This window comes from Streptomyces sp. BK239 (assembly GCF_004217285.1).
In the GTDB taxonomy this organism is placed as follows: Bacteria; Actinomycetota; Actinomycetes; order Streptomycetales; family Streptomycetaceae; genus Streptomyces.
Genome location: NZ_SHKS01000010.1, coordinates 169,751 through 216,270, shown reverse-complemented (window position 1 = coordinate 216,270; position 46,520 = coordinate 169,751). Strand labels below are relative to the sequence as shown.

General features: G+C 73.2%; 44 protein-coding genes (1 of these 44 cut by a window edge). 9 read left to right on the top strand and 35 right to left on the bottom strand.

Going from position 1 to position 46,520, the window contains the following annotated elements:
• Positions 1–91: 91 nt before the first annotated feature.
• The 8 genes from EV567_RS26205 to infC all read right to left on the bottom strand — a co-directional run bounded on the left by EV567_RS26205 (position 92) and on the right by infC (position 9,243).
• The gene (locus tag EV567_RS26205; protein WP_130444301.1) at positions 92–1,432 is read right to left on the bottom strand and encodes a transcriptional regulator; all 1,341 of its coding nucleotides are present in this window, start codon (positions 1,430–1,432) and stop codon (positions 92–94) included.
• Positions 1,433–1,823: 391 nt separating this feature from the next.
• Positions 1,824–4,334, bottom strand: coding sequence for a phenylalanine--tRNA ligase subunit beta (pheT, locus tag EV567_RS26200; protein WP_130444299.1), 2,511 nt, complete (start codon positions 4,332–4,334; stop codon positions 1,824–1,826).
• On the bottom strand, positions 4,334–5,455 hold the full coding sequence (gene pheS, locus EV567_RS26195; protein WP_130444297.1) for a phenylalanine--tRNA ligase subunit alpha: 1,122 nt from the start codon (positions 5,453–5,455) through the stop codon (positions 4,334–4,336). The genes pheT and pheS overlap by 1 nt, the downstream gene beginning before the upstream one ends.
• A gap of 128 nt (positions 5,456–5,583) precedes the next feature.
• The gene (locus EV567_RS26190) at positions 5,584–6,717 is read right to left on the bottom strand and encodes an ATP-binding protein (RefSeq protein ID WP_130444295.1); all 1,134 of its coding nucleotides are present in this window, start codon (positions 6,715–6,717) and stop codon (positions 5,584–5,586) included.
• A 53-nt stretch (positions 6,718–6,770) separates the two neighbouring features.
• Positions 6,771–7,637, bottom strand: a complete 867-nt coding sequence (locus EV567_RS26185; RefSeq protein WP_130444293.1) for an RNA methyltransferase — start codon at positions 7,635–7,637, stop codon at positions 6,771–6,773.
• A 140-nt stretch (positions 7,638–7,777) separates the two neighbouring features.
• Positions 7,778–8,161, bottom strand: a complete 384-nt coding sequence (gene rplT / locus EV567_RS26180) for a 50S ribosomal protein L20 (RefSeq protein ID WP_004002577.1) — start codon at positions 8,159–8,161, stop codon at positions 7,778–7,780.
• Positions 8,162–8,265: 104 nt separating this feature from the next.
• Positions 8,266–8,460 (bottom strand): 50S ribosomal protein L35, encoded by a 195-nt coding sequence (rpmI, locus tag EV567_RS26175; RefSeq protein ID WP_004933563.1) that lies wholly within the window; start codon positions 8,458–8,460, stop codon positions 8,266–8,268.
• 111 nt (positions 8,461–8,571) lie between these two features.
• On the bottom strand, positions 8,572–9,243 hold the full coding sequence (gene infC / locus EV567_RS26170; RefSeq protein ID WP_242621011.1) for a translation initiation factor IF-3: 672 nt from the start codon (positions 9,241–9,243) through the stop codon (positions 8,572–8,574).
• Between the two features lie 420 nt (positions 9,244–9,663).
• Between infC and EV567_RS26160 the strand changes: the two genes are divergently transcribed.
• Positions 9,664–10,044, top strand: coding sequence for a DUF1844 domain-containing protein (locus EV567_RS26160; protein WP_130444291.1), 381 nt, complete (start codon positions 9,664–9,666; stop codon positions 10,042–10,044).
• A gap of 18 nt (positions 10,045–10,062) precedes the next feature.
• Here EV567_RS26160 and EV567_RS26155 read toward each other — a convergent pair whose 3' ends face one another.
• The 4 genes from EV567_RS26155 to EV567_RS26140 all read right to left on the bottom strand — a co-directional run bounded on the left by EV567_RS26155 (position 10,063) and on the right by EV567_RS26140 (position 14,726).
• Complete coding sequence (locus EV567_RS26155; RefSeq protein ID WP_130444289.1) at positions 10,063–10,794, bottom strand: SseB family protein; 732 nt, start codon at positions 10,792–10,794, stop codon at positions 10,063–10,065.
• Positions 10,795–10,931: 137 nt separating this feature from the next.
• Positions 10,932–12,152, bottom strand: coding sequence for a type VII secretion-associated serine protease mycosin (gene mycP / locus EV567_RS26150; RefSeq protein WP_130444287.1), 1,221 nt, complete (start codon positions 12,150–12,152; stop codon positions 10,932–10,934).
• Positions 12,149–14,122: a hypothetical protein gene (locus EV567_RS28350; RefSeq protein ID WP_278044786.1), complete on the bottom strand. Its 1,974-nt coding sequence runs from the start codon at positions 14,120–14,122 to the stop codon at positions 12,149–12,151. The genes mycP and EV567_RS28350 overlap by 4 nt, the downstream gene beginning before the upstream one ends.
• A 373-nt stretch (positions 14,123–14,495) precedes the next feature.
• Complete coding sequence (locus EV567_RS26140; RefSeq protein WP_130444285.1) at positions 14,496–14,726, bottom strand: hypothetical protein; 231 nt, start codon at positions 14,724–14,726, stop codon at positions 14,496–14,498.
• A 395-nt stretch (positions 14,727–15,121) separates the two neighbouring features.
• Here EV567_RS26140 and EV567_RS26135 point away from each other — a divergent pair, with 395 nt between their 5' ends.
• On the top strand, positions 15,122–16,324 hold the full coding sequence (locus tag EV567_RS26135; protein WP_130444283.1) for an amino acid deaminase/aldolase: 1,203 nt from the start codon (positions 15,122–15,124) through the stop codon (positions 16,322–16,324).
• A 7-nt stretch (positions 16,325–16,331) separates the two neighbouring features.
• On the opposite strand, the gene EV567_RS26130 is transcribed toward EV567_RS26135, so the two are convergent.
• From EV567_RS26130 to EV567_RS26120, 3 genes are read right to left on the bottom strand one after another with little or no spacing between them, the layout of a single operon-like run.
• The gene (locus EV567_RS26130; protein WP_130444281.1) at positions 16,332–17,123 is read right to left on the bottom strand and encodes a 3-oxoacyl-ACP reductase; all 792 of its coding nucleotides are present in this window, start codon (positions 17,121–17,123) and stop codon (positions 16,332–16,334) included.
• Positions 17,120–18,499, bottom strand: coding sequence for an aldehyde dehydrogenase (locus EV567_RS26125; protein WP_165430491.1), 1,380 nt, complete (start codon positions 18,497–18,499; stop codon positions 17,120–17,122). The genes EV567_RS26130 and EV567_RS26125 overlap by 4 nt, the downstream gene beginning before the upstream one ends.
• An 11-nt stretch (positions 18,500–18,510) precedes the next feature.
• A complete protein-coding gene (locus EV567_RS26120) occupies positions 18,511–19,869 on the bottom strand; it encodes a glutamine synthetase family protein (protein WP_130444279.1) in 1,359 nt (452 codons plus the stop codon).
• Positions 19,870–19,988: 119 nt separating this feature from the next.
• Here EV567_RS26120 and EV567_RS26115 point away from each other — a divergent pair, with 119 nt between their 5' ends.
• The 3 genes from EV567_RS26115 (at position 19,989) to EV567_RS26105 (ending at position 23,099) form a co-directional block, all read left to right on the top strand.
• A complete protein-coding gene (locus EV567_RS26115; protein WP_130444277.1) occupies positions 19,989–20,723 on the top strand; it encodes a FadR/GntR family transcriptional regulator in 735 nt (244 codons plus the stop codon).
• Positions 20,724–20,940: 217 nt separating this feature from the next.
• Entirely contained in the window at positions 20,941–22,386 is a 1,446-nt protein-coding gene (gene eat, locus EV567_RS26110; protein WP_130444275.1) for an ethanolamine permease, read from the top strand.
• 17 nt (positions 22,387–22,403) lie between these two features.
• On the top strand, positions 22,404–23,099 hold the full coding sequence (locus EV567_RS26105; protein ID WP_130444273.1) for a gamma-glutamyl-gamma-aminobutyrate hydrolase family protein: 696 nt from the start codon (positions 22,404–22,406) through the stop codon (positions 23,097–23,099).
• A 10-nt stretch (positions 23,100–23,109) separates the two neighbouring features.
• Here EV567_RS26105 and EV567_RS26100 read toward each other — a convergent pair whose 3' ends face one another.
• On the bottom strand, positions 23,110–24,066 hold the full coding sequence (locus EV567_RS26100) for a LysR substrate-binding domain-containing protein (protein ID WP_130444271.1): 957 nt from the start codon (positions 24,064–24,066) through the stop codon (positions 23,110–23,112).
• 70 nt (positions 24,067–24,136) lie between these two features.
• Here EV567_RS26100 and EV567_RS26095 point away from each other — a divergent pair, with 70 nt between their 5' ends.
• Positions 24,137–25,261, top strand: coding sequence for a TDT family transporter (locus EV567_RS26095; RefSeq protein ID WP_130444329.1), 1,125 nt, complete (start codon positions 24,137–24,139; stop codon positions 25,259–25,261).
• Here EV567_RS26095 and EV567_RS26090 read toward each other — a convergent pair.
• The 4 genes from EV567_RS26090 to EV567_RS26075 form a co-directional block, all read right to left on the bottom strand.
• Entirely contained in the window at positions 25,173–25,892 is a 720-nt protein-coding gene (locus EV567_RS26090) for a helical backbone metal receptor (RefSeq protein WP_130444269.1), read from the bottom strand. The two genes, EV567_RS26095 and EV567_RS26090, sit on opposite strands and share 89 nt — an antisense overlap.
• Positions 25,892–26,458: a helix-turn-helix domain-containing protein gene (locus EV567_RS26085; protein ID WP_130444267.1), complete on the bottom strand. Its 567-nt coding sequence runs from the start codon at positions 26,456–26,458 to the stop codon at positions 25,892–25,894. Before EV567_RS26085 ends, EV567_RS26090 begins: the two co-directional genes overlap by 1 nt.
• A gap of 466 nt (positions 26,459–26,924) precedes the next feature.
• Complete coding sequence (locus tag EV567_RS26080) at positions 26,925–28,736, bottom strand: ABC transporter permease/substrate binding protein (protein ID WP_130444265.1); 1,812 nt, start codon at positions 28,734–28,736, stop codon at positions 26,925–26,927.
• Positions 28,729–29,811, bottom strand: a complete 1,083-nt coding sequence (locus EV567_RS26075; protein ID WP_130444263.1) for a glycine betaine/L-proline ABC transporter ATP-binding protein — start codon at positions 29,809–29,811, stop codon at positions 28,729–28,731. Before EV567_RS26075 ends, EV567_RS26080 begins: the two co-directional genes overlap by 8 nt.
• 377 nt (positions 29,812–30,188) lie before the next feature.
• Here EV567_RS26075 and EV567_RS26070 point away from each other — a divergent pair, with 377 nt between their 5' ends.
• On the top strand, positions 30,189–31,094 hold the full coding sequence (locus EV567_RS26070; protein ID WP_130444327.1) for a 5'-3' exonuclease: 906 nt from the start codon (positions 30,189–30,191) through the stop codon (positions 31,092–31,094).
• A gap of 64 nt (positions 31,095–31,158) precedes the next feature.
• Positions 31,159–32,004 (top strand): siderophore-interacting protein, encoded by an 846-nt coding sequence (locus tag EV567_RS26065; protein ID WP_130444261.1) that lies wholly within the window; start codon positions 31,159–31,161, stop codon positions 32,002–32,004.
• 9 nt (positions 32,005–32,013) lie between these two features.
• Here EV567_RS26065 and EV567_RS26060 read toward each other — a convergent pair whose 3' ends face one another.
• Entirely contained in the window at positions 32,014–32,595 is a 582-nt protein-coding gene (locus EV567_RS26060) for a GNAT family N-acetyltransferase (protein ID WP_165430490.1), read from the bottom strand.
• Between the two features lie 87 nt (positions 32,596–32,682).
• Here EV567_RS26060 and EV567_RS26055 point away from each other — a divergent pair, with 87 nt between their 5' ends.
• A complete protein-coding gene (locus EV567_RS26055; protein ID WP_130444257.1) occupies positions 32,683–33,654 on the top strand; it encodes an RluA family pseudouridine synthase in 972 nt (323 codons plus the stop codon).
• On the opposite strand, the gene EV567_RS26050 is transcribed toward EV567_RS26055, so the two are convergent.
• From EV567_RS26050 to EV567_RS25985, 14 genes are all read right to left on the bottom strand, one after another.
• Entirely contained in the window at positions 33,648–35,207 is a 1,560-nt protein-coding gene (locus EV567_RS26050; protein ID WP_407071623.1) for a cytochrome P450, read from the bottom strand. The two genes, EV567_RS26055 and EV567_RS26050, sit on opposite strands and share 7 nt — an antisense overlap.
• Before the next feature lie 78 nt (positions 35,208–35,285).
• A complete protein-coding gene (locus EV567_RS26045; protein WP_130444255.1) occupies positions 35,286–35,906 on the bottom strand; it encodes an ATP/GTP-binding protein in 621 nt (206 codons plus the stop codon).
• Complete coding sequence (locus tag EV567_RS26040; protein ID WP_130444253.1) at positions 35,887–36,300, bottom strand: DUF742 domain-containing protein; 414 nt, start codon at positions 36,298–36,300, stop codon at positions 35,887–35,889. The genes EV567_RS26045 and EV567_RS26040 overlap by 20 nt, the downstream gene beginning before the upstream one ends.
• Positions 36,297–36,704, bottom strand: a complete 408-nt coding sequence (locus EV567_RS26035) for a roadblock/LC7 domain-containing protein (protein ID WP_130444251.1) — start codon at positions 36,702–36,704, stop codon at positions 36,297–36,299. Before EV567_RS26035 ends, EV567_RS26040 begins: the two co-directional genes overlap by 4 nt.
• Complete coding sequence (locus EV567_RS26030) at positions 36,701–38,344, bottom strand: ATP-binding protein (RefSeq protein WP_130444249.1); 1,644 nt, start codon at positions 38,342–38,344, stop codon at positions 36,701–36,703. The genes EV567_RS26035 and EV567_RS26030 overlap by 4 nt, the downstream gene beginning before the upstream one ends.
• Positions 38,345–38,714: 370 nt before the next feature.
• Entirely contained in the window at positions 38,715–41,567 is a 2,853-nt protein-coding gene (locus EV567_RS26025; protein ID WP_130444247.1) for an RNA helicase, read from the bottom strand.
• Positions 41,568–41,683: 116 nt separating this feature from the next.
• Positions 41,684–42,628 (bottom strand): twin-arginine translocase subunit TatC, encoded by a 945-nt coding sequence (gene tatC / locus EV567_RS26020; protein WP_130444245.1) that lies wholly within the window; start codon positions 42,626–42,628, stop codon positions 41,684–41,686.
• Positions 42,629–42,675: 47 nt separating this feature from the next.
• Complete coding sequence (gene tatA, locus EV567_RS26015) at positions 42,676–42,960, bottom strand: Sec-independent protein translocase subunit TatA (protein WP_130444243.1); 285 nt, start codon at positions 42,958–42,960, stop codon at positions 42,676–42,678.
• Between the two features lie 261 nt (positions 42,961–43,221).
• Positions 43,222–43,416 (bottom strand): hypothetical protein, encoded by a 195-nt coding sequence (locus tag EV567_RS26010; RefSeq protein WP_130444241.1) that lies wholly within the window; start codon positions 43,414–43,416, stop codon positions 43,222–43,224.
• Between the two features lie 20 nt (positions 43,417–43,436).
• Entirely contained in the window at positions 43,437–43,718 is a 282-nt protein-coding gene (locus EV567_RS26005) for a hypothetical protein (protein WP_130444239.1), read from the bottom strand.
• Positions 43,711–44,949 (bottom strand): YafY family protein, encoded by a 1,239-nt coding sequence (locus EV567_RS26000; protein ID WP_242621004.1) that lies wholly within the window; start codon positions 44,947–44,949, stop codon positions 43,711–43,713. The genes EV567_RS26005 and EV567_RS26000 overlap by 8 nt, the downstream gene beginning before the upstream one ends.
• 19 nt (positions 44,950–44,968) lie before the next feature.
• Positions 44,969–45,922: a YafY family protein gene (locus EV567_RS25995; protein ID WP_130444237.1), complete on the bottom strand. Its 954-nt coding sequence runs from the start codon at positions 45,920–45,922 to the stop codon at positions 44,969–44,971.
• 153 nt (positions 45,923–46,075) lie between these two features.
• Positions 46,076–46,447 (bottom strand): FKBP-type peptidyl-prolyl cis-trans isomerase, encoded by a 372-nt coding sequence (locus EV567_RS25990; protein ID WP_015661657.1) that lies wholly within the window; start codon positions 46,445–46,447, stop codon positions 46,076–46,078.
• Positions 46,448–46,506: 59 nt separating this feature from the next.
• Positions 46,507–46,520 carry the end of an FKBP-type peptidyl-prolyl cis-trans isomerase gene (locus tag EV567_RS25985; RefSeq protein ID WP_130444235.1) on the bottom strand. The gene runs 994 nt beyond the window's last position, so only the last 14 of its 1,008 coding nucleotides appear in the window; its start codon lies beyond the right edge, outside the window; it ends in the stop codon at positions 46,507–46,509.

The following is a 46,520-nucleotide window of genomic DNA, read 5'->3' as shown; positions in this document are numbered from 1 at the left end:
GGAGCGAGTAACTCCCACTCCCCATCGGTGAGTTCATGGCGACGTATCACCCCACCATGATCCACCACCCGGCGATCTTTGAAGACGGACCCTAGAGGGGTACGCGCAGTGCCCCGTCGATGAGTTCGGCCGCCTCGGACGTGCCCGCGCAGCCGCTGCGCACCAGGTGTTCGCGCACCGCCCGGAGTCTGTCGCGCAGACGCTGGGACTCCATCCCCCGCGCCTGCTCCGCCATCTCCACCGCGACGGCCACCGCCTTGTCGGCGTTGCCCTGGCGCAGTTCGATCGTGCTGAGCATGGCCAGCCGGTGCACCCGGCCCCGGTCGTGGGCGGGACTGCCGACGGCAGCCGTGGCGTGCTCCGCTGCCGCCGTGAGATCGCCCAGGCTCAACAGGGCTTCCGCCACCTGTACGTTGACCAGACCCGGCTGGACGTAGCCGGTCTCGTCGGGTTCCCGGCCCCGCATGATCCGGTCGGCTGCCGTCTCGGCGCTGCGGATGCACGACAGGGCGCTGGTGCCGTCGCCGAGGTGCGCGTACGCCTTCGCCTGCATCGCGTACAGGTCGGAGGCGAGGGCCGGGGTGATGTGCTTGCCCGCGGTGCGCAGCGCCGCCTCCGCGAAGGCGACGGCCTGCCGGTGCTCCCGCATGAACAGCGACTGGTTCACCAGCAGCGCGATCACATAGGCGCCCAGTCCCCGGTCGCCGCTGGCCTTGGCCAGCCGCAGCGCCTGGTGGAAGTAGCGCTGCGCGAGACCGTGCGCGTCCGAGTCGTACGCGCAGATGCCGGCGATCGCCACCAACCCGCCGGTCGCGCGGTGCAGTTGACGCCCCGTCGCGTCGGTGTAGCCGCCGCGCAGCAGCGGGGCCGCCTCCGCGTTGAGGAAGCCGACGATCCGGCTGCGCGTCGCCACGCCGCCCGTCTTCCGGTACATCTGCTCGTAGTGGGCGCGGGCCGCGCGCAGCGTCTCTATGTCGGCGGACGTCACCCGGTGCCGGCCGCCGCGCGAGACGTCGACGTCCTCGGGCGGGTTCTCCCACTCCCACACCGGCATCACGGCCGGCGTGCCGGTGACGGCGGGGGCGCCCAGGATGTGCGGGCGCTGCTGTTCGTCGGAGCGCCACAGCGCGGTGGCCCGCTCGACGAACCCCGACAGCGACGCGCCGTGCGGGGTGGAGGGCTCTCCCGGGACGCCGAGGCCGATGTCGTCGAGGGTGACGGGGCGCCGCAGCCGGCCGGCGAGCACCTCGCAGATCAGGTCGGGCACCTGCCCGCGCGGACGCTGCCCTTTCAGCCACCTCGCGACGGCCGTGTGCTCGTAACGCAGCGCGAGCCCCCGAGCCCGCCCGGCCTGGTTGACGTGGGCGGCGAGACCCGCGTGGGAGATCCCCGCCTCGTCCAGGATCGCGTCGAGCAGTGTGTTGGGCTGCATGGGTGCCCCCCGGTGGCTCAATGCCGCCAGGGTAGTGGGTCCCGCTTCACACGGGGTGTGAACCGAGTGCGCGCACCCGAGCGGTGTGCACGCTGTCGCTCAGCGTGCACAGCCGGTTGACTGAAATGCCTCGCAAGAGGTTCGCCGGGCCGTCGGCTCCCCCTCGAAAGCGACGGCCCGGCGGTTCGCTCCGCGGGTTCGGCCGGGGGCGCCGATTCGGTACCGGGTGCGTTGTCCAGCGCGGGTCGTTGAGGGCTGGTCGCGCCCACGTGGCGGAGCCGCATATGTCACAGCCCCGCGCCCCTTGAGGCATGGGGCTGCGCCTTATGCCTCTCAGGGGCGCGGGGAACTGCGCGACCGGCCACGACCCAGCGGCAGCCGGCGACGAACGTCAGCCCCGCAGAACCGCCCCCGTCCGCTCGCCCGCCAGGGCGACCGCAGCGTCGCGGGCGGCCGACGCCTCGTCGACCGTCAACGTCCGGTCCCCCGCGCGGAAGCGCAACGCGTAGGCCAGCGACTTGCGCCCCTCGCCCAGCTGCTCCGCGTTCTCGTACACGTCGAACAGGCGGATGTTCTCCAGCAGTTCGCCCGCGCCCTCACGCAGCGCGGCCTCGACGTCGGCGTGCGGGACGAACCTGTCGACGACGAGGGCGACGTCCTGCGTGGCGACGGGGAACGAGGAGATGCTCGGCGCCTGGGGCGTGTCGTCGCCGACCCGCTCCAGTACGTCGAGGTCCAGCTCCATGGCGGACGTGCGGGCGGGCAGGCCCAGGGCCTTCAGCACCCGCGGGTGCAGTTCGCCCGCGTGTCCGACGACCCGCTCGTCACCGTCGACGACGACGGCGAGCTCGGCGCACCGGCCCGGGTGCCACGGCCCGTACTGGCCGCTGCGCACGATCAGTTCGGCGCCGGCCTCACGGGCGACGGTCCGGGCCGCCTCGACGGCGTCGGCCCAGTCGGCCGGGCGGCCCTTGCCCCACCAGCCGGCCTGCTCGCGGGCGCCCGCGAGGACGACGGCGACATGGCGCGGCTGCTCGGGCAGCGCGGCGTCGAGCGCGGCGATCTCCGCCTCGGTGGGCCGCCGGTCGGCCGGCAGACGGACGGCGGCCGGCCGCTCCTCGCGGGGGTGGAAGACGAGCCCGGTCTCGAACAGCGCGAGGTCGTGGCTGCCCCGGCCGTCGTTGCGGCGCAGCGCGGCCAGCAGGCCGGGCAGCAGCGTCGTGCGGAGCGCGGGCTCCTCGTCGTTGAGCGGGTTGACCAGCTTGACGACACGGCGGGCCGGGTCGTCGGCGGCCAGTCCGAGCTGGTCGAAGACCTGCTCGCCGACGAACGGGTAGTTCGGCGCCTCGACGTAGCCGGCGCCGGCCAGGGCCCGGCCGACGCGGCGGTGCAGCCGCTGCCGGTGGGTCAGACCGCGGCCCGAGGGGGGCTTGGGCAGCGTGGAGGGCAGGTTCTCGTAGCCCTCCAGCCGGATGACCTCCTCGGCGAGGTCGTTGGCCTCGACGAGGTCGGGCCGCCAGGACGGCACGGTGACGAGCAGTTCGTCCTGCCCCTGCACCTGGCAGCCGATCTCCTGGAGCCGGCGTACGACGGTCTCGCGGCCGTAGGCGACGCCCGCGACCTTGTCCGGGTGGTCGGCCGGGGCGGTCACGGTGTGCGGCGCGGACGGCGCGACGACCTCGGTGACGCCGGCCTCGGCGGTGCCGCCCGCGAGGAGCACGAGCAGGTCGACGGTGCGCTGCGCGGCGGCGGCCGCGGCCTGCGGGTCGACGCCGCGCTCGAAGCGGCGCGAGGCCTCGGAGGTCAGCTTGTGCCGGCGGGCCGTACGGGCGACGGTGACCGCGTCGAAGTGGGCGGCCTCGATGACGACGGCGGTGGTGCCGCCGTCCGCCTCGTGGTCGGCGATCTCGGTGTCGGCGCCGCCCATGACGCCGGCGAGGCCGATCGGGCCGCGCTCGTCGGTGATCACCAGGTCCTCGGCGTGCAGGGTGCGGGTGACGCCGTCGAGGGTGACGATCTTCTCGCCCTCCGCGGCCCGGCGCACGCCGATCGTGCCCTGGACGAGGGAGCGGTCGTAGGCGTGCAGGGGCTGGCCCAGCTCCATCATCACGTAGTTGGTGACGTCGACGGCGAGCGAGATCGGGCGCATGCCGACCTTCTGGAGCCGGCGGCGGAGCCAGATCGGGGAGCGCGCCTCGGGGCTGAGGTCGGTGACCGTGCGGGCCGTGAAGCGGTCGCAGCCGACCGGGTCGGAGACCTGGACGGGGTAGCCGAAGGCGTTCGGGGCGGGCACGTCGATGAGGGCCGGGTCGCGCAGCGGCAGCCCGTAGGCGATGGCGGTCTCGCGGGCGACGCCGCGGATCGACAGGCAGTCGCCGCGGTTGGCGGTGACGGCGATGTCGAGGACCTCGTCGACCAGTTCGAGCAGCTCGATGGCGTCCTTGCCGACCTCGGTCTCCGGCGGAAGCACGATGATGCCGTGGGTGCCGTCGTCGCCCATGCCCAGCTCGTCGCCGGAGCAGATCATGCCGTGGGAGGTCTTGCCGTAGGTCTTGCGCGCGGAGATCGAGAAGCCGCCGGGCAGGGTGGCGCCGGGCAGGACGACCACGACCTTGTCGCCGACGGCGAAGTTGCGGGCGCCGCAGACGATCTCCTGGGGCTCGCCCGTGCCGTTGGCCTGGCCGACGTCGACCGTGCAGAAGCGGATCGGCTTCTTGAAGCCCTCCAGCTCCTCGATGGTCAGGACCTGGCCGACGACCAGCGGGCCCTTGAGGTCGGCGCCGAGGTACTCGACGGTCTCCACCTCGAGGCCGGCCGAAATGAGCTTGGCCTGGACGTCACGGCCGGTCTCTGTGGCCGGCAGGTCGACGTACTCCCGCAGCCAAGAAAGCGGGACCCGCATCAGATCTCCATCCCGAACGGCCGGGTGAACCGGACGTCACCCTCGACCATGTCTCGCATGTCTTCGACGTTGTGGCGGAACATCAGCATCCGCTCGATGCCGAACCCGAAGGCGAACCCGCTGTACTTCTCCGGGTCGACGCCGCAGGCGGTCAGCACCTTGGGGTTGACCATGCCGCAGCCGCCGAGCTCGATCCAGCCCTCGGAGGAGCAGGTGCGGCAGGGGCGGTCGGGGTTGCCGACGGACTCGCCGCGGCAGACGTAGCACACCATGTCCATCTCGGCGGACGGCTCGGTGAAGGGGAAGAAGTTGGGCCGCAGCCGGGTCTTCATGCCCTCGCCGAACAGCGCCTGGACCATGTGGTCGAGGGTGCCCTTGAGGTCGGCCATGGTCAGGCCCTCGTCGACGGCGAGCAGCTCGACCTGGTGGAAGACGGGGGTGTGGGTGGCGTCCAGCTCGTCGGTGCGGTACACGCGGCCGGGGCAGATCACGTACACCGGCAGCTCGCGCTGGAGCAGGGAGCGGATCTGCACGGGCGAGGTGTGGGTGCGCAGGACGACACCGCTGTCGCCGCCGCCGTCGGGGGCCTGCACGAAGAACGTGTCGGCCTCGCCGCGGGCCGGGTGGTCCGGGCCGATGTTGAGGGCGTCGAAGTTGAACCACTCGCCCTCCGCCTGCGGGCCCTCGGCGACCTCGTAGCCCATGGCGACGAAGACGTCCTCGATGCGCTCGGACAGCGTGGTGAGCGGGTGGCGGGCGCCGGCCGGGACGCGGTCGTGGGGCAGCGTGACGTCCACGGCCTCCTCGACCAGCACGCGCGCGTCGCGCTCGTCCTCGAGCTCCGCCTGACGGCCGGCGAGGGCCTTGTTGACGGCGCCGCGGGCCTGGCCGACGAGCTTGCCGGCGGCGGCCTTCGCGTGCGGGGGCAGCGCGCCGATCTCGCGGTTGGCGAGGGCCAGCGGGGAGGTGCCGCCGGTGTGGGCGACCTTGGCCTCCTGGAGCGCGTCGAGGGAGTCCGCGGCGGCGAAGGCGGCGAGCGCCTCGTCCCGCATGCGCTCGATCTCTTCCGGTTTCAAGGCCTCGACCTCTACAGGGTCGTACGACTTATTGGGTGCCGACATCTCTTCCCGTGCTTCCGGTTGGCTGGCGGATGGTCCCCGTGAGCGGCGCGGAGGGCCGTGTGCAGGACACATGGGTGCCAGAGGCCGAGTCTAACGGGGTGGAGGTGTGCGAATGCGCCCGCGGGCACTCAGCTCAGATAGGCCGGAGCGCTCACGGGCAACGTAAATCGGAACTCGGCGCCGCCCTCGGGGGCGCGGCCGACCGTGATGACGCCGCCGTGGGCCTCGACGATGCCTTTGACGATGTACAGCCCGAGCCCGGTGCCGCCGCGCTTGCTGCCCCGCCAGAAGCGGGTGAAGACGCGGTTCATGGACTCCTCCGGGATGCCGGCGCCCTCGTCGCTCACGGTGACCGACGTGCCGGCGTCCTCCCCCTCACGGGGGGACGGGGCGGGCGTGACGTCAATGGTGACGGTTCCCTCGCCGTGCCGCACCGCATTTTCGATGAGGTTGCTGAGCACCTGGTCGACCTTGTCAGGGTCGGCCCACAGGTCGGGCAGCGGCTGCTCGACGCGCAGCAGGAACCGGTCGGCGGGCTGGCCCGCGGCCACGTAGGCCTGGATGTGCCGGCCGACGGCGGCGCCCATGTCGACGGGCTGGCGGCGCACCTCCAGCCGGCCGGAGTCGATGCGGGAGATGTCGAGGAGTTCGGCGATGAGCCGGGTGACGCGGTCGGCGTCGGCGTCGACCGTCTCCAGCATCAGCCGCTTCTGGTCGTCGGTGAACCGCGCCCACTTGGCGAGGAGGGTGGCGGTGAAGCCCTTCACGGAGGTGAGCGGGGAGCGCAGCTCGTGGGCCACGGTCGCTATCAGCTCGGCGTGGCTGCGCTCGGTGCGGCGGCGCGCCTCGGTGTCGCGCAGGCAGACGACGACGCGGCGCACGGGGCCGGTGGGTTCGCTGCGCACGTACCGCGCGGAGACGAGGACCTCGCGTCCGCCGGGCAGCAGCAGGTTGCGTTCGGGCTGGCGCACCCGGATGGCGAGCCCGCCGTAGGGGTCGGTCAGCGGCCACCAGCGGCGGCCTTCGAGGTCCTCCAGCGGCAGGGCCTTCTCCAGCCGGCTACCGAGGGCGTCCTCGGCGGACAGGGCGGTGATGCGTTCGGCGGCGGCGTTGAAGCAGACGACGTGACCGTGCTCGTCGGCGACGACCAGTCCGTCGGGCAGGTCGTCGGGGTCGACGCCGGCTGCGTCATCGGGCGACGGGGACGCGGCGGCGTGCGGCACGGCCCGTGCTTCCCGTGTGCTGCTCATGCCGACGCTCATTCCCCGTACCCCACCTCTCAGACGGCTGAGGGGCCCCCGAGCTGGTCACCCTACTAGGTGGAACTGACGGTGCGGCAGCCTTCGGGGGCGCGCTGGGCGCGGGCCGACGCGTAGAGACATACGGCCGCCGCGGTGGCGAGGTTCAGGCTCTCGGCCTTGCCGTGGATGGGGACGCGGACGACGGCGTCGGCGAGGGCGCGGGTCTCCTCCGGCAGGCCCCAGGCCTCGTTGCCGAACACCCACGCGGTCGGTCCGCCCATGGCGCCCTTGTCGAGCTCCTCGTCGAGGTCGTGCGCGCCGGCCCCGTCGGCGGCGAGGATGCGCACCCCGGCGTCCCTGAGTCCGGCCACGGCCCGCTCGACGGGGACGCCGACGGCGACGGGCAGGTGGAACAGCGAGCCGACCGAGGCCCGTACGGCCTTGGGGTTGTACAGGTCGACGGAGGCGTCGGTGAGGACGACGGCCTCGGCGCCCGCGGCGTCGGCGCACCGCAGGACGGTGCCGGCGTTGCCGGGGTCGCGGACGTTCGCGAGGACGGCGACGAGCTTGGGGCGGGCGGCGAGGATGTCCTCGAACGGCGTGTCCAGGAACCGGCAGACGCCGACGAGGCCCTGCGGGGTGACGGTGGTGGAGATGTCCTCGATGACCTGCTCGTCGGCGAGGTGGACGCGGGCGCCGGCGGCGCGTGCCTCGCCGATGATGTCCGCGTAGCGCTCCGCGGCTTCGAGGGTGGCGAAGAGTTCGACGAGCGTCGCCTCGGCGCCGCCCGGGGCGCGGTGTGCGGCGGCCTCCCGTACGGCCTGCGGTCCCTCCGCCAGGAACAGTCGCTCCTTGCCCCGGAAGTTCCGCCGGGCCAGACGCCTCGCGGCCGAGACGCGGGGGGAGCGGGGGGAGATGAGGTCGGGGGTGGCGGGGGGCATGGCACCTTCGGTGGGAGGCGGGACGTGTGACGGAGCCGGGCAGGCGCCGGGGGTCCGGGGGCGGAGCGCTCGGGGAAGCAGTCGGACCCGCAGGCCGGGGGCCTGCGGGTCCGGTCACGTCGGCTGGAGCCGGCGCAGCGTCACGCCGCCTTCGGGGCGTTGACGTCGCTCGGCAGCGCCTTCTGCGCGACCTCGACGAGCGCGGCGAAGGCGCCGGCGTCGTTCACGGCCAGCTCGGCCAGGATCTTGCGGTCGACCTCGACGTTCGCGGCCTTCAGACCCTGGATGAAGCGGTTGTACGTGATGCCGTTGGCGCGGGCAGCGGCGTTGATGCGCTGGATCCACAGCTGACGGAAGTCGCCCTTGCGCTTCTTGCGGTCGTTGTAGTTGTAGACCAGCGAGTGGGTGACCTGCTCCTTGGCCTTGCGGTACAGGCGCGAACGCTGACCGCGGTAGCCGGAGGCCTGCTCGAGGATCGCCCGGCGCTTCTTGTGGGCGTTGACTGCCCGCTTGACGCGTGCCACTTGATTGACTCCTTGTAGCGGGGCCGTGGTTGGACTCACACGACCCGGTAATCGATTGGGTCCCGGTCAGAGATCAGGCGCGGGAGGAAGATCCGCGCCCGACGTCACTTGCCGAGAAGCTTCTTGATCTTCGCGGCGTCGCCCGGGGCCATCTCGGCGTTGCCCGTGAGGCGACGCGTCACGCGGGACGACTTGTGCTCGAGCAGGTGGCGCTTGCCGGCGCGCTCGCGGAGCACCTTGCCGGAGCCGGTGACCTTGAAGCGCTTGCTGGCACCGCTGTGCGACTTGTTCTTCGGCATAGCGCCGTTCTCTCCTCGTCGATGGCGCTCCGGTGCCCGGTCGTCACAACCGGGCACGGGTGGAGCGTCGCTCTTGTTTCGGTTACGTCCGCGGGACCGCTGTCCCTCGGATCACGCCTCGGCGGAAGCCTCGGCAGGGGCCTCTGCAGGAACCTCGGCGGGGGCCTCGGCATGCGCGGCGTCCGCGGCGTTCTGCGAGCGGCCGGGGTTGGCCTTCGCATCCGCCTTGCGGGCTTCCTGTGCCTGACGGGCCTCGGCCATCGCCTCGGTCTTCTTCTTGTGCGGACCGAGAACCATGATCATGTTTCGGCCGTCCTGCTTGGGGTTCGACTCGACGAACCCGAGCTCCTGGACGTCCTCCGCGAGACGCTGCAGCAGTCGGTAGCCCAGCTCGGGCCGGGACTGCTCACGACCGCGGAACATGATCGTGATCTTGACCTTGTCGCCCTGCTTGAGGAACCGGACGACGTGACCCTTCTTGGTGTCGTAGTCGTGCGGGTCGATCTTCGGCCGGAGCTTCATCTCCTTGATGACCGTGTGCGCCTGGTTCTTGCGCGCCTCACGGGCCTTCATGGCCGACTCGTACTTGAACTTCCCGTAGTCCATGAGCTTGCAGACCGGCGGGCGGGCGTTCGCCGCGACCTCGACCAGGTCCAGGTCGTACTCCTGCGCAAGCTCCAGTGCCTTGGCCAGGGGGACGATGCCCACCTGCTCGCCACTGGGACCGACAAGTCGCACCTCGGGAACGCGAATCCGGTCGTTGATGCGGGGCTCGGCGCTGATGGATCCTCCTCGGTAGCACCACGCGAGCGTCTGGCGGACGGCCGCGTAACGTCTGTGTTCGATAGACCTATAACCACGCCGAAACACAAAAAATGCCCCGGACGATCACAGGCGGGGCTCCAAGCACTACCGGAGCACCACCGCGAGGATCGCGGGGCGCGCTACCGGGCGACTCCATCGTCCGTACGGAACGATGGCGGCCGCCTGACCGGGGTGACCCGCCGCCCTGGGGACGGTCGGGTGGGAGCTCGGAGTCTCCACTTGTGGGCCGGGCCCGCCTGCTGGGTGGCACGCGTGTCCGACCGGTCGTTACACGAGATTACCAGGTCGAGAAGGCGCGCGCGAATCAGGTGTCCGCCGCCCCGCGCTGTCAAGAGGGCGCTGTCGGCGGGGCGTGTCGCTGGCCCTATCGTGTGGGGCATGAGTGAGACCCCCTCCCCGGGCGCCCCCGAGACCCCCGGCGCCGCCGGCTTCGACGACATGACCCGCGACATCGCCGAGGTGCCGGCGGTCGAGGTGATCGTGACGGTCGCCGTCAACCTGATGAGCGCCGCCGCCGTGAAGCTCGGCCTGACGGAGGAGGGCGACAAGTACAAGGACCTCGACGAGGCCCGCAAGCTGGTGCACGCCCTCGCCGGCCTGCTCGACGCGTCCACGACCGAGATCAGCTCCTTCCACGCGGCCCCGCTGCGCGACGGCCTGAAGTCGCTGCAGCTGGCGTTCCGCGAGGCGTCGATCGTCCCGGACGAGCCGGGCCAGGGCCCGGGCGAGAAGTACACCGGGGCGGTCTACGGCAAGTAGTCCGCGGACGCCGTCAGCTCATCCGCGTACGTACAGGGGCTCGCCCGGAGGCGTCGTCCCGGCCGGCAGCAGTGCCAGGTCGAGGCCGCGCACCAGGCGGGCCCTCAGCGTTTCGTCGTCTGCGAGGCGCCGGGCCACCGACCGGGCGGCCTCGGCGGGGGCGGCGGCCGGGTCCAGGACGAGGGCCAGGGTGCCGTCGGCCTGTCCGGGCCCGAGGTGGGCGCGCAGCACGGCGGGTTCGGCGGCCACGACGGCGCGCACCGCGGCGAGGACCGCCGGGTCGGTGAGCGGGTCGGTCGTGGTGCGGCCCTCGGCGAGGGCGAGCAGCGCCGGCCCGGTCAGTTCGAAGGGGACCGGCCCCGCAAGGTCGAGGACGACCGTGTCGGCCTTCTCGTGGGCGGCGGCCTGGAGCGCCTGGTGCAGCGGTACGGCGACGGGGCGGGCCTCGGGGTCCCAGCGGGCGAGGGACTCGGTGGAGGTGAACGCGGGCAGGGCGACGCGGGCGCCCGCCTTCAGGGTGGGAACGGCCATGTCGCTGGTCTTCTCGCGGCGCAGCCCGTTCTCGTCCTCCTCGACCTCCCCGAGCACGGCCACGACGGGCACGAGCAGGCGGGCGCCCTTGAGCGCCTGGAGGACCGGGCCGACGGCGGCGCGGTCCTGTGCCCAGGCGGCGAGGGCCGCGCTCAGTGCGGGATCGGCGGAGCCGTCGTCGTCGGAGTAGCCGGGGTCGGGGATGTTCTTGTTCGCCACGGTCACCGACCCTATCGGGGGACGGCCGCCGGCCCGGTGCGGGGCCCGGGGCGCGGGCGGGCACCGCTGTCACGGGGTTCTGCGCCGGTGTCGCCGTCCATGCCCGCCTGAACACCGTCCCCCCGCGTCGGGACGCCCTACAGGGCGTCGTACCGCTCCCCCTGGAGGACGTCGTACGCGTCCTGCCGTTCCTCCTCGCGGCGGCCGCGCCACAGGACGACCGCGGCGACCAGCAGCAGGCCCCCGGCGCCGCCGGCGAGCGGGGCGGCCCAGCTCGACGTGTCCTCCTCGGCCTTCTCCGCGTCGGGCCCGGGGCCGAAGTAGGTGTCGCCGTGGGACGCGGCCCGCAGCCCTTCGGGCTTGAGCGCGCCAGCGGCCTTGATCGCGGCGGCCGGGTCGATGAAGCCGAAGCCGCGGGAGTCGTCCCGGCCGCCGGTGGGGGCGTTGCGGGCGGTGTCCTCGAGCAGCTTCTTGATCTGCGCCGGGGTCAGCCCCGGGTGGGCGGCCTTGAGGAGGGCGACGGCGCCGGACACGAAGGCCGCCGCGGCGGAGGTGCCCCAGCCCTGGTAGTACCGGTGGTCCGGGTCGGCGATCACGACGTCCACGCCGGGCGCGCTGACCGTGGCGTACCAGCGGCGGGTGGAGAAGGAGGCGCGGGTGCCGTAGCGGTCGACGGCGGTCGCGGCGATGACGCCGGGGTAGGCGGCCGGGTAGGAGATGTGGTCGCCCTTGTCGCCGCCGTTGCCGGCCGAGGCGACGACCACGGAGCCCTTCTTCAGGGCGTACTGGACGGCCTCGTCCTCGGACGGTTCGGGGTGGGCGGAGGCGGAGTCGTCGCCGAGGGAGAGGTTGATGACGTCGGCGCCCTGGTCGGCGGCCCAGCGGATGCCTTCGGCGAGGGCGTTGCCGCGGGTGTTGCGGGCCTTGGTGCGGGCCGCGTCGCGGTCCTCCAGGATCACGCGGACGGGGAGGATCTTGGCCTCGGGGGCGATGCCCATGACGCCGTCCTCACCCGCGGGGCCGTGGCCGTGGCCGGCGATGATGCTGGCCATCGCGGTGCCGTGGCGGGCCCAGACGGCGTCGCCGCGTCGCGCGCCGAAGCCGACGAGGTCCTTGCCGGTGAGGACGTTCCCGGCGAGGTCGGGGTGCTCGCCGTCGACGCCGGTGTCCAGGACGGCGACGGTGATGCCCGCGCCCTTGGTGGTCCGCCAGATCTGGTCGGTGTGCAGTGCCTCAAGGCCCCACTGCTGGGCGCGGATACCGTCCGCCTGGGCGGGGGCGGCGGGCAGCAGGGCGAGGGAGGCGGCGAGGAGGCAGCACAGCAGTCCCGCCCGGGGTGTCGTCCTACGGCTGCTCATGAGGGCTGCTCCGAGGGGGCGGCGACGGTTTTGCGCAGGCCGCGTTCGACGCGGTCGGCGAGGCCCTTCGCCTCGTTGCCCAGGCCCGCCTGGGCCGGGGCCGAGGTGGCGCCGGGCGCGGCGGCCCGGGCGGCGGGCTCGGGGGTGGCGACGGTACGGCCGTCGGCCCAGCCGGAGACGGCGTAGACGACGACGGGCGCGTCGGTGAGGACGGAGACCGTCCAGGAGGCGCGCTGCGCGTCGCCGAAGCCGGCGGCGACGGTGTCCGGCGCGGCGTACGTGCGGGGCATCAGGTCGGTCCGGCGGGCCAGGCCCTCCTTGTCGAACCGGGTGGCCAGCGCGCGCATGCCGGCCTCGTCGGCCTCGGTGAAGACCATGCCGACGGTGGTGACGTAGCTCTGGGTGGCGTCGACGTAGGTCGCGCGCAGCAGGCGGGCGCAGCCGACCGGGGCGAGGACCTGGAGCAGCAGCGGGTCGAGGGCGCCGGCGCAGCCGCTGTCCGGGGCGACGGCGACCCGCGTCCAGGCGCGGTCGGCGCCGCCGGGGCCCGCGCCCTGACCGTCCACGGTGGGCGGGAACAGCTGGTCGACGGGGACGTTGTGCCACAGGTCGCCGGCGGTGGCGTACGCGCCGCGCTCCCCCGAGCCGGCGGCGTCTCCGACGAGCCAGCTGCCGGTGGCGGCGCCGCCGATGAGGCCCAGTCCGAGGACGACGCAGGTGGCGGCGGCGAGGGTGCGCCCGCGTACGCGTCTGCGTCCGGCGCGTGGCGGTGTGTCGCCGTACCCCTCGGGCTGCGCGAAGGTCACCACCGGCCGTGTCGCGCCGCCGGGCGGGGGCGCGCTCCACGAGAGGGAGGGGTCGGGTGTGGGGCCGCCGGGTGCGGGGTCCGCGGGGCGGGGGATCCGGGCGGCCGGGGCGTCGAACTCCGGCTCGTGCCCGTCCGGCACGTCGAAGTCGGGGTGCCGGACGGGGGTGGCGGGCGACCACACCCCTCCCTGGCCGGGCACGGCGGACGACAGCGCGTCCCGGGGGGCCTGGGCGGGAGCGGCCGCCCAACCTCGCGGCAAGGGGCTCCAGGCGCTCCCTTCCCCGGGCGCCTGCCCGCCGTCGGTCCCTGCGGGCGGGGCGGTGGAGGGTGCCGGACGGAAGAGGCGGTCGGCGTCCGGCCGCGGGGTGTGGCCGCTCGCCGGGGTGGTGGCGGAGGTGCGCGGGGCAGGGTCACCGGCCGGAGCCGCTGTGCCCGGGCGGTCGGTGCCGGCGGTGGTCGAGCGTGCGCCGTCCAGGCGGGCCGGGCGGGTGACGCCCGGGCGGGCGGGGCCGTCGCTGTCGGCACGGGGTGGGCGGGCGCCGTCCGGGCCGGCCGTGCGGGTCGCGTCCGAGCGGGACGGTCGCGACGGTCTCGCCCCCGGGGTACGGACGCCCTCCGCGCCGCCTGCCGCCGACGAGGGGCGGGGGTTCTCCAGGCGGGCCGGGCGGGTGACGCCCGGGCGGGCGGGGCCGTCGCTGTCGGCACCGGGTGGGCGGGCACCGCCCGTGTGGGGCGCGGCCGCACCCTCCGGGCCGGCCGTGCGGGTCGCGTCCGAGCGGGACGGTCGCGACGGTCTCGCCCCCGGGGTACGGACGACCTCCGCGCCGGCCGCCGCCGACGAGGGGTGGGGGTTCTCCAGGCGGGCCGGGCGGGTGACGCCCGGGCGGGCGGGGCCGTCGGCTCCCGCGCCGGGCGGGCTCTGGGCGTCGGAGGAGGTGCGGACGTCGTCCGTGCGGGCGGGGCGGATGGTCTCCAGGCGTACCGGGCGGGCGGCGGTCGGACGCGCGGAGGGAACGTCCGTCGAGCCGGGGGCGCCGGCGTCGGCCGCGGCGGGCCGGGACTCGGGGTTGCGCGCGGGAGGGGGCGTCCAGCCGGCGGTGCCCGAGGGGGGAGCGTCCGGGAAGCGGGCCGAGGCCGGGGGCGGCGGTGGGGGCGGGGTCATGGAGTCCGTGGGCTGGGGGGCCCGCAAGTGCGGGGCGGGTGGGGCGAGTCGGTCGGGCGGAGCCTTGCGTTCCGTCGAGGCCGCGGCGTCCCCGGTCGAGGGCTTCACGGCGCCGGGGGAGCCGCCCTCCGGGTGCGTACCGGAGCGGCCGCCGGTCACGGGGGGCTTTGGGGCCGGAGGGACTGAGGACGGCATGGGCGGAGGCGGGGCGCCCGGCCCGGCAGGCGCGGCGGAGCGCCGCGGGGGCAACGGCCCGGCCCCTGTTCCGGCCGAGGGCCCGGCGGCGGGCCGCTGAGGCGTCAGGGCGTCGGTCGGGGTCCCGGTGGGCCGCTCAGGGGTCGCGGTGCCGGTCGCGGTCCCGGCGGCGGGCCGCTCAGGGGTCACGGGCGTGGCCGCAGGGGCCGGATCCGTGGCGTCGGTCGGCCGTGGCGGCGTCCGGGGGGCCGGCGGCGTCGTCCCGGTGGTCGTCGCCGTCGGGGGGCGGTTCGGGCGGGGTGGGGCTGTCGGGCGTGGGGGCGCGGTGGGGGGCGGAGGGGCGGTCGGTGGCGGGGGTGCGGTGGGCCGTGGGGGGATCGTGGCGCGGCGTGCTTCCGTGCTCATGCACCCCCCGTTTCCTCGTGCCCGGGCCGTCGTTCTCCCGCTCGGGCCGCCGTCACGTCCGCTCGGACCGTCCTACTTCCACTCGGCCGCCGGTGCTCCGCCCGGCAGCCGCCAACTGCGGCCGGCCGCCGTCGTGCACCCGGCCGCCGTCGCTCCGCTCGGGCCGTTCTCGTGCCCGCGCGGCCCGGCAGCGGACGTGGCTGGTCCGTCCCGGGCAGGCATACCCGCACGGGTGGGCCGGCATCCCGGCACGGGGTCTCCGGCCGGAGCCGTCTCCCCGTACGTGCGCGTCACTCTACGGCTAGTTGCCGCGGTAGCGGGAACCAGTCGGCGACCCCGGGGGCATCTGCCCGTATCGTCCCCCTACCCTGCGGTAATCCGGTCTGGCAGGCTGCGTTCATGACTGCGCGCGCCGCCGACCGGGCCCGTTACGACCGGGCCACCGCCCATCTCCAAGCCCCTCTCGCGATCGTCGACCTGGACGCCTTCGACGCCAACGCGGACGACCTGGTCCGCCGGGCGGGCGGGAAGCCGATCCGGGTGGCCAGCAAGTCCGTCCGCTGCCGGACGTTGCTGGAGCGTGTCCTCGCGAGGGACGGCTTCGCGGGGATCATGTCGTTCACCCTGGCCGAGTCCCTGTGGCTGGCGCGGTCGGGATTCGAGGACATCCTGCTCGCGTACCCCTCCGCCGACCGGGCCGGTTTCGCGGAACTCGCCGGCGATCCCAAGCTCGCCGCCGCCGTCACGGTGATGGTCGACGACGTGGCGCAGCTCGACCTGATCGACGCGGCGCGGGCCGGCGGCCGTGAAGTGGTGCGCGTCTGCCTGGAGTTGGACACCTCGCTGAAGCTGCTCGGCGGCCGGGTGCGGGTCGGCGCGCTGCGCTCCCCGCTGCACTCCCCCGCCCAAGTGGCCGATCTGGCGCGGGCGGTGGCCCGGCGGCCGGGTTTCCGGCTGGTGGGTGTGATGGCGTACGAGGGGCACATCGCGGGCGTCGGCGACTCGCTGGCCGGCCGGCCGCTGCGTTCGCGGGCGATCCGGCTGATGCAGGCGACCGCCCGGCGTGAACTCGCCGAGCGGCGCGCCGCGGTGGTGCGCGCGGTGCGGGCCGTGGCGCCGGATCTGGAGTACGTCAACGGCGGCGGCACGGGCAGTGTGCAGCACACGGCGGCCGAGGACGCGGTCACGGAGATCGCGGCGGGCTCCGGGCTGTACGTGCCGCGGCTGTTCGACAACTACACGTCGTTCACGGGCCGTCCGGCGGCGCTGTTCGCCCAGCCGGTCGTGCGCAGGCCGGGCGTGGGGGTCGTGACCGTCCTCGGCGGCGGCTACCCGGCGTCGGGCGCCGCCGGCCGCGACCGGCTGCCGGTGCCGTATCTGCCGGAGGGGCTGCGCTACGACCCGCAGGAGGGTCCGGGCGAGGTGCAGACCCCGCTGCTGGGCTCCCCGGCGGACGATCTGCTGATCGGCGACAAGGTGTGGTTCCGGCACGCGAAGGCCGGCGAGCTGTGCGAGCGGTTCGACGAGCTGCACCTGATCGAGGGCGACGAGGTGACGGCGACGGCCCCCACCTACCGGGGTGAGGGCCACACGTTCCTGTAGGGCGTGCCTACACAGGCGTGACGTAGGCACCGGAGATGCCGCCGTCGACCAGGAAGTCGGTGGCGTTGACGAACGAGGAGTCGTCGCTGGCCAGGAAGGCGACGGCGGCGGCGATCTCCTCGGCCTCGGCGAACCGTCCGACGGGGATGTGGACGAGGCGGCGGGCCGCGCGCTCGGGGTCCTTGGCGAACAGTTCCTGCAGCAGCGGGGTGTTGACCGGGCCGGGGCACAGGGCGTTGACGCGGATGCCCTCCCGGGCGAACTGCACGCCGAGTTCACGGGACATGGCGAGGACGCCGCCCTTGGACGCGGTGTAGGAGATCTGGGAGGTCGCGGCGCCCATCCGGGCCACGAAGGACGCGGTGTTGATGATGGAGCCCCTGCCCTGGCGCCGCATGTAGGGGATGGCGGCCTTGCAGCACAGGTAGACGGAGGTGAGGTTGACCTCCTGGACGCGCTTCCAGGCCTCCAGGCCGGTCTCCAGGATGGAGTCGTCGTCGGGCGGGGAGATGCCCGCGTTGTTGAAGGCGACGTCGACGCTGCCGTAGCTGTCGTAGGCGGTCCTGAACAGGGCCTCGACCTGCTCGGGGTCGGTGACGTCGACCTTCACGAAGATCCCGCCGACCTCCTCGGCGGCGCTCTTGCCGCGGGTCTCGTCCACGTCGGCGCAGACGACGTGCGCGCCTTCGGAGGCGAGGCGGCGGGCGGCGGCGAGGCCGATGCCGCTGCCGGCTCCGGTGACGACGGCGGTACGGCCGACCAGGCGGCGGCAGGTGTGCTGTGCGGTCGATGAGCTCACTGTGCGGGGCCCTCCGTGCTGATGAAGACGTTCTTCGTTTCGGTGAAGGCGGCGAGCGCGTCGGGTCCGAGTTCACGGCCGACGCCTGACTGCTTGAAGCCGCCGAACGGGGTCGAATAGCGCACGCTGGAATGGGAGTTGACGGACAGGTTGCCCGCTCGGACGGCCTGCGAGACGCGCAGCGCGCGCCCGACGTCCCGGGTCCAGAGGGAGCCGGAGAGGCCGTAGGGGGTGTCGTTGGCGAGGCGGACGGCGTCGGCCTCGTCCTCGAACGGCAGGATCACGGCGACGGGTCCGAAGACCTCCTCCACGGCCACCGGCGCGTCGGCGGGGACGCCGGTGAGGACGGTGGGCGGGAACCAGAAGCCGGGTCCCTCGGGCGCCTTGCCGCGGATGCCCTCGGCTCCGGGGTCGACGTAGCCGCGGACGCGGTCGAGCTGGGTCCGGGAGATCAGCGGGCCCATCTGGGTGTTCTCGTCGGCGGGGTCGCCGACGCGGACGGACTCGACGGCGGGGGCGAGGAGTTCGAGGAAGCGGTCGTGGACGGACCGCTGGACGAGGATGCGGGTGCGGGCGCAGCAGTCCTGGCCGGAGTTGTCGAGGAAGGACATGGGGGCGGCGGCCGCGGCGGTCTCGATGTCGGCGTCGGCGAAGACGATGTTGGGGCTCTTGCCGCCGAGTTCGAGGGTCACGCGCTTGAGCAGGGCCGAGCCCTTGGCCAGGACCTGTTTTCCGACGGCCGTCGACCCGGTGAACACGATCTTGGCGACGCCGGGGTGTTCGACGAGGGCGTCGCCGGCGACCGGTCCCGCGCCGGGCAGCACCTGGAAGAGGTGCTCGGGCAGGCCCGCCTCCAGGGCGAGTTCGGCCAGGCGCAGCGCGGTGAGCGGGGTGGTCTCGGCGGGTTTGAGGAGCACCGCGTTGCCTGCGGCGAGGGCGGGGGCGGTGCCCCAGGCCGCGATGGGCATGGGGAAGTTCCACGGGGCGATCACGGCGACGACGCCGAGCGGTTCGAGGAACGTGACGTCGATGCCGCCGGCGACGGGGATCTGCCGGCCGGTGAGGCGTTCCACTCCGCCGGCCGCGTAGTCCAGCAGGTCGCGGACGTTGCCGGCCTCCCAGCGGGCGTTGCCGAGGGTGTGTCCGGCCTCGCGGACCTCCAGCAGGGCCAGTTCCTCCAGGTGGGCGTCCACGGTGGCGGCGAACCTGCGCAGCAGCCGGGCGCGGTCGCCCGGCGGGAGCGCGGCCCACGCGCGCTGGGCCCGGGCGGCGCGGGCGACCGCCGCGTCGACGTCGTCGGCGCTCGCGGCGGGGACGCGGGCGATGACCTCCTCCGTGGCCGGGTTGAGGACCTGGAGTTCGTGCTCGTACGACAAGGCTGGACCTCTCACATGCGTTCGAAGGAGCGGCGCAGCTCCCAGTCGGTGACCGCGGCGTCGAAGGCGGCCAGTTCGACGCGCGCCATGTTGGCGTAGTGGGCGACCGTCTCGTCGCCGAAGGCCGCTTTGGCGATGGGGCTGTTGGCCCACAGTTCGGCGGCCTCGCGCAGAGTGGTGGGCACGTGGGCGTAGTCGGCGGTGTAGGCGTTGCCCGGACAGGGCTCGGGCAGTTCGAGTTTCTGCTCGACGCCGTACAGGCCGGCCGCGACGAGGCCGGCGACGGCGAGGTGCGGGTTGACGTCGCCGCCGGGGAGCCGGTTCTCGAACCGCAGGGAGCGGCCGTGGCCGACGACGCGGAGGGCACAGGTGCGGTTGTCGTGGCCCCAGGCGACGGCGGTGGGCGCGAAGGAGCCGGGCTGGAACCGCTTGTAGGAGTTGATGTTGGGCGCGTACAGCAGGGAGAAGTCGCGCAGGGCCGCGAGCTGGCCGGCGAGGAAGTGCCGCATGACGTCGGACATGCCGTCGGGTCCGGCCATCGCGTTGTCGCCGGACGCGTCGGCGAGGGAGAGGTGGATGTGGCAGGAGTTGCCCTCGCGCTCGTTGTACTTGGCCATGAAGGTGAGCGACACGCCCTCCTGGGCGGCGATCTCCTTGGCGCCGGTCTTGTAGACGGCGTGCTGGTCGCAGGTGACCAGGGCTTCGTCGTAGCGGAAGGCGATCTCGTGCTGGCCGGGGTTGCACTCGCCCTTGGCGGACTCGACGGTGAGGCCGGCGGCCTGCATCTCGTTCCTGATCCGGCGCAGCAGGGGCTCGATGCGGCCGGTGCCGAGGACGGAGTAGTCGATGTTGTACTGGTTGGCCGGGGTGAGGCCCCGGTAGTTCGCGTCCCAGGCCTGTTCGTAGGTGTCCTTGAAGACGATGAACTCCAGCTCGGTGCCGACCTGGGCGGTGTAGCCGAGTTCGGCGAGGCGTTCGAGCTGGCGGCGCAGGATCTGGCGGGGGGCGGCGGCGACCGGGGCGCCGTCCTCCCAGGCGAGGTCGGCGATGAGGAGGGCGGTGCCCTCGTTCCAGGGCACCCGGCGCAGGGTGCTCAGGTCGGGGCGCATGGCGAAGTCGCCGTAGCCGCGGTCCCAGGAGGACATCTCGTACCCGTCGACGGTGTTCATCTCGGCGTCGACGGCGAGGAGGTAGTTGCAGCCCTCCGTGCCGTGGTGGAGCACTTCGTCGAGGAAGAAGCGGGCGGCGAACCGCTTGCCCTGGAGTCTGCCCTGCATGTCGGGAAAGGCCAGGACGACAGTGTCGATCTCGCCGCCGGCGACGAGGGCGTGCAGTTCCTCGACGCTGAGCGGGGGTGTGCGGTCTGCCACGGGAGGGCCTCCTTCGGGCTGCTGCGCGCTGTCCTTCGGACCGCCGCGCACTTCTCCGGCCGGGCCGAGAGCCATAAGGTATTGCCGAGAACCATTGTTTGGGAAGGGGGCGCGACCACATGGCTCTGGACGCGGAGGGCGGTGCGGAGGACCGGCTGACGCCGGTGCTGCGGCCCGTGCGGGCGGGCAACGGCTTCGAGGAGGCGCTGGAGCAGATCCTGCAGGTCGTCCGGCTGGGCCTGGTGCCGGCCGGGGAGCGGCTGCCGGCCGAGCGGGAGCTGGCGGAGCGGCTCGGGATCAGCCGGGTGACGCTGCGCGAGGTGCTGAAGGTGCTTCAGGACCAGGGCCTGGTGGAGGCGCGGCGCGGGCGCTACGGCGGCACGTTCGTGCTGCCCCGGGCCGACGGGGGCGGCGAGGACGAACTGCGGCGGCGGATCGAGCGGATCGACGTCGAGGACGTCCTGCGCTTCCGGGAGGTGCTGGAGGTGGGGGCGGCCGGCCTGTGCGCGGCGCACGGCCTGGACGACGAGCAGGCGGCCCGGCTGCGTGACGCGCTGGCCCGCACGCACGACGCCCCGCTCGCCGACTACCGCCGCCAGGACACGCTGCTGCACCTCACGCTCGCGGAGCTGTGCGGGTCGCCGTCACTGACGGCCCGGTACGCGGCGGTCCGGGCGAGCGTCAACGACCTGCTGGACTGCATCCCGCTGCTGGTGCGCAACCTGGAGCACTCCCAGCGCCAGCACACCGCGATCGTGGAGGCCGTGCTCGACGGGGACGCGGACGGCGCGCGGGAGATGATGCGCGAACACTGTGCGGGCACGGCGGCGCTGCTGCGCGGCTTCCTGGGGTGAGCGGCGGGGACGGACGGCGGACGCGTGGGTTTTACGCGGGTTTCACGCAGGGGTCTTGCCATCCGGCCGACGGACCGCAAAGGTATGCATCCATTCCATTGGGTTCCCTCGGTTCGCATTCCTTCCGGTGCCTTGGCCTGAGGTCCCCTGCGTAGTCCTGAGTTCCCTTGCGTTCGTCCACCGCTGCGTTCGTCCACCGCCCGTGGGGAGTCGCGTCATGTCCCTGGAATCCACGCCCACCAGCACCGCCGAGGAGGCGGACGACTATCTGCGGCGCCGAGCGCTGCGCCGCGGCAGCGCCGGCTGGGTGCTCCTCACCGGCCTCGGCGTCGCCTACGTCGTCTCCGGCGACTTCTCCGGCTGGAACCTCGGCCTCGCCGAAGGCGGCTTCGGCGGTCTCGCGATCGCCACGGTCCTCATGGGCACCATGTACGCCTGCATGGTCTTCGCCCTCGCCGAACTGTCCGCGATCCTGCCCACGGCCGGCGGCGGCTACGGCTTCGCCCGCCGGGCCCTCGGCCCGTGGGGCGGCTTCCTGACCGGCACGGCCATCCTCATCGAGTACGTCCTCGCCCCGGCCGCCATCGTGATCTTCATCGGCGACTACGTCGAGTCGCTCGGCCTGTTCGGCCTGGAGTCGGGCTGGCCCGTCTACCTCGCCTGCTTCGTGATCTTCATCGGCATCCACCTGTGGGGCGTCGGCGAGGCCCTGCGGTTCAGCTTCGTCGTCACCGGCATCGCGGTCTTCGCCCTCATCGTGTTCGCCTTGGGCGCGCTGCCCGGCTTCGACGCCTCCTCCCTCGACGACATCCCGGTCGACGCCTCCGCCTTCGGCGCGAACTCCTGGCTGCCCATGGGACTGCTCGGCATCTGGGCGGCGTTCCCGTTCGGCATGTGGTTCTTCCTCGGCGTGGAGGGCGTGCCGCTCGCCGCCGAGGAGACCAAGGACCCGGCCCGCGCACTGCCCAAGGCCATCCGCTGGTCGATGGGCGTCCTCGTGGTGCTGGCCGTGGTCACCTTCTGCGCCGCGGCCGGGGCGCGCGGCTCCGACGCCGTCCAGGCGGCCGGCAACCCGCTGGTCGAGGCGCTCCAGCCGGACGGGAAGGCCACGGCGCTCAGCCGCTTCGTGAACTACGCGGGGCTGGCCGGCCTGGTCGCCTCGTTCTTCTCGCTGATCTACGCCGGCTCCCGCCAGCTGTTCGCCCTCTCCCGGGCCGGCTACCTGCCCCGCTTCCTGTCGCTGACCAGCGGCCGCAAGGCGCCGTACCTGGGCCTGCTGGTCCCGGGCACGATCGGCTTCACGCTGGCCGCCGGCACCGGCGACGGCGGCCGGATGCTGAACATCGCCGTCTTCGGCGCCACGATCAGCTACGCGCTGATGTCCCTGTCGCACATCGTGCTGCGCCGCCGCGAACCAGGGCTGGAGCGGCCGTACCGCACCCCGGGCGGGGTGCTGACCTCCTCGGTCGCGCTGGTCCTGGCGTGCTCGGCACTGGTCGCCACGTTCCTCGTCGACGTGACGGCCGCGCTCATCGCGCTGACGGTGTACGCGGTGGCCGCGGCCTACTTCGCGCTCTACAGCCGCAAGCGGCTGGTGGCGAAGGCGCCGGAGGAGGAGTTCGCGGCGCTGGCCGCCGCCGAGGCAGAGTTGACCCGGGACTGAGAGACGAGGGAGTGCGCATGGCAAGGCCGCTGATCGGTGTGAGCACGTACCTGGAGCCCGGCGCCCGCTGGGGCGTCTGGGAGCTGGAGGCGGCCCTGCTGCCGGTCGGATACCCCCGCCTGGTGCAGGCCTCCGGCGGCCTCGCCGCGATGCTGCCGCCCGACGACCCGGCCCACGCCGCCGAGGCCGTCGCCCGCCTGGACGGCCTCGTCATCGCGGGCGGACCCGACGTCGACCCCGTGCACTACGGCGCCGAACGCTCCCCGCGCTGCGGCCCGCCCGCGCCACGCCGCGACGCGTGGGAGCTCGCCCTGATCCACGCCGCCATGGCCGCCGGCACGCCCCTGCTCGGCATCTGCCGCGGCATGCAGCTGCTGAACGTCGCCGCCGGCGGCACCCTCGTCCAGCATCTCGACGGCCACGCCGAGACCGTGGGCGTCTTCGGCGAGCACCCGGTGAAACCGGTCCCCGGCACACGCTACGCCGCCCTCGTCCCGGAGGAGACGACCGTCCCCACCTTCCACCACCAGGCGGTGGACCGCCTGGGCGCCGACCTGATCCCGTCGGCCCACGCGGCCGACGGCACGGTGGAGGCGGTGGAACCGCCGCCGTCCCGTGGCTGGGTCCTGGGAGTCCAATGGCACCCGGAGATGGCCCAGGACCTGAGAGTGATGCAGGGCCTGATCGAGGCGGCATCCGGCGCCGCGCACTGAAGTCCCGCCGCTACCCCCGCGTCAACGACAACAGCTCCCGCGCCGGTCCCGCGGGCCGATGCCCCGTGGGCCACACCGCCCGCAGCTCCCGGGCCAGCACCACCGACTCCAGCGGCACACTCACCAGCCGGCGCATCCCCAGCTCCTCCCCCACCGCCAGCTCGCTCAGCACCGCGGGGCCCGCCCCGCTGACCGCCGCCGCCTTCACCGCCGTCGTCGAGGACAGTTCGATCAACGGCCGCGCCAGACCGCCGAGCGCCGCGTCCAGCACCTGCCGCGTCCCCGACCCCTTCTCCCGCAGGATCAACGGCGTCGACGCCACCTCCCCCGCCGCCAGCGGCCGTCGACGCCGCGCCCACGGATGACCGGGGGCGACCACGACGATCAGACGGTCATGGGCGATGACCGCGGAGTCGAGCCCCGACGACACCGTGAGCCCCTCCACGAAGCCCAGGTCGGCCTCCCCCGTGAGCACCCGCTGCGCCACTCCCGCGGAGTTCCCCGCGTGCAGCGACACCTCCGTGTCAGGCCGCTGCGCGCGCAGCGCGAGGAGCCAGCCGGGCAGCAGGTACTCCGCGATGGTCATGCTCGCCGCCACCCTGAGCCGCGAGTCCCGCCGGTCCCGCAGCGCCTGCGCCCCCGCGTCGAAGGCCTCCGCCGCCTCGACGATCCGCCGCGCCCAGTCGGTGACCAGCGCCCCGGCGTCGGTGAGGGTCGACCCGCGCGGCGACCGGTCCACCAGGGCCACCCCGAGCTGCCGTTCCATGGACCGGACCCGGCTGCTCGCGGCCGGCTGGGTGATGCCCAGCTCACGCGCCGCCGCCCCTAGGCTGCCCACCCTGGCCACCGCCAACAACAGCTCCAGCGCCCCGAGATCGGGAACCCGGTGCGCGAGCGACCCCGCGCCCCCGGCACCGCTCCCGCCCCGCTCGCCGTCCCCCGTCCCGCTGCCCGCACCACTGCTCATAAGCCCAGTTTATGTGCTCATAGGTCCGTCCTCCCTGGTCGCGAACGCCCGCACGAGCGACCGTTCACTGGTGATCACCTCCGTCCGCCACCTCGGCCCGAACTGGTACGCCACGGTCATGGGCACCGCGATCGTCGCCACCGCCGGCGCCTCGCTCACCCACCCCATCCCGGGCCTGCGCCCGTTCTGCGCGGCCGTGTGGGCGCTGTCCCTCGCCCTGCTGGCCACCCTCCTGGCCGCCCGCTCCCTGCACCGGCGCCACCACCGCGACCAGGTCCGCGCGCACCTTCACGACCCGGCCACCGCCCCCTTCTACGGCTGCCCGGCGATGGCGCTGGTCGCCGTCGGCAGCGGCACCCTGGCGGTCGGCCGGGACTGGATCGGAACCCCGGCGGCGCTCGCCCTCGACGCCGCCCTGTTCACCGCCGGCACGCTCGCCGCACTCACGGTCGGCGTCGCCGTGCCGTACCTGATGGCCGTACGCCACCGGGTGCGGCGGCACGAGGCGACACCGGTGTGGCTGCTGCCGCTGGTGGCGCCGCTGGTACCGGCCGCGTCGGGGCCGGCGCTCGTGCCGCACCTGCCGGCCGGGCCGCCCCGTGCGGCGCTCCTCGTCGTGTGCTGCGCGCTGTTCGCGCTGAGCCTGCCGGCCACGCTCGCCCTGCTGCCGGTCGTCCTCGGCCGGCTGGTCGGCGGCGGACCGCTGCCCCTCGCGCTCACGCCGACCCTGTTCCTCGTCCTCGGGCCGCTCGGCCAGTCCACCACGGCCGTGGGGCAGTTCGCCGACGTAGCGCCCGGGGTGGTGTCCGAGCCGCACGCGCGCGTGGCGGCGCTGGCCGCCGTCGGCTACGGGGTGCCCGTGATGGGCCTCGCGCTGCTGTGGCTGTGCCTGGCCGCCGTCCGCGCGGCACGCGCCCGCGGGCAGGGAATGGGTTTCGCGATGACGTGGTGGGCGTTCACCTTCCCCGTCGGCACCTGTGTGACGGGGGCGGCGGCGCTGGCCCGGCACACCGGGCTCGCGGGGTTCGCCACTGCGGCGGCGGGGCTGTACGTCGTGCTGGTCGGCGTGTGGGCCCTCGTCGCCGTGCGCACGGTCCTCGCCCTGGTCAGGGGCGGGCTGCTCGCAGCGCCGAAGCCAGCTCCCGTGGCGCGACGGCGAGCGAGGGCCCGTACCACGTCAGGAGCCGTCCGCTGACGAGCGCGCAGGGCAGGCCGGGGAAGGCCTCCGGGCCGTCGCCCGGGGTGAAGCGGTAGGGCTCGTCGGGCAGGACGACCAGGTCGGGGGCGGCTGCCCGCAGCTCCTCCAGGGGGACCTTCGGGTAGCGGTCGGCGTGGGAGGCGTAGAGGTGGTCGACGCCCAGGCGGGCCAGGACGTCCCCGGCGAAGGTGTCCCGGCCCAGGACCATCCAGGGGCGGCGCCAGACCGGCACCACGGCACTCCTGCGGGGCGCGCCGGGCTGGACGGCGGCCCACGCCGCCTCGGCCTCGTCCAGCCAGCGCGGACGCCCGCGCGCCCCGCACGCGTACAGCACCCGGTCCAGTTCGCGGAAGGCCTGCGGCACGTCCCGCACCTCGGTGACCAGCACCTCGATGCCGGCGGAGCGCAGTGCGGCGAGGTCGGGTCCCCGGTTCTCCTCCTCGTTGGCGACGACCAGGTCGGGGGCGAGGGCGACGATCTCGTCGACGCGGGGGTTCTTGGTGCCGCCCAGCCGGGGGACGTCGAGGTCCGCCGGGTGCGTGCACCAGTCGGTGGCGCCGGCCAGGACGCCGGGCAGGGAGACGGCGACCGCCTCCGTGAGGGAGGGCACCAGGGAGACGACCCGCACTACCGCTTCCGGTTCCGGACCGCCTCGATGTGCTCGGCGACCGCGACGACGACCACTCGGGTGTCGGCGACGGTCGCCCGCCAGCGGTGGCGGACCCCGCCGGTGAGGTAGAGGGTGTCGCCCCGGCCGAGACGGTAGGCGCGGCCCTCCGCCTCGATCTCCACGGCCCCGTCCGCGACGTACATCAACTGGTCGTTGCGGTACTGGAACTCGCGGCCGGCCTCGTGGCCGCCGGTGTACTCGCTGGCGTGCATCTGGTGGTGGCCGCGCACCAGGGAACGGCTGTGCGGCTCGGGGCCGGGATCGGTCAGCTCGGCGCGCACGACGTCGACGCTGCAGGCCGGGTCGGCGGCGGCGAGGAGTTCGACGGCCGTGGTGCGCAGGGCGTCGGCGACTTTCTCCAGGGAGCTGGTGCTGGGCCGCGCCCGGTCGTTCTCGATCTGGCTGAGGAACGGGACGGACAGGCCGCTGCGCGCGGCCACGACGGCGAGGGTGAGGTCCAGGGACCGGCGTCGTCGCCGGACGGCCGCGCCCACCCGCAGGGGCTGTTCCTTGTGGTCGCCCATGGCCCCGGCTCCCTCCTTCGCCCGTCGCTCCGACTACCCCGTGTGCCCCGGTTCGGACGCACCTCTTCCGATGAGTTCTCTGCACCCTACGCATGTTCGGCAAACCGTTTCACGGGGCCGCCGCATCGGAGCCGCACAGCGCCCGGCCCCACCCCTCGGATCACGCCAGTCGATCATCGCGGGCGGGCTGTCGGCGGGGTGGCGTTTCCGCCGTTTTCATCCTCTCCGGTTCAATGCGCGCCGGCCGCCCGCTGTTCCCGGTACGCGCCGGCTCCGGCCGGGCTTGGCGGGACGGCCGTCGGCGGGGCCGGGCGGGGCGGTGAGCCGGGGTGTGGGCTTGGCGCTGCGTGGTTGGCCGGATCCTTGCCGTGAGGGGAGGGACAGAGGAAGAGGGGCGGGCCCCTGCGCACGCCTCGTCGCGTACGTCGGTGCCCGCCCCTCGTCGGGCGGCCGCGGGACTGTCAGGTCACCCCGCCGCCCGGCTCTCGGCGCCCGTGCCGGCCACGGGCGCGAACTTGTCGAGCAGGCCCGGGTTCTTCTTCAGCCAGCCGCGGACGGCGTCCTGCTCCTTGCCCTTGCCCGCGCTCTGGATCTCCGCCTCCAGGCCGGTGAGCTGCTTCTCGGTCATCGAGAAGTTCTCAAGCCACTTGCCGACCTCGGGGTTGTCGGCGGCGAAGCCCTTGCGGGAGAGGGTGTGCACGCCGTCGCCCTTGCCCCAGGCGCCGCGGGGGTCCTTCAGCTTCTTCAGGCCGTACTCGCTGTACGCCCAGTGCGGCGACCAGAGGGTGACGACGATCGGGGCCTTCTCGGCGTAGGCCCGCTTGAGCTCGGCGAGCATCGCCGGGGTGGAGCCGTCGACGACCTTGTAGTCGTCGAGGCCGTACTCCCCCAGAACCTTGTCCTTGAGCAGGCCCATCATCCCGGCGCTGGGCTCGATGCCGGTGATCTTCCCGCCGAACCGCGCGGACTTGCCCTTGAGGTCGGCCAGCGTGTTCACGTCCTTCATGTAGGACGGGACGGTCAGCTCCAGGGAGGTGGGGCCGTACCACTGCCCGAGGTCGTCGAGCTGCTTGCCGTACTTCTTCCAGTACTCGGCGTGGGTGGTGGGCAGCCAGGAGTCGGTCTGGAAGTCGATCTGGCCGGTGGCCAGGCCCGTGTAGAGGGGGCCGGCGGCGTACTGGGTGGTCTTGACGTCGAACCCGCGTTCCTCCAGCAGCTCCTTCCACAGGAACGTGGAGGCGATGCCCTCGTCCCACGGGATGTAGCCGATGGTGATCTCCTTGCCCTTGCCGACGTCGGCGGCGGAGGCCTCGGCGGTGCCGGCCTTCGGGCCGAGGACGCCCATGCCGCCGGCGACGAGCGCGAGCGCGGACACCCCGGCGAGGGCCACGGCCGGGCGGGGACGGTGGGTCCACACCGTCGTACGGGCCTTGGCGGCGGCGCGCCGGCCGAGGGGGGAGATGCGGGTGCCCAGGGCGCCGGTCATGCGGTCCAGGTAGATGGCGAGGACGACGATGCCGAGGCCCGCCTCGAAGCCGAGGCCGATGTCGAGCTGGCCGATGGCCTCGTTGACGGCGCCGCCGAGGCCGCCGGTGCCGACCATGCCGGCGATGACGACCATGGACAGACCGAGCATGATCACCTGGTTGACGCCCGCCATGATCGTCGGCAGGGCGAGCGGCAGCTGCACCCGCAGCAGGGTGTCGCGGGGCGTCGTGCCGAAGGCCTCGGCGGCCTCGACGAGCTCGGCGTCGACCTGGCGGATGCCGAGTTCGGTCATGCGCACGCCGGGCGCGAGCGCGAAGATCAGGGTGGCGACGACGCCCGCGGGGACGCCCATGCCGAAGAAGAGGATCGCCGGGATCAGCAGCACCATGGACGGCATGGTCTGGAGCAGGTCCAGGACGGGCCGCAGGGTGGCGCTGACCGTCCTGGAGCGGGCGGCCCAGATGCCCAGCGGGACCGAGACCACGAGGGCGATCACGGTGGCGACGAGCACCAGGGACAGGGTGGACATCGCCTCCTCCCACAGGTCGAGGGAGTCGATGAGCGCGAACCCGGCGAAGCCGAGGACGCCCGCGACCGAGCCGCGCAGCCACCAGGCGAGCACGGCGAGGATGCCCGCGAGCAGCAGCGGCTGCGGGGCGGTGAGCACGGCGTCGAGACCGTCGTACATGCCTTCGACGACGGTCTTGACGGCGTCGAAGAGCCAGGACATGTGAGCGACGAGCCAGTCGACGCCGGAGTCGACCCAGTCGCCGAGGTGGAGCCTAGGCATGGGCGGCCTCCTTGCCGGCGGCGGGCGCGCTGTCGCAGCGGGCCTCGGTGTCCCGTTCGTCGCCGATGAAGGCGACGAGACGCCTGCGCGGGACCACGCCGACGAGGGCACGCTCCGCGTCGAGCACGGCGACGGGGTGGGGGACGCGGGCGCTGAGCGCGCACAGCTCGGTGAACGGCGTGTCGACGGTGGCGGTGGCGCAGCCGCAGTCGGCCTCGTCGCCGCGGACGTCGGCGTCCATGACGGCGGCGGCGGTCAGCACGCGGGAGCGGTCGACGTCCTGGATGAAGGAGGCGACGTAGTCGTCGGCGGGCCGCACCAGGATGTCCTCGGCGGTGCCGGTCTGCACGATGCGGCCGTCGCGCATGACGGCGATGCGGTCGCCGAGGCGCATGGCCTCGTTGAGGTCGTGGGTGATGAAGACGATCGTCTTCTTCAGCGTCTGCTGGAGCGTGAGCAGCTGGTCCTGCATGTCGCGCCGGATCAGCGGGTCCAGCGCGCTGAACGACTCGTCCATGAGGAGCAGGTCGGCGTCGGTGGCGAGGGCGCGGGCGAGGCCCACGCGCTGCTGCATGCCGCCGGACAGCTCGTCCGGCCAGGACTTCTCCCAGCCGGCCAGGCCGCACAGCCGCAGCGCCTCGGCGGCGCGTTCCTCGCGCTCGGCGCGCGGGACGCCCTGGACCGCGAGGCCGTAGGCGGCGTTGTCCAGGACGCTGCGGTGCGGGAAGAGCGCGAAGTGCTGGAACACCATGCTGATCTTGTGGGCGCGCACCTCGCGCAGCTCGCGGTCGCCGAGCGCGGTGAGGTCCTGCCCGTCGAACAGGACGCGTCCCGAGGTGGGCTCCAGCAGTCCGTTCAGCATGCGCAGCAGCGTGGACTTGCCGGAGCCGGACAGGCCCATGACGACGAAGATCTGGCCGGGGTCGACGGCGAAGGAGGCGTCGATGACGGCGGCCGTGGCGCCGTCGCCGCGCAGCTCCTCACGGTCGGCTCCGCCGCGGAGCCGTTCGACCGCCTCGTCCTGTCGTCTGCCGAACACCTTGTACAGGTGCTCGGCCTCAAGCCTGGGGTTCACACATACCTTCTCGCACAGGGGGCAGGGGGGAGGTGGCGCCGAAGGCCGGCAGGCCCTGCCGGGGCCGGGGCCCTTGGCGGTCGCGAACGGTTGAACACGCAACCGGCGTCACTTCGAGGCCGCGCCTGCCCTGGCCGAAGCGGTGCAAACGCGCCAGTGGGCCAGTTCACAGGCCCTTCACGGCCGAAACCGACCCCTTCACACCCGGACGGGCACGCCGCAAAGACCTCTTCACACCCGGACGGGCACGCCGCAAAGACCTCTTCACACCCGGACGGGCACGCCGCAAAGACCTCTTCAGGCCGTGCCGGGCGGGTGAACGCGGGCACTTCAGGGCCACGCGCGTGCGGCATGATGCGTGCGTGACCGGACAGCTGATGCTCCTCGACACCGCCTCGCTCTACTTCCGTGCCTATTTCGGCGTCCCCGACTCGGTGAAGGCGCCCGACGGCACGCCGGTGAACGCCGTGCGCGGGCTGCTGGACTTCATCGACCGCCTGGTCAAGGACCACCGGCCGGACCAGCTCGTCGCCTGCATGGACGCCGACTGGCGGCCGGCCTGGCGGGTCGGGCTCATCCCCTCCTACAAGGCGCACCGGGTCGCCGAGGAGCACGCGGCCGGCCCGGACGAGGAGGAGGTCCCCGACACGCTCTCCCCGCAGGTCCCGGTCATCGAGGCGGTTCTCGACGCGCTCGGCATCGCGCGCGTGGGAGTGACGGGGTACGAGGCGGACGACGTGATCGGCACGTTCACCGCGCGGGCGACAGGCCCGGTGGACATCGTCACCGGCGACCGCGACCTGTACCAGCTGGTGGACGACGCGCGCGGGGTGCGGGTGCTGTACCCGCTGAAGGGCGTCGGCACGCTCCAGGTGACGGACGAGGCGTGGCTGCGCGAGAAGTATGGGGTCGACGGCCGCGGGTACGCGGATCTCGCGCTACTGCGCGGCGACCCGAGCGACGGCCTGCCGGGTGTCCCCGGCATCGGCGAGAAGACCGCGGCCAAGCTGCTGGCCGAGTTCGGCGATCTGGCCGGGATCATGGCCGCGGTCGACGACCCGAAGACCAAGCTCACGCCGTCGCAGCGCAAGCGGCTCGACGAGGCACGCGCGTACGTGGCGGTCGCGCCGAAGGTGGTGCGGGTCGCCGCGGACGTCGCGCTGCCGGACGTGGACGTCACGCTGCCGCGCGCGCCGCGGGAGCCGGAGACGCTGGAGGCACTGGCGCGGCGCTGGGGCCTGGGCGGCTCGCTGCAGCGGCTGCTGACCACGTTGGGCTCGTGAGTGTCGCCGTCACCGTGAGGATGCTAACTTAGGTAACCCTAACCATATCTGCAGGGAGGCCGTCATGGCAGAACGCCCGGCACGCAGGCCGCGGAAGCCCCACTCCGCGCAGGTCGTTCGGACCGAACGGCTCACCCCGCACATGCAGCGGGTCGTCCTCGGCGGCGCGGGCCTCGCGGAGTTCGAGCTCGGCGGCTGCACCGACCACTACGTGAAGCTGCTGTTCGGCGCCGAGGGCGTGACCTACCCGGAGCCCTTCGACCTGGAGCGCGTCCGCGCCGAGTTCCCCCGCGAGCAGTGGCCCGTGACCCGGACGTACACCGTGCGCCACTGGGACGCCGAGCACCGCGAGCTGACGGTGGACTTCGTGCTCCACGGCGACGAGGGCCTCGCCGGGCCGTGGGCCGCGCGCGTCCAGCCGGGCGAGACCGTCCACTTCATGGGCCCCGGCGGCGCCTACGCCCCGGACCCGGCCGCCGACTGGCACCTGCTGGCCGGCGACGAGAGCGCCCTGCCCGCGATCGCGGCCGCCCTGGAGTCCCTCCCGGCCGGCGCCGTCGCCCACGCCTTCATCGAGGTGGCCGGACCCGAGGAGGAGCAGAAGATCGACTCCGACGTGGAGGTCGTCTGGCTGCACCGCGGCGACCGCCCCCTGGGTGAGAAACTCCTCGAAGCCGTCCGCGCCCTGCGCTGGCCCGAGGGCCGCGTGCACGCCTTCGTCCACGGCGAGGCCGCCACCGTCAAGGAGCTGCGCCGGCTCCTGCGGGTCGACCACGCCGTCCCCCGCGAGGACCTCTCCATCTCCGGCTACTGGCGTCTCGGCCACAACGAGGACGGCTGGCAGGCCGCCAAACGCGAGTGGAACGCGCGCGTGGAAGCGGAACAGGAGACCACGGCCCCGGCCGCGTGACCTGGCGGCTCAATCACCCCTCACCCGCGCGTGGAGGTGCATGTCGTGCCAGCCGTCGGGATGCAGGACGGCGCTGCGCTTGGTGCCCTCCAGGGCGAAGCCCGACTTGACGGCTACGCGGCAGGACGCGGTGTTGGCCGTGGCGTGCAGGAGTTCCAGGCGGTTGAAGCCGACGTCGTCGAGCGCCCAGCGGGACAGCGCGACCGTGGCACGTGCCGCGACGCCCCGCCCCCGGGAGGCGGCCGTGGTCCAGTAGGCCGTCTCGGCCACACCGTCGGCCAGGACGATGTCCCGCAGCGCCACCCGCCCGAGCAGTACGTCGCTGTCGGCGTCCACGACGGCCCACTGCGCGGCGCTCTCCTCGCCCCAGGCGCGTGTCCACTCCCCGATCCAGCCGGCGGCCTCCTCCACCGCGTCGCAGGCACGCGCGTGCCACTGGTGGATGAGCGGGTCCTGGAAGGCGGCGTGGACGGCGGGCGCGTCCTCGGCCCGCCACGGGCGCAGGACCAGACCGTCGCCGGTGGGGAGCACGGGCTGCGGGATGCGGGCGAGCGTTCCGGCGGGCAGGACCGGGCGGGTGAGATACGGCATGATCCGCATCCTGCCAACGGCCCCCGCCCCGTCCAACGGGTTTTCCCGCCGCCCCGCCCGCCGCGCACCGCCGTACCCTTGACCCCGATGAGACGCCGCACCCCTCCCCCGCCCTCGCCCCTGCCGCAGCGGGACGGCGTCGATCCGGTGCGGGTGCGGCTGCCGGGCGGGGACGGCGGACGCTGGGCCACCGTGCGCGAGCACCTGAGCGAACGGTTCGGCGCGGCCCGGGCCGGCCTCGTCGACCAGATGTTCTCCGCGGGCCTGATCGTCGGCGCCGACGGGCGGGCGGTGCCCGCGGACACGGCGTACGCGCCGGGGATGTTCGTGTGGTTCCACCGGGAGACTCCCGTGGAGACCCCGGTGCCGTTCCCCGTGGAGATCGTGCACCGCGACGCCCATCTCGTCGTCGCCGACAAGCCGCACTTCCTGGCCACCACCCCGCGCGGCAGCCATGTCACCGAGACCGCGCTGGCACGGCTGCGCCGCGAGCTGGGTGTTCCCGCGCTCGGCGCCGCCCACCGGCTGGACCGGCTCACCGCGGGACTGGTGCTGTTCACCGTCCGCCCCGACGAACGCGGCGCCTACCAGAGCCTGTTCCGCGACCGGCGCGTCCGCAAGGTGTACGAGGCCGTCGCCCCCTACGACCCGTCGCTCACCCTGCCCGTCACCGTGCGCAGCCGGATCGTCAAGGAACGCGGCACGCTGACCGCCCGCGAGGTGCCGGGCGAGCCCAACGCCGAGAGCCTCGTCGAGCTGATCGAGCACCGGCCCGCCGACGGCCTCGCCCGCTACCGGCTGACGCCCCTGACCGGGCAGACCCATCAACTGCGCGTCCACATGACCTCGTTGGGCGTCCCCCTCCTCGGCGACCCGCTCTACCCCGAGGTGACCGACCCCGTCCCGGCCGGCGACTTCCGCCGCCCGCTGCAACTGCTCGCCCGTGAGCTGGAGTTCACCGACCCGCTCACGGGGATGGAGCACCGGCTGCGGAGCCGGCGGACGCTGGCCGCCTGGTCGTCGTACGACGACTGGACGGCAGGCGAGCGCGGTCAGTAGCCGCGCCACCAGACCAGGAACCGACGCCAGGCGCCGGCGGCTGTCCCAGGCCGGGCCGGCGCCCCAGCCTCCTGGGCGGGTGCGGCAGCCGCTGTCGCGCCCTGCGTTGCCGCGTCTTCCGCGGCTCCGGCCGGCCCCGTCGCGGCGGCCCCCGACGGGGCGGTGGCCCGTGTCGTGGCCGGCGGGATCATCGGCAGGCTGTCGCGGGGTCGCGGCACCTCACCGTGCGTCGGCTGGACGATCACGTCCTGCTGCGGCCTCGGCTCGAAGTGGACCGGCAACCCCACCAGATGCCGTGACGCGATCGACGTGGTCCAGCGCAACTCGCTCTCGTCGCACTCCAGTTGGACGTCCGGCAGGCGCGCCAGCAGCGCGTCGACGCCGACCTCGGCGATGGCACGGCCGATGTCCTGCCCGGGGCATTCGTGCGGGCCTCCGCCGAAGGCGAGGTGCGAGCGGTTGCCCTGCATGTTCGCGGACAGGTCGGGCCGCACCCGGGGATCGACGTTGCCCGGCGCCGGCGCGAAGAGAAGGCCGTCGCCCCTGCTGATGCGCTGTCCGCCCAATTCCGTGTCCTGCTTGGCGAAGTAGGCGAACACCGTACTGAACGGCGGTTCGTCCCAGAGGGACTGCTCGACCGCCTCCGGCACCGTCATCTGCCCGCCGCTGAGCCGGGCGAGGAACCGAGGGTCGGTGAGGACCATGCGCAGCGCGTTGGACAGCAGGTTGACCGTGGCTTCGTAGGCGGCGAACAGCACCAGCCGCAGATGTTCCCTCACCTCGTCGTCGCTCAGCCCCGCCGGGTGCTTGACGAGATGGCCCGCGAAGTCCGCCTCCGGCCGGGCCCGCCGCAGAGCGGTGAGCCGGGTGAGCGCCTCCATGACGTAGGCGTGGCTGGCGATCGCCGTCTCGGAGCCCTTGAGCGCGTCACGGGCGGCGTGGACCATCCGGTCGCTGTACTCGTCGGGCATGCCGAGGATGTGGCACATCACGGCCATGGGAAGGTGCTCGACGAACTGGCCGATCAGCTCCGCCCGCCCCTTCTCGCAGAAGTCGTTGACCAGCCGCTGGGAGGAGCGGTTGATGTACCGGCGCAGACTGCGGTCGTCGATGGCCTTCAGCGCCGAGGTGACCGCGCCGCGCAGCCGCTTGTGCTCGTCGCCCTCGGCGTGGGCGCAGATCGGCTGCCACGCGATGTGCGGCATCAGCGGGTGGTCGGGCTTGACCATGCCGTCGAGCAGGGGCGTCCAGGTACGGCTGTCCCGGCTGAACTGCGAGGGGGTGCGCACCATGTGCAGGTTCTCGGCGTGGCCGAGGACCACCCACACCGGCACGTCGTCGTGGAGCAGGGCGGGCGCCACCGGGCCGTGCTTCTCGCGCAGCTCCTCGTAGAGCTCCTTCAGGTCCTGGGCGCCGGGACCGTACAGCCGCGTCAGCCCTCCGGGGCCGCGTCCGTGCGCGGGGCAGCCGGGGGGCGCGTCGAGGGCCGGACCGGGGCCGGCGTCCGGGGCCAGGTCGGGAGGGCCTGCCGTGGAGGGGTTCTCAGGCGTCACTGGGATCGCTCCGGAAAAGGGGGGGATCGAGTCGGGGTCGGGGTCGGGGCGGGAGGCCACGGCAGGGCGCCGCGCGGCTCAGCGGAGGCTGCCGCTCAGCTGCAGCGACTGCAGGAAACCCACCAGCGTCGTCAGCACGTCACGGCTCGAGGCCCGGCGCCGCACGTCGCACTCCACGATCGGCACGTAGGGCGGCAGGTCGAGCGCGACGCGCAGGTCCTCCACGGGGTGACGGGGGCCGTCGGGAAAGTTGTTCACGGCGACGACGAAGGGCACGCAGCGCTCCTCCAGCCGCCCCATGACCTCGTAACTGACCTCCAGGCGGCGGGTGTCGAGCAGGACGACGGCGCCGAGCGCGCCCTCGAACAGGCCGTCCCACAGGAACCAGAAGCGCTCCTGGCCCGGGGTGCCGAAGAGGTAGAGCACGACCTGGTCGGTGATGCGGATACGGCCGAAGTCCATCGCCACGGTGGTGGCCGTCTTGGAGTCCGAGCCGTAGTCGTCGTCGACGCCGATGCCGGCCTGGGTCATGGTCTCCTCAGTGGTCAGCGGCCTGATCTCGCTGACCGAGCCGACCATGGTCGTCTTGCCGACGCCGAAACCGCCCACGATGACGATCTTGGCCGCCGCCTGGATGGTGTCCGGCAGACAGTCCTCGGCGCGCGGGCCGGGGATCGCGTCAGAGCCGTTGAAGTCCATGCATCACCGCTTCGAGGAGGGAACGGTCGGGTAGCTGCTGCCGGACGATCGGGTCGCGCGCGTGCACGAGGTCGGCGGCCAGCATCTCGGTGAGGAGCACCGTCACCACGCTGAACGGCAGACCGAGGTAGGCCGACACCTCGGCCACCGCGAGCGGGGCCCGGCACATCCGGAGCACCGCGAGCTGCTCCGGGGTCGCGGAGGAGGGCGGTTCGGCCCGCGTCACGATCAGCGTGACCAGGTCGAGGGGCGCGCGTTCGCCGTCGCCGGCCGAGATGGTGTACAGCCGCTCGACGTGCTTGTCCGCCTCGCCGTCGCCCTCCGCCTCTTCCGGCTCCCCGGCGGGCGGTTCGTGCGGCAGCGGTGGCCGCCGGTGGCGTCGCGAAGGCGTCATACGCTGTGCCCGTCACGCCGGGGCGGACTGGTCAGATGGGCGCCGATGCGCACCACGAGGTCGCGCATCATGCCGCTCATCCGGCCGGGCTCGCAGCGCACGTCGGCGAGGACGGCGAGGTAGGCGTTGGCGCCGGCGGCCATCAGATAGAAGTAGCCGCCCTCCATCTCGATCACGACGAGGTTCATGTCGCCGTCGGTGGAGGGGATCTCCTGGGCGACGGCGCCCGCCAGGCTCTGCAGGCCGGCGCAGGCGGCGGCGACCCGGTCGGCCGCGTCGGGGTCGCCGGCGTAGCGGGCCAGGCGCAGACCGTCGGAGGAGAGCACCACGATCATGTGGATGCCCGGGACGCCGCTGTAGAGCTCCTTGAGCATCCAGTCGAAGTTGGCGCGCTGCTGGATCACGTGGGGTCCCCCTCGTCGTCGGCCCGGTTCTCGGCCTTGTCCTCGATCAGGTGCAGATAGGCGGTCGGATTGCGGGTGAAGTCCGTCGGGTGGACTCCCGGGTTGTCCTTCTTCAGGCCCTCCCAGAAGGCCTCGAACGCCACTCCGGGTTCGGACCGTTTCCGCTCGGACTTCCGCCTGGCCGCCGCCTCCTCCTCGGCGCGGGCCGCCTGCGTCCAGACGTCCGGGGTGCCCTCCCGCTCGAGGCGCTCGGACTCGGCCGCCTCGGCGTAGCGCTGGGTGAGCGGGGTCTTCACCTTGCTGCGGCGCTGCGGCAGCCCCTTCTCCGTCCACTCGGTGATCTCGGGGACCTCGTCGTCGGTCAGCGAGACCCCGGCGGGGACGCGAGGGCTGGTGGGGCGGCGCTTCTTCGGCGCGCGCTTGGGGCCCTCGACGGCGTCGTACAAGGTCATCTCGGGTACGGCGGTGGCGCCGATGCCGTGGGCGAAACCGGGGGCCGGGTCGGTGGTCATCATCTCGCTCGGCACCATGAGCACCGCCCGGACGCCGCCGTACGCCGACTTGCGCAGCGCCACGTCCAGGTTGAAGGAGGTGCACAGCCGGCCGACGACCGCGATGCCCAGGCGCGGGTTCCCGCCCAGCTCCTGGATGTCGACGCCTTCCTTGGCCTTCTCCAGCATCTCCTCGACCCGGGCGCGGGACTCCTCGCTGAGGCTGACGCCGGCGTCCTCGATCTCGATGGCGATGCCGGTCTGCACCTCGACGGCGTTGACGTTCACCTTGCTCTGCGGAGGTGAATAGCGGGTGGCGTTGTCGAGCAGCTCGGCGAGCGCGTGGATCAGCGGCTCGACGGACAGGCCCCGGATGTTGACCTTGGCGATGGAGTTCAGCTGGATGCGCCGGTACTCCAGGATCCGGGACATGCCGCCGCGCAGCACGCTGTACAGCGGCACCGGCCGGGGCCAGCTGCGGCCGGGCCGGCCGCCGCCGAGCACGCCGATGGAGTCGGCGAGACGGCCGATCATCGCGTTGCCGTGGTCGATGCGCAGCAGGTCGTCGAAGACCTCGGGGTTGCGCCCGTGGTCCTCCTCCATCTCCCGCAGTTCGTCGGCCTGCTGGTGGACGATGGCCTGGACGCGCCGGGCGATGCTGACGAACGAGCGCTGGTTGGACTCACGCAGCGACTGCTCGTGGTCGACGGCTTCCAACGCCCCCAGCAGGAGGGCCTTCTGCGCCTCGTTGAGGTCGCGGGCGGAGGGCTCCGTGTCCTGGAGGTGGCGGACCACCTCGACGGGGGAATGCCCGCTGCGCATCCACTTCACCGTCCGGGGCAGGAACTCCCGCGCCATCCGCAGGTTCAGCTCGTCCTGGGCGTAGATCCGCCGCTCCAATCGGTCGACGCGCTGGTCCTGTTCGACGCGCAGTCGCCGAATGCGCCTGCCGCGGCGGGCGCATTCTGCGCCGGCGGCGGTCACCAGGAGGGTGGCGACGGCTCCGCACACGCCGACGGCGAGCCGCGCCGGGGCCGCGACCAGGGCGACGGCGGCCCCGGTCGCCGCGGCCATCAGTATCACCGGCAGCAACAGCGTTCGGGCGTACGCCGGTTCACGGCGGCCGGGTGGGGACTGAACACTCACCATAGAGGCACCCTCGGTAGGGACATGTCGGAGTCTTCGGAACATTCGGGAACAAGCGCACGATCACCCCTCAACTCGGTGCGCCGCGGGCGAGCCTAGTCCGACCGGATCAACGCCGCGTCACATTCGGCAACCGCCTGAAACCGCAACGGCACCTGGAGTAACGTCGGCGATTTAAACCCTCAGCGCCCAGTCGAACACAAGCAGTAACGCAGACAGGGAAAACGAAAAGCCTCACCCGCGAGGGGTGAGGCAGGGGCCCAGCGCACCGACGTCACGACAACTCACGCAAGGGGCGCGGGGCCGTCCCGATGTGCGGCTCCGCCGCGCGGGCGCGACCAGCCACCACCTCCCCGCGCCCGCCGACGCACCATCACCCCACGGACGAGTAGGCCACGACCCCCCGCAGCAACTGGTCGACGGCCTTACGGGCAGCCCGAGCCACCGTGGAGCCCTCCCGCGAAGGAGCCGCCGCCGCGATCTGCCCCAGCACGTCGATCACCTGCTTGCACCACCGCACGAAGTCCCCCGCCGGCATCTCCGCCTCCCGGAGCACCTCGTCGAGCCCCTTCCCCGAGGCCCACATGTACGCGGCCCAGGCGAAGCCGAGGTCGGGCTCGCGCTGGCCGACGCCCTCGGTCTGGGAGATGCGGAACTCCTCCTCCAGGGCGTCCAGCCGGCCCCAGATGCGCACCGTCTCGCCGAGCGCGGCCTTCGCCTTGCCGGAGGGCAGCTTGGGCGCCATCGCGTCGTCGCCCACCCGGGCCTCGTACACCAACGCCGAGACGCACGCGGCGAGTTCCTCGGGGGCGAGCCCCTCCCAGACCCCGGCGCGCAGACATTCGCTGGCCAGCAGGTCCAGTTCGCCGTAGAGCCGGGCGAGCCGCTTGCCGTGCTCGGTGACCTCGTCGCCGCGCAGATAGTCCAGCTCGGTCAGCAGCGCGACGATCCGGTCGAAGGTGCGGGCGATGGTGTTGGTCCGCCCCTCGATACGGCGCTCCAACTGCGAGGTGTCGCGCAGCAGTCGGTGGTAGCGCTCGGCCCAGCGGGCGTGGTCCTCCCGGTCGGAGCAGCCGTGGCAGGGGTGGGCGCGCAGCGCGGTGCGCAGCCGGGCGATCTCGCGGTCGTCGGCGGCCTGGGAGCGCTTCTTGCGGGCCCGCTCCGGTGTGATGTGCCCGGCCTTGCTGCGCAGCGCGGAGGCGAGGTCCCGGCGGGACTGCGGCGAACGCGGGTTGAACGTCTTGGGGATCCGCATCCGGTCCAGTGCCTCGACCGGCACCGGGAAGTCCATCGACGCCAGCCGCTTGACCTGCCGTTCGGCGGTGAGCACCAGCGGGCGCGGCCCGTCGTGGTGGTCGAAGCCGCGGTGGCCGTTGGACCGGCCGGCGGGCAGGCCGGGGTCCAGCACCAGGGCCAGGCCCGCGTACTTCCCCGTGGGGACGTGGATCACGTCGCCCGGCTTGAGCTTCTCCAGCGCCACCGCCGCTTCGGCGCGCCGCTGGGCGGCGCCCTGCTTGGCCAACTCGGTCTCGCGGTCCTTGAGTTCACGGCGCAGGCGCGCGTACTCGTCGAAGTCGCCGAGGTGGCAGGTCATGGAGGCCTTGTAGCCCTCCAGGCCCTCCTCGTTGCGCTGCACCTGCCGGGAGATGCCGACGACCGACCGGTCCGCCTGGAACTGTGCGAACGACGTCTCCAGCAGTTCCCGCGAGCGGTGCCGCCCGAACTGCTCGACCAGGTTGACCGCCATGTTGTACGACGGCTTGAAGCTGGAGCGCAGCGGATAGGTGCGGGTGCCGGCGAGTCCGGCGAGGTGGTCGGGGCTGGAGCCGCGCTGCCACAGCACGACGGCGTGTCCCTCGACGTCGATGCCGCGCCGGCCCGCGCGGCCGGTGAGCTGGGTGTACTCGCCGGGGGTGATGTCGGCGTGCTGTTCGCCGTTCCACTTGACGAGCTTCTCCAACACCACCGAGCGGGCGGGCATGTTGATGCCCAGGGCGAGCGTCTCGGTCGCGAAGACGGCCTTCACGAGGCCGCGCACGAACAGCTCCTCGACGACCTCCTTGAACGTCGGCAGCATGCCCGCGTGGTGAGCCGCTATGCCGCGCTCCAGCCCCTCAAGCCACTCGTAGTAGCCGAGGACGTGCAGGTCCTCGCGGGGGATGGCGGCGGTGCGCTCCTCGACGAGGGCACGCACCCGTGCCCGGGCCTCGTCGTCGTTGAGGCGCAGTCCGGCGTACAGGCACTGCTGGACGGCGGCCTCACAGGCGGCGCGGCTGAAGATGAACGTGATGGCGGGCAGCAGCCCCTCGGCGTCGAGCCGTTCGATCACCTCGGGCCGGCCCGGGGTCCACACCCGCGAGCGCTGCCGGCGGTCGCGCTCCCGGTCGGCCTCGCGCATCCGGCCGCGCCGGCGGTCCTGGTAGGAGGGCCGGCTCGCCTCCATGCGGGCCAGCCGCGTGAGGTCGGGGTTGACGGCCTTCTTGTGGCCCTCGCCCTCCTCGAACAGGTCGTACATGCGCCGCCCGGCCAGCACGTGCTGGAACAGCGGCACGGGCCGGTGCTCGGAGACGATCACCTCGGTGTCGCCGCGGACGGTGTCCAGCCAGTCGCCGAACTCCTCGGCGTTGGACACGGTCGCGGAGAGCGAGACCAGGGTGACCGACTCGGGCAGGTGGATGATCACTTCCTCCCACACCGCGCCCCGGAAGCGGTCGGAGAGGTAGTGCACCTCGTCCATCACCACGTATCCGAGCCCGAGGAGGGTCTGCGAGCCGGCGTACAGCATGTTCCGCAGCACCTCGGTGGTCATCACGACCACGGGGGCGTCGGAGTTGACGCTGTTGTCGCCGGTGAGCAGGCCGACCTTGTCGGCGCCGTAGCGTCGGCACAGGTCGGAGTACTTCTGGTTCGACAGCGCCTTGATGGGTGTCGTGTAGAAGCACTTCTTGCCCTGCTGGAGGGCGAGGTGGACGGCGAACTCGCCGACGATCGTCTTGCCCGAGCCGGTGGGGGCGGCCACCAGGACGCCCTTGCCCGCCTCGAGCGCCTGGCACGCCTCGACCTGGAAGGGGTCGAGACCGAAGTCGTACATCTCGCGGAAGGACGCGAGCGCGGTGGCCTGCTCGGCCGCGCGCCTGCGCGCAGCCGCGTACCGCTCGGCCGGTGAGAGGTCCTCTGTCATCGTGCTTTCGAGCGTACCGGGCGTCACTGACAACAGGACGATCATTATCCGGATCTACCCTCGACAAACATATGATCCGTGCAGGTCAGGTGAGGGTGCGCTGGGCACGGCGAAGGGCCGGACGGAATCCGTCCGGCCCTTGTCACCGCGTCGGTGGTGCGTCAGGTGACGTCGTCGTAGCCGTTGACCCGTTCCCGGGAGGTCTGCTCGGGGAGGGCGCGGGCGGCCGGCACCTGTTCGATCTCGCCGATGTCCTCGGGGGTGAGGTCCAGCTCGGACGCCTCGTCGTCGGCGGGGCCCTCGGCTTCCCGCAGTCGCCTGCGCCGGTCGTTGAGCAGGGCGAAGCCGGTGGCGAGGAAGTACAGCGCGATGATCGGCGCGGCGAGCGACAGCATCGAGACCGGGTCGACCGTCGGCGTGGCGAAGGCGGCGAAGACGGTGACGCCCATGATCATGCCCCGCCACCAGCCCAGCATCCGGCGGCCGCCGATCATCCCCGTCATGTTGAGCATGACCAGCAGCAGGGGCAGCTCGAAGGAGAGCCCGAAGACGATCACCATGCGGGTCACGAGGTCGAGCAGTTCGTCCAGCGGCAGAAGGTTGACCGCCGACGACGGTGTGAACTCCAGCAGCACGGTCGCCGCCGCGGGCAGCACGTGGTACGAGAACCAGGCGCCCGCGAGGAACAGGGGGACGCCGCTGGCCACGAAGCCGTAGGCGTACTTCCGCTCGTGCTTGTGCAGGCCGGGCGCGACGAACGCCCAGAGCTGGTAGAGCCACACCGGGCTGGCGATGACCACGCCGGCGGTCAGCGACACCTTGATCATCAGCGTGAACGGACCCATGAGGCCCGACATCGTGATGTTGCCGCAGACCCCGTCGCCCTGCTTGGCCAGCTCGGAGAACGGCGTCGAGCAGCCCACCGACCTCTGGATGGGCTCGGTGAGGAAGTCGATGATGTCCTGGTAGTAGACGGCGGCCACGACGGCCGCGATCACGATGGCCAGGACCGACTTCCCGAGCCGGTTGCGCAGCTCACGAAGGTGCTCCACGAGGGGCATCCGCCCCTCGGGGTCCTTCTGCTGCTTGCGGGCAGACTTGAGCAACCCACGTCCTCATCTCGTGCGGCGAGCCGGTGGCGTCCGGCCCGGCGTCAGCGCTTGGTGGTGTCCGTCGGCTCGTTGACCGGACGTGAGCTGGTCACGTCGCCGGGGGCGGCCTGGATGGTGCGCTGCGAAGCCTGGTCGCCGGGGTTGGGCGGACCCGCCGGAGTCGCCGTGCTGTTGCCGTCTTCCTTCATCGCCTTGGCCTCGCTCTTGAGGATGCGCGCGGACTTGCCGAGCGAGCGGGCCATGTCCGGAAGCTTCTTCGCGCCGAACAGCAGGATGATGACGACGAGGATGAGAATGATCTCGGGGGCGCCGAGCCTTCCGAACATAAGTCTTTACCTTCTCACCGAGGCGGCTGGGTGGGGGTGCTGTGTCCGACCGATCGGACATGTGTCCGAACGATCGGGTCGTCAGCGATCGTAACGCTCAGGGGTGAACGTGAGGCAATCCCCGTGCGTACTCCCGGTCGCGGTCCCGGCCTCGTTTTCGGGACCACGACCAGCAGCGTACCTGCCTCAACCGCCGCGCCGGGAGGCCGAACCGGCCCAAAACACGTCCCGGGCGGCACTCACAGGAACGGTCCGCCCCGCTCACAGGGAGTCCGCGGCGCGGGCTGCGCTCAGCGACGCCCGCTCGAGCTCCTCCGCCGCCCTGCTGATACGGCGGGCGGAGTCCTCCACCTGCCGCCCCAGACACTGCGCTTCCAGGAACACCCGCACCGCGAACACCGCCAGTACGACCAGACCCAGGAACCCCACGGCTACCGCGAACATCGGCCAGAACATGCCGCTGAGCCTAGACCGTCCTACGCCGTGTGGAGCCGCAGGGTCCGTACGCCGCCGCCTGTGAGCAGCTCGACGATCCGCTCCCCCGCGGGCTTGCGCACGGCCGCGCCGCAGTCGGGGCAGGTGAAGGAGTAGAACGTGGTGCGGCTGGACGCCCCGAGCACCAGGCGCAGCGCACCCGCCGCCAGCTCGAAGCGCCCCCGGCAGTCCGGGCAGCCGGCCCGGAACACCACGGGGTCGGCGCTGCGCATCCCCGCGAAGGCCGCCGCCACGGAGACCCCTCGGCCCCCGGGCTCACTCAAGACCCCGCCCCCCGGCGCCGCCGGTCGCGAGGCCCGCTCCCCGTGCTCCCCCCGCCCCGGCGCCACCCGGGCCGACGACGGCCGCCGCCCCGAGGACCGCCTCACCGACCGGACCGGCGCCCGGTCCGCCCGCCGGTTCACCGGCCGGAGCGTCGGTCTGCTGGGGGGTCCGCGCGGTGGCGGTCACGCCGTCGCCGGGCGACGGGCGGCGGGCCGTCCCGGCGGACGCCCGCGGCGAGTCCTGCGCCTCGGCGCCCTCGTAGGCGGCGAGGGCCTCGCGGGCCGCGTGGCGGGCGCTGTCGGCGAGGGCCTCCGGGGAGACGATCCGGCCGTCGCGGCCGAGGCGGAGGGCCAGACGGCGCAGCGACGCCGGGTCCGGTGTGCGCAGCGTGATGCGCAGGCCGCCGTCGGGGAGTTCCTCGGCGCTGTCGTGGGGGTAGTACTCGGCGACCCACCGGCCGCCGGGGCCGGTCTCGACGACGACCTCCGGGTCCTCGGCGGCCGGCTGCACCAGCGCCTCCGACAGGTCCCGCAGTTCGATCTCGGGCGGCGCGGACGGCTCGTCGAGGATGCGGATCTCGGCCACGCGGTCCAGCCGGAAGGTGCGGCGCGCCTCCGAGCGGCGGCACCACGCCTCCACGTACGTGTGGCCGACGCTGACCAGGCGGATCGGGTCGATCTCCCGCTCGGTGAGCTCGTCGCGGGCGGGCGAGTAGTACCGGATCCACAGCCGTCGCCGCTCGGAGATCGCGCGGTCGACGTCGGCGAAGACGCCGCCCTCGGACTCGAACGTCACCGACAGCCGGGAGCTGGCGCCGGCCGCCTCGCCGGCCGCGGTCTCCACCTTCGCCGTGGCCCGCAGCAGCGCCTGGCGGTCGCCCTCGCGCAGCCCGGGCAGCGTCGCCACGGCCCGCGCGGCCACCAGCAGCGCGGTCGCCTCGTCGGCGGCCAGCCGGAGCGGCTCGGCGGCCTCCGCGCCCAGCGCGGCGGGGTTGTGCCACCAGATGCGCTCGCCGTCGGTGTCGATGTCCAGGAGGTCGCCGCCCCTGAAACTGGTGCCGCACATGGGCAGCACGTCGAGGTCGCAGACCAGTTCGTCCTCGGTGATGCCGAAGGCGCGCGCGACGTCCTCGATGCGCGCGCCGGGACGCTCACGCAGATACGTCACCAGCGAGAGCATCCGCCGGGTCTGGTCGATGGCGTTCGCGGGCCTGACCGGTTTGCCTGCCACAGTTCTCTTCCGCTCCCCCTCAGCCCATGGCCACGGCACGCAGCCGGTCCACCACGTCGGCCCGCAGCTCCGCGGGCTCCAGGACCACCACGTCCGGTCCGAACTCCACCAGCCACGCGTCCAGCCCGTGCCCGTACGGAATCTCCAACTCGTCCCAGCCGTCCCCGAGTTCCCGGACCGCCGTGGCCTTCGCCCGCAAGGGGTACCCGGCGCCCTTGCGCAGCCGGATCCGCGCGCTGCGGTCGGCGCTCTCCCCCGCCCAGCTCGCGACGGTCTCGCGGACGGTGACGACGTCGGGGACGGGGGCGGTGAAGCGGCCGCCGCGGGAGCGGACCTTGCCTGTGATCCTCGACAGCCGGAAGACCCGCTCGGCGCCCCGGTCGCGGTCGAAGCCCGCCAGGTACCAGTGGCCGCGCCAGCACTCCAGCGCCCACGGCTCGACGTGCCGGGGCTCGGGGCGGGCGGCGGTGGCCTTGCGGTAGTCGAAGACGACCGGGCGGCGGTCGCGGCAGGCCAGCATCAGCGGCTCGAACGCGGCCTCGTGCACGGGGATGCGCGGCTCCAGCGCGCCGTGCGCCTCGTAGGGGTCGACGTCCTCGGGGAGTCCGGCGGCGCGCAGCTTCTGCAGGGCGCCGCTGGCCGCCCCGGCGAGCCGGGCCTGCTGCCACACCTTGGCGGCCAGCCCCAGCGCGGCGGCCTCCTCGGCGTCCAGGGTGATCGGCGGGAGGCTGTTGCTGTCCCGGCGGGCGAGGTAGCCGACCTCCCCGTCCAGGCTCTCCACCGTCTCGATGACGAGGCCCAACTCGCGCAGGTCGTCCTTGTCGCGCTCGAACATCCGGTTGAAGGAGTCGTCGCTCCCCGCTTCCAGGTAGGCCTCGACGGACTCACGCAGCTCGCGCTTGCTGAGCGGCCGCCGTGTCCCCAGCAGGCACAGCGCCAGGTTCATCAGCCGCTCGGCCTTGGCAATGGCCATCGACGCCCTTCGCCTTCCTTATGGTGCTTCTGACGGATGACCGTACCGCTCCGCGGCGCCCCGGCAAAAGCCGAGAGCCCATGCCCGGACAGGCATGGGCTCCAGATGATCACGATCGGTCACGCAGTGATCGACCGGGACGTCGTGCGCGGCTCAGACCCCGAGCAGGTCCACCACGAAGATCAGCGTCTCGCCGGGCTGGATCGCCGGGGTCGGGCTCTGGTTGCCGTAGGCGAGGTGGGCCGGGATGGTCAGCTGACGACGGCCGCCGACCTTCATGCCCTGCACGCCCTGGTCCCAGCCCTTGATGACACGGCCGCCGCCGAGCGGGAACCGGAACGGCGTACCGCGGTTCCAGCTGGCGTCGAACTCCTCACCGGTGCTGAAGGCGACACCGACGTAGTGCACGGTGACGGTCTGGCCGGCCTGCGCCACCTCGCCGTCGCCCTCCCAGATGTCCTTGATCTCGAGGTCCGCCGGGGGCTCGCCGCCCGGGAAGTCGATCTCGGGCTTGTCGATGCTCACGTCTAACGCTCCTGCTGTTTCGCGGAAAGGCAACGCCCCAGTCTTACATCACGACGGCGTCACATCTTCGCGA

Excerpts from the sequence above, each read along its gene's own strand:
- EV567_RS26080 (WP_130444265.1), bottom strand. The coding sequence starts at position 28,736 with ATGCCTAGGCTCCACCTCGGCGACTGGGTCGACTCCGGCGTCGACTGG.
- EV567_RS26045 (WP_130444255.1), bottom strand. The coding sequence starts at position 35,906 with ATGGACTTCAACGGCTCTGACGCGATCCCCGGCCCGCGCGCCGAGGAC.
- EV567_RS26030 (WP_130444249.1), bottom strand. The coding sequence starts at position 38,344 with ATGGTGAGTGTTCAGTCCCCACCCGGCCGCCGTGAACCGGCGTACGCC.
- EV567_RS26100 (WP_130444271.1), bottom strand. The coding sequence starts at position 24,066 with ATGAGCAGTGGTGCGGGCAGCGGGACGGGGGACGGCGAGCGGGGCGGG.
- EV567_RS26190 (WP_130444295.1), bottom strand. The coding sequence starts at position 6,717 with ATGAGCGTCGGCATGAGCAGCACACGGGAAGCACGGGCCGTGCCGCAC.
- pheS (WP_130444297.1), bottom strand. The coding sequence starts at position 5,455 with ATGTCGGCACCCAATAAGTCGTACGACCCTGTAGAGGTCGAGGCCTTG.
- EV567_RS26025 (WP_130444247.1), bottom strand. The coding sequence starts at position 41,567 with ATGATCGTCCTGTTGTCAGTGACGCCCGGTACGCTCGAAAGCACGATG.
- EV567_RS28350 (WP_278044786.1), bottom strand. The coding sequence starts at position 14,122 with ATGACCCCGCCCCCACCGCCGCCCCCGGCCTCGGCCCGCTTCCCGGAC.
- EV567_RS25995 (WP_130444237.1), bottom strand. The coding sequence starts at position 45,922 with ATGGCCATTGCCAAGGCCGAGCGGCTGATGAACCTGGCGCTGTGCCTG.
- tatA (WP_130444243.1), bottom strand. The coding sequence starts at position 42,960 with ATGTTCGGAAGGCTCGGCGCCCCCGAGATCATTCTCATCCTCGTCGTC.
- eat (WP_130444275.1), top strand. The coding sequence starts at position 20,941 with ATGTCCCTGGAATCCACGCCCACCAGCACCGCCGAGGAGGCGGACGAC.
- EV567_RS26205 (WP_130444301.1), bottom strand. The coding sequence starts at position 1,432 with ATGCAGCCCAACACACTGCTCGACGCGATCCTGGACGAGGCGGGGATC.
- EV567_RS26135 (WP_130444283.1), top strand. The coding sequence starts at position 15,122 with ATGACTGCGCGCGCCGCCGACCGGGCCCGTTACGACCGGGCCACCGCC.
- pheT (WP_130444299.1), bottom strand. The coding sequence starts at position 4,334 with ATGCGGGTCCCGCTTTCTTGGCTGCGGGAGTACGTCGACCTGCCGGCC.
- EV567_RS26010 (WP_130444241.1), bottom strand. The coding sequence starts at position 43,416 with ATGTTCTGGCCGATGTTCGCGGTAGCCGTGGGGTTCCTGGGTCTGGTC.
- mycP (WP_130444287.1), bottom strand. The coding sequence starts at position 12,152 with ATGAGCAGCCGTAGGACGACACCCCGGGCGGGACTGCTGTGCTGCCTC.
- rpmI (WP_004933563.1), bottom strand. The coding sequence starts at position 8,460 with ATGCCGAAGAACAAGTCGCACAGCGGTGCCAGCAAGCGCTTCAAGGTC.
- EV567_RS26065 (WP_130444261.1), top strand. The coding sequence starts at position 31,159 with ATGGCAGAACGCCCGGCACGCAGGCCGCGGAAGCCCCACTCCGCGCAG.
- EV567_RS26070 (WP_130444327.1), top strand. The coding sequence starts at position 30,189 with ATGCTCCTCGACACCGCCTCGCTCTACTTCCGTGCCTATTTCGGCGTC.
- EV567_RS26055 (WP_130444257.1), top strand. The coding sequence starts at position 32,683 with ATGAGACGCCGCACCCCTCCCCCGCCCTCGCCCCTGCCGCAGCGGGAC.
- EV567_RS26105 (WP_130444273.1), top strand. The coding sequence starts at position 22,404 with ATGGCAAGGCCGCTGATCGGTGTGAGCACGTACCTGGAGCCCGGCGCC.
- EV567_RS26060 (WP_165430490.1), bottom strand. The coding sequence starts at position 32,595 with ATGCCGTATCTCACCCGCCCGGTCCTGCCCGCCGGAACGCTCGCCCGC.
- EV567_RS26040 (WP_130444253.1), bottom strand. The coding sequence starts at position 36,300 with ATGACGCCTTCGCGACGCCACCGGCGGCCACCGCTGCCGCACGAACCG.
- EV567_RS26185 (WP_130444293.1), bottom strand. The coding sequence starts at position 7,637 with ATGCCCCCCGCCACCCCCGACCTCATCTCCCCCCGCTCCCCCCGCGTC.
- EV567_RS26115 (WP_130444277.1), top strand. The coding sequence starts at position 19,989 with ATGGCTCTGGACGCGGAGGGCGGTGCGGAGGACCGGCTGACGCCGGTG.
- EV567_RS26085 (WP_130444267.1), bottom strand. The coding sequence starts at position 26,458 with ATGGGCGACCACAAGGAACAGCCCCTGCGGGTGGGCGCGGCCGTCCGG.
- EV567_RS26160 (WP_130444291.1), top strand. The coding sequence starts at position 9,664 with ATGAGTGAGACCCCCTCCCCGGGCGCCCCCGAGACCCCCGGCGCCGCC.